This window comes from Paenibacillus dendritiformis (genome assembly GCF_945605565.1).
GTDB classification, from domain to species: domain Bacteria; phylum Bacillota; class Bacilli; order Paenibacillales; family Paenibacillaceae; genus Paenibacillus_B; species Paenibacillus_B dendritiformis_A.
The window spans coordinates 795001-852671 of sequence record NZ_OX216966.1; the positions used below are offsets into that span (position 1 = coordinate 795001).

Below are 57671 nucleotides of genomic sequence, written 5' to 3' on the forward strand. Positions count from 1 at the left end.
AACGACGAAATTGCCTCGGGGAGCTGTAAGCAAGCATCGATCCGGGGATGTCCGAATGGGGAAACCCGGCTGCTGTAATAGGCAGTCACTCATACCTGAATCCATAGGGTGTGAAGAGGCATACGAGGGGAACTGAAACATCTAAGTACCCTCAGGAAGAGAAAACAATAGTGATTCCGTCAGTAGCGGCGAGCGAACGCGGAAGAGCCTAAACCGGAGAGCTTGCTCTCCGGGGTTGTGGGACGTCTCACATGGAGTCAGAAAGGTGTTTATTAGACGAAGAGGTCTGGAAAGGCCCGCCGTAGAAGGTAAAAGCCCTGTACTCGAAAGTAAATGCCCTCCGAGACGGATCCCGAGTACCGCGGGACACGTGAAACCCCGTGGGAATCCGGCAGGACCATCTGCTAAGGCTAAATACTCCCTGGCGACCGATAGTGAAGCAGTACCGTGAGGGAAAGGTGAAAAGCACCCCGGAAGGGGAGTGAAATAGAACCTGAAACCGTGTGCTTACAAGAAGTCAGAGCCCGTTTAATGGGTGATGGCGTGCCTTTTGTAGAATGAACCGGCGAGTTACGTTTACGTGCAAGGTTAAGGTGAAAAGCCGTAGCCGCAGCGAAAGCGAGTCTGAATAGGGCGAATGAGTACGTAGGCGTAGACCCGAAACCGTGTGATCTACCCCTGTCCAGGGTGAAGGTGCGGTAACACGCACTGGAGGCCCGAACCCACGAATGTTGAAAAATTCGGGGATGAGGTGGGGGTAGCGGAGAAATTCCAATCGAACTCGGAGATAGCTGGTTCTCCCCGAAATAGCTTTAGGGCTAGCCTCGGAGGAAGAGTCGTGGAGGTAGAGCACTGATTGGGTGCGGGGCCCGCCAAGGGTTACCAAGCTCAGTCAAACTCCGAATGCCATGGACTTATTATCCGGGAGTCAGACAATGGGTGCTAAGGTCCGTTGTCAAGAGGGAAACAGCCCAGACCATCAGCTAAGGCCCCTAAGTGTACGTTAAGTGGGAAAGGATGTGGAGTTGCCCAGACAACCAGGATGTTGGCTTAGAAGCAGCCATCATTTAAAGAGTGCGTAATAGCTCACTGGTCGAGTGACTCTGCGCCGAAAATGTAACGGGGCTAAACGTACCGCCGAAGCTATGGATTGATGCTTGCATCAGTGGTAGGGGAGCGTTGTGTACCGGGTTGAAGGCAGACCGGAAGGACTGCTGGACTGTACACAAGTGAGAATGCCGGTATGAGTAACGAAAAGACATGTGAGAATCATGTCCGCCGAAAGCCTAAGGGTTCCTGGGGAAGGCTCGTCCGCCCAGGGTAAGTCGGGACCTAAGGCGAGGCCGAAAGGCGTAGTCGAAGGACAACAGGTTGAAATTCCTGTACCACCGTAGCCGTTATGAGCAATGGGGGGACGCAGAAGGATAGGGACGCGAGCTGATGGATGCTCGTCCAAGCAGTGAGGCTGGTCAGTAGGCAAATCCGCTGACCGTAAGGCTGGGCTGTGACGGGGAGGGAAAATTACAGTACCGAAGGTCTTGATTTCATGCTGCCAAGAAAAGCCTCTAGCCAGGTGAAGGTGCCCGTACCGCAAACCGACACAGGTAGGCGAGAAGAGAATTCTAAGGCGCGCGGAAGAACTCTCGTTAAGGAACTCGGCAAAATGACCCCGTAACTTTGGGAGAAGGGGTGCCCCGGTAGGGTTTATAGCCCGAGGGGGCCGCAGTGAATAGGCCCGAGCGACTGTTTAGCAAAAACACAGGTCTGTGCGAAGCCGTAAGGCGAAGTATACGGGCTGACGCCTGCCCGGTGCTGGAAGGTTAAGGGGAGTGGTTAGCCGCAAGGCGAAGCTATGAACCGAAGCCCCAGTAAACGGCGGCCGTAACTATAACGGTCCTAAGGTAGCGAAATTCCTTGTCAGGTAAATTCTGACCCGCACGAATGGCGTAACGACTTGGGCGCTGTCTCAACGAGAGATCCGGTGAAATTTTAATACCTGTGAAGATGCAGGTTACCCGCGACAAGACGGAAAGACCCCATGGAGCTTTACTGCAGCTTGATATTGGACTTTGGTACGGTCTGTACAGGATAGGTGGGAGCCTGGGAAGCCGGAGCGCCAGCTTCGGTGGAGGCGCCGTTGGGATACCACCCTGATCGTATCGGAGTTCTAACCTGGGACCGTGGAACCGGTTCGGGGACAGTGTCAGGCGGGCAGTTTGACTGGGGCGGTCGCCTCCTAAAGAGTAACGGAGGCGCCCCAAGGTTCCCTCAGAATGGTTGGAAATCATTCGAAGAGTGCAAAGGCAGAAGGGAGCTTGACTGCGAGACCTACAAGTCGAGCAGGGACGAAAGTCGGGCTTAGTGATCCGGTGGTACCGCATGGAAGGGCCATCGCTCAACGGATAAAAGCTACCCTGGGGATAACAGGCTTATCTCCCCCAAGAGTCCACATCGACGGGGAGGTTTGGCACCTCGATGTCGGCTCATCGCATCCTGGGGCTGAAGTAGGTCCCAAGGGTTGGGCTGTTCGCCCATTAAAGCGGTACGCGAGCTGGGTTCAGAACGTCGTGAGACAGTTCGGTCCCTATCTGTCGCGGGCGTAGGAAATTTGAGAGGAGCTGTCCTTAGTACGAGAGGACCGGGATGGACGTACCGCTGGTGTACCAGTTGTCTCGCCAGAGGCATAGCTGGGTAGCCAAGTACGGAAGGGATAAGCGCTGAAAGCATCTAAGCGTGAAGCCCCCCTCAAGATGAGATTTCCCACATTGGTAAGACCCCTTGAAGACGACGAGGTAGATAGGTTGGAGGTGGAAGTGCAGCAATGCATGGAGCTGACCAATACTAATCGGTCGAGGGCTTATCCTAACGAAGATGATTTGATGATTTGCTTTCGCATTCAGTTTTTAAGGTACAATGTCTTGATTTGAGCATGTGAATCGCGTATAATACGGTGGACAGGCATTTTACATGCGATGTGGAGAGGTACCCAAGAGGCCGAAGGGGGCGCTTTGCTAAAGCGTTAGGGTGTAACAGCCGCGAGGGTTCGAATCCCTCTCTCTCCGCCACAGTGATTTTACAACCTTTTATATATGGCGGCGTAGCTCAGCTGGCTAGAGCGTACGGTTCATACCCGTGAGGTCGGGGGTTCGATCCCCTCCGCCGCTACCAATTTCATAAGGACGCTTAGCTCAGCTGGGAGAGCATCTGCCTTACAAGCAGAGGGTCGGCGGTTCGATCCCGTCAGCGTCCACCATCTTTTGCCGGTGTAGCTCAGTTGGTAGAGCGGCTGACTTGTAATCAGTAGGTCGTGGGTTCGACTCCTATCGCCGGCACCATTTGACTAAGGAGCTGTGGTGTAGAGGCCTAACATGCCTGCCTGTCACGCAGGAGAACGCGGGTTCGAATCCCGTCAGCTCCGCCATTTTACCTTTCGTTAGAGTGGCGACGCTTTATGTGCACCACTTTATTTTTTTGAAAAGTTACATATGGCTCGGTAGCTCAGTCGGTAGAGCAGAGGACTGAAAATCCTCGTGTCGGCGGTTCGATTCCGTCCCGAGCCACCATGTATAACATGGAGGATTAGCGAAGTGGCCAAACGCAGCAGACTGTAAATCTGTTCCCGTACGGGTTCGGTGGTTCGAATCCATCATCCTCCACCATTTATAAGAGCCATTAGCTCAGTTGGTAGAGCACCTGACTTTTAATCAGGGTGTCGAAGGTTCGAGTCCTTCATGGCTCACCAGTTTTTACTTCAAGACTTCAGTGAATGAACTGGAGTTTTTTTGTTTTTCGGCCGGGTTTGATCTGATCAAGCCCGGTCTTTTTGCGATCTGTAAGCGGGTACTAATAAAGCAGCCAGCGGTTGCGGAAGATACCGTGCAGGAAGCCTTGCTACACTCCTGCAATCAGCTGCTCGTCTGGATATGAAGACGGACTGTCAGATATGATACAATGGGAACCATAAAGAAGAAGGATAAGACGGGTGGAGAGATTCGGTATGGATAAGCAAGCGCTGCAGCAGCAAATCGAACATATATTGGATGCCTCTCTGGAGAAGCTGTCCGTGCCTTCATCGACATGGAGGGAATGGACCGGAGGAGAAGAGCTGGCGGACGGACAGCCGGCGGTCCTGGCGAAGCAGGGGGACGCCTGGTATATGCTATGGAAGCCGGGAACAGCGGCGACGGAAGTGTTGAAGCTGGAAGGCCGGGACCTTGCCGGACAGGAACAGCAATGGCTTCAGCTGATTTTGCGGATGGAGCACCGTCCGAAGCCTTCGCTGGCCGCGGCGCATATTAACGATGAGCAGCAGGCCCACTTGTTCGGGCAATGGGTCGCCGACCGGGTGAAGGAAGGCGAACCGAATGCGGAAGTGCCGGACAGCTTTTCTTGGAAAAGTAAGCTGTTCATTCAGGTTGTGCCGTTCCTGCTCGTGGCGGAGCATGCCCACCGGGAGGCGCCTGCCTATCAAGAATTGTACAAATTGCTCCGCTCTTACTTCGGCGGCGAGGTTAATCTAATTCCGCTGTCGGATAAGGAATGGCTTATTCTGTGCCCCGAGCAACTGACCCAGGCCGGCTCCGGAGAAGACGAGAGCGAAGAGCGGGAGACGATGGAAGAGCTGCTCACGTCCTACTGCCTCGGACTCTATGAGCTGCTGTCGAACGAGTGGGTCGGAGAGAGTCACCTGACCATCGGATACCCGTTCACGCCGGTGAAGGGCATTCCGGGCGTCGTATCTGAGTTAAGGGAGACGCTCTATTTGGGACGGGCTTTTCACGTGACCGACAATATTCATCTGCCTTGGGAGCTGCATCTGGAGCGGCTGGTCAACAGCATTCCCGACGAGGTGCGGAAGCAGTTCCTGCAGCGGGTCGTCACGAAGGCGGACAGCTTCGCTGATCCGGAGACGATGGCGACGCTGCAGCATTTTTTCCAGTTCGACTGCAGCGTGAGTGAGACCGCCAAGCGGATGTATATCCATCGTAATACCCTTTTATACCGATTGGATAAAATCAAGCATGAAACCGGGCTCGATGTGCGGAAATTTTCCGACGCGGTTTTAGTAAAGCTGATATTGCTATTGTATAAAGTAACAAAATAAGACGCTCATTTTTTGTGCATATTGTGAATGGTTATTTGTACAGGGTTCCGATACAATAAGGGTAACCGATTTCAGGAATATACGTATAAGGGGGAAACGCACATGGCAGGCGTTCGCTTAGAGCATATTTACAAAAAGTACCCGGGATCCGATAATCCAACCGTAAAAGACATCAACCTCGATATTCAGGACAAAGAGTTCCTTGTATTGGTTGGTCCTTCCGGTTGCGGTAAATCGACAACGCTTCGCATGATTGCAGGTCTGGAAGAAATCTCCGACGGGAAATTGTACATTGGCGACCGCCTTGTTAATGACGTGGCTCCAAAAGACCGCGACATCGCGATGGTGTTCCAATCCTACGCGTTGTATCCGCATATGAACGTATACCAAAACATGGCGTTCGGTCTGAAATTGCGTAAATTCAAAAAAGAAGACATCGACAAGCGCGTGCGCGAAGCCGCTCGCATCCTCGACATCGAGCATTTGCTGGATCGCAAGCCGAAGGCATTGTCCGGCGGTCAGCGTCAGCGTGTCGCCCTCGGCCGTGCAATCGTTCGTGAGCCGCAAGTGTTCCTGATGGACGAACCACTCTCCAACTTGGACGCGAAGCTTCGTGGACAGATGCGTTCCGAGATTACGAAATTGTCGAAGCGTCTGCAAACGACTGTTATCTATGTAACGCACGACCAGATCGAGGCTATGACAATGGGCGATCGGATCGTCGTTATGAAGGACGGCATCATTCAACAAGCGGCAGCACCTGACGTGCTCTATAACAACCCGCTTAACATGTTCGTCGCAGGCTTCATCGGTTCCCCTACGATGAACTTCATCAAGGGTTCCCTGGTAGAAGAGAACGGCACTACCCGCTTCAGAACGACAGGTCTGGACGTTACCGTGCCAGCAGGCAAGGCCCAAGTACTGAAGGAAAAAGGCTACCTCGGAAAAGAAGTCATTCTGGGTGTTCGTCCAGAGGACATTCATGAAGAGCCAGTCTTCCTGGAAGCATCGCCGAACACCGTATTCACTGCATCGATCGAAGTTACGGAGAACATGGGTCATGAAATGTTCCTGTACCTGACCGGTATCGGCACTGAGACGGTTATCGCACGCGTAGACGGCCGCTCCAACTCGAGAGAAGGCCAGAACGTCAAGCTTGCTATCGATATGAACAAAGTGCATGTTTTCGATACCGAGTCCGAATTGAACGTATTCGAAAACTAATCCGATATAAGGAAAGCGGAGGTTTCCCGTCTGGGAGCCTCCGCTTTTTGCGTATGTGGTGAGCCCTCGAACGGGCAATAATGAGCCGGATGAGTCAGCGCTCACTCGCGGCGTTGATGAGCTGGATGAATGCGTGCTGTCGCATGCATCGCATGAGTTCGGAGCATTCGTATCAGTTCTGAGCATCGTATGAGTTCGGAGCATCGCATGATCTCGGCAAGCACTCGAACCCCGCAGTAACAAGCGATTCTAGTAAAAATAATGCAAAATTACATCAGTTTATGCCATTATAACGTGAATTGGGTTATATTCCTGCAAAAACGGCTAGGCCCCCTATATCCGGAGTCATGCCCACCAAAAAATATGCGTTCTTAGAATTGCTTCCTATTTCGCGTAATTACATGGCCCGATGATATTTTGATCGGTCTTCCAGCGTCATGACCCACTTCGAGAATTGCGATGGTGACATGCTCTTTAGGCTACCATGCATTCTGCGGTTGTTATAGAAATCCATATAACGATCAAGTGCTTCATAGGCCTCTTCAAATGTCATAAATTCCGTCAGGCTGAACAGATCACGTTCGAGTATGCTATGAAATGACTCAATGTACGCGTTCATATTCGGGCTACGCGGCGGGATCCGTTCATGGACGATCTCCAGACTCTCGCACGTATCACCAAACAGCTTACTGACAAACTGAGGCCCGTTGTCGGTGCGAATGGTAGGTAAGTCATCGCCGGAATTCAGGCGTTCTTGCAGCGCACGGCATAGGGTCTGCACGACGTGCTTGGCCTCACACACGGAACCCCGGTATTGTCCGACGACGACGCGGTCAAATACGTCGATGATACTGAGCACGAAAAAGAATCGCTGACGCCCAACCACGTACCCATATTTAATGTCAATTTGCCATAGCTGGTTCACCCCGGTTACCGTTCGGTTTCTCGGTACTCTGCGAGGATGTTTGCTTGTTTTCTTTCGTTGTTTCTGAAGAATTCCTAACTCCTTGCAAATGCGGTACGCCTTTTTCTTGTTTAGGATCACGCCGCGTTGTCTGCGGAGGCACAGCGCCAAATTCTTGTACCCATACACGTGCTCTTCTCCTTCCAGGAGTTCGAGCATCCATTCTTTAATCTGTTCATCTGCAACTTTCCGGCCCGTGTTCGTAGAGGAAAATCCAGGTACAGGACGCCCTTTTAGGCCGCATGAAGCACGTTCTTCGGTGTTGGATGCCTCTCGTTTCTTCCGGCCATAGTACGTCGATTCGTGAACTTTCAGGATACGCAGAACCTTAGCTGTTGCATGCCCCCGCTTAATAAACGATTCTGCTACTTCAAGTCTTTCAGATAAGCGGGGTTCTTCTTTTTTACGAGTTCTCGCAGGATCTCGATCTCCAGTTCTTTTTCACCCAGGAGCTTTTTTGCCTGTTCGAACTTGGCCTCCACCTCTTGAAGTCGACGGAGTTCTTGCAGATGCTCGTCTGCTGCGGGTATCTCCTCTTGGCTAATTTCGTCACGGTGGTCTCTAACCCAAACACGTACAGTCTCCGGATGTACACCGTACATCCGGGCGAGTGTTCCCACCTTAATGCCGGCCAGTGCTTCCTTTACGATTTCCAAGCGTATTTCTTTGCTAAAGTGCTTTCCCATACTTATTGCCCCCTCTGATAACAGCTTATAATATTGGGGTTGAGAGCTCCAGTTTAATTAGGGGGCCTAGGAGAAAATGCATCTTTTTGCCTATCTCATCGCACTCCGAGGCGAAATGGCCTGAAATTGGTGTAGATTTGCAGGATTGACTTTAGAGGCAAGAGGTTCCGGCTGGCAAAACTGTATTATTGCAGGAATTCTGGTGCAGCTGATGTGAGATGCGCGTCACCCGGTTCGTTGGGGCGGAGTAACGTGAGATTCGCTGCCGAGCGCCCGAAGGGCCCCCCGTGGGGCCGTAATTCCGAGTAAGACGGCCTCGTCTACTGCTGTCTGTACAGCTGGCACTCGCGCTGGCTGCGGAGCCGGAGCTGCTTCTGCCGCTATCCACCACTGTCCACCGCTGTCTACGGCTACCACCGCTACCCCGCCGCGCTAAGTATCTACGTATGAATCTCTTCCAATGGGGCAACCGTAAATTTGCCGTAGGTGACTCCCTTCAAGGTCGTCATCTGATCGCTCAGCGCCCGCAGTTCGCTGCTCTTCCCCTTGACGACGATCATCTCCAGGCAGTTGTCTTGATCGAGATGGAAATGCGTCGTGGCCAATATCGAATCATGCATCTCATGCTGAATCCGCGCAAGGTCCTCCAGCAGGTTCCGGTGATGATGGCGGTAGAACAGCAAGATGCAGCCGGCGACGATCTTGTCTTCCGCCTCCAGCGACTGCTTCACCAACGCGTCACGGACCAGATCGCGGAACGCTTCCGAGCGGTTCTCATAGCCTTGCTCCTTGATCGATTCGTCGAACTTGTCCAGCAGCTTCCCGTCCATAGATACGCCAAAGCGCTTTACATTCGATTCATTCATGGGACACCTCTTACTACACGCTTTTTCTTATTAATGTACCACAAAATACAGCAAGAGGGCATGCCCGGCAAACATAGGCATGCCCTCTCTCCAGTTTAGTTCATATCCCACTCTTCGATATTCCACAGTACGCCGGAACCGTGATGACCCAGCGCACGGTCGCCGACGCCGGTGATTTTCTTGCTCACGCCATAGAGCGCGTCAATATAGACGAGGTAGGCAAAGGCGGGATCCTGATTCAGCGTTTGCTGGAATTGGCCATAGAGCTCCCGTCTTTTGTCGCGATCCGGCTCGATGCGCGCTTCGGTCAGCAGCCGGTCGACCTCGGCATTGCGATAAGCGCCGTAGTTGTACAATCCGTCTGCGCTCTGGCTGCTATGGAAGACCGGATAGGTATGATCATCCGGATCGAACTCGCTACCCCACGCAATCATGAATGTATCTACCTGATCGAAGTGAATGGCGCTCCAATCGAGCGGCTTCGGAATGACGGAGATGCCGACCGCTTTGAGCTGCGTGCTGATCGCGTTGACCAGGGCGACCCGTACGGAGTCGGTGGCGGGCGCGACGAACTCGAATTCGAAGCGCTTCCCGTCCTTCGTCAGGATGCCATCCTCGCCCGGTATCCAGCCGGCTTCCTGAAGCAGCTTCTTCGCTTCCTCCGGCCGGTAGTTCGCCCCTTCCGGGTATGGGAAGTTGGCCCATGATTTTTGCAGCGGCCCGTAAGCCGGCTCGCCATGCCCGAACAGGACGCCATGGACGAGCGCTTCCCGGTCGATCGCGGCGCTGATGGCTTGGCGGACGCGCACGTCTTCAAATAAAGGATTGCGGAAATTGTACAGCATGCCGCGATAGTCGACGGTCTTCATCTGTATAACCCGAAATGGATCCTGCTCCTTCACGCTGTCCCGTTGGTTGAGCTCGACAAAGGCGAGATCCAGCTCTCCGGTCTTGAGCTGCAGCAGCCGGGTATTTGGATCCGGGACCGGACGGACGATGATCTCATCCAGCTTGGCCTTGGTGCCATAGTAGGTGTCGCTGCGCACCAGCTCGATCGTCTTGTCCGCTCTCCACTCCCGCAGCTTGAACGGCCCGTTCCCGATCGGCTTGCGGTTGAAATCGGAGGTATGAATATCCGCGCCCTCCAGCACATGCTTCGGAATGAGCCCCAGCTTCAGCTTGTGAAGGAGCGGCGGGAACGGATGGGCCAGCGTAATCCGAAGTTCATCGGCCGCCAATACGTTCACCTGCCGAATCTCGGTGAAGTCTCCGCGAATCGGAGAATTGGTCTGCGGGTTCAGTAGCGTATCGAGCGTAAATTTAACATCTTCGGCGGTCACCGGCTCGCCGTCATCCCAGCGCGCATCGGTCCGCAGCTTGAAGGTATAGGTCAACTGGTCGTCGGAGATGGTCCAGCTCAGGGCAATATCCGGGGCGACTTCATTGTTCGAGGTCGTCCGTGTCAATCCGCGGAAGAGCATCGAATCGACATCATGCTCGTCATTCAGGATCGGATTCAGCTTCTCGACTTCCTTCTCCGCGCCATAGACGAGCCGCTTGACGCTAGAAGTTTGCCCGGATTCGCCCGCCGATGCTTGGTCTGTGGGGGCATGAGCCGCCGGCGAAGGCCCGGAACAGGCCGCCAGGAGCATGCTGACCAGGCAGAGAACCGCGAGCAGGGATCGATATCGTAGCTTCATTATTATCTACTCCTTACCATGGAATATGTTCAATGTAATCGGTTCAGGCTCACATCGTTGCACAGCCCATCGGCGGCTGCCTGGAATCGATGCGAGCATCCGCTTCGTATAAGGATGGTCCGAACCGGACAAGCCTGAGGCCGGAAGCTGCTCCACCAGCTCGCCGCGATACATGACCATGACGCGATGGCAGAGGTGGGCAGCGGCTCGAAGGTCATGCGTGATGAACAGGACGGCCATGCCGGTTCGCTCATTCCAGGACCGGATAAGCCCCAGCATTTGCCGCTGCAGCGTCATGTCGAGGCTGGCGAAGGGCTCGTCCAAGATAAGCAGGCTCGGCTCCAACAGCAGAGCCCGAGCCAGCGCGACGCGCTGCCGCATGCCGCCCGACAGCTCGTGAGGGTACCGGTCCAATAGCTCCGGGGACAGTCCCGTCTCGCGGGCGATCGCGCGAATCCGTTCCGCGGCGGAGCTGGCAGCGCGATTCCGCCGCGGCCGGTAATCGAGTCCTTCGCCGATAATCCGGCTGACCCGCCAGCGCGGATCGAACGAAGCGAACGGATCCTGATGGACCCATTGGACGGAAGGCCGGGCGCTTCCATTTCCCTGGGCAGGGGGCCATTGTATCGTGCCGCGATCCGGCTGCTCCAGCTGCAGCAGCAAGCGGGACAGCGTGCTCTTGCCGCTGCCGCTCTCGCCGATGAGGCCGACCATCTCGCCGCGGCGAATCGTGAAGGATGCCTCACGGACGGCCGCGACCGGGGTGGCCCGCTGCAGCCAGCGGCGTCCGGCGCGGTAGGTCTTGGTCAGGCCCCGCGCCTCCACGACCGGCGGCTCGTCCGGCAGCGGCTTCGAACCCGGAGCGGAGAAGGAAGCAAAGTCCTCGACGAGCTGCCGGGTATACGGGTGAGCCGGACGGTGCAGCACCTGGTCCGCCGGTCCGGCTTCGACTAGCGTTCCGCGCCGCATGACGAGGACCTCGTCCGCAATCTCGGCGACGACGCCGAGATCGTGGGTAATGAACAGGACGGTGCCCTCGGTTCGCACGCTCCATTGGCGAATGAGGCGCAGGATGTCCGCTTGCACCGGCATGTCTAGCGCGGTCGTCGGCTCGTCGGCGATAAGCAGCTCCGGCTCCGCAGCCAGCGCGAGCGCCAGCTGTACGCGCTGCCGCATGCCGCCCGACAACTCGTGAGGGTAAGCGTCATATACGCGTTCCGGATCAGGCAGCTGCATATCCCGCAGCAGCTGCAGCGCCCGCTTCTTCGCCTCCCCGCGGGGAAGCGGGGTATGGATCGCGAGCAATTCCGCGAAATGGCGCCCGATGCGGAGCAGCGGATCGAAGGTTCCGCTCGTATCCTGGAACACGTAGCCGACCCGGCTTCCGCGATAGCGTTGGAGCTGACGGGGAGGGAGCTTCAGAATATCGTCTCCCTTGAACCGGATCGAGCCGGAGGCGATGGATCCGCCGCGCGGCAGCATGCCAAGCAATGCCTGGGCGGTGACGCTCTTCCCCGATCCGCTCCCGCCGATGAGCGCCGTAATGCCCCGACCGGGCAAGGTGAACGAGAGGCGTGTCAATATGTCGTTGTCTGTGTCGGCCTTGGATGGAAGGGTTAGCGTAAGATCGCTAACCTCCAGCAGCGGTTCGGTCATCGTCGATCCCTCCGGTAGAACTGCGGGCTCCCCCACCGCTGCTGCCCGTCATCGCCAAGGAAGGTTACGGCCAGCACGGTAAGCGCGATGCCTAGACCGGGACAGACCGCCGCCCACCAGGCACCCGACAGCAAATGATTCTGGGCTCCTGCCAGCATATTGCCCCAGGAAGGCTCATGCGGAGGAATGCCCAGGCCGAGAAAGCTGAGCGTCGACTCCGACAGAATGGCATGGCCGATTCCGGTCGTCGTCATGACGAGTATCGTCGGCAGGCAATGGGGGGCGAAATGCCGGGCGAACAATTGGATGGGGGTGGCCCCCATCACGGTGGAAGCTTGAATGAATGCTTCTTCTTTGAGTGCGAGAATCTCGGTGCGAATCAGCTTCGCCAGCGGCATCCAGCCGGTCAAGCCGATGACAAGCACGACGGTCAGCAGGCTAGGCTTCAGCAGCGCCTGCAAGCCAATCATGAATAGCAGGCTCGGGATGCTCAGCAGGGCATCGGCGGCCCGCATCATGACGCGGTCGATCCAGCCGCCGCAGTAGCCGCTGATCATGCCGTAGGCAACGCCGGCCAGCAGCGATACTAACGCCGAAGCGCACCCGACCGCGAGGGAGACCCGGCCCCCGTACAGAAATCGGGTCAGCACATCCCGTCCCATCTCATCCGTCCCCAGCAGGTGAGAGGGTTGGGGAGGCAGCAAAATCGCGTCCAACTGGACATCTACCGGATGATAGCCGGTCAAGAGGGGAGCAGCTGCCGCACATAGGGTCAGTACAGCCAGGTAGAGAACAGACAGGTTCGTCATCCAGCGGCGTCTCTTCATTGCGCACTCCCCCTTGATAACAGCTGGCGCCGGATCTGCGGATGGTACCAGGCGCAGAACAGGTCGATCATGAGGCTGCCGGCCACGACGACGAAGGTGCTCAGCAGAATGGCAGCGAGCAGCACGGGGTAGTCATGGCTTTGCGCCGATTTGAGCGCGAGCATGCCAAGTCCGGGCCAGGAGAACAGCGTCTCGATAACGACCGATCCGGCAAAAGTTAAAGATAGAGACATGCCGATATAAGATAAGAAAGGAAGCGCCGCATTCGGCAGCATGTGGCGGAAAATGATTCGATGCGGGGAGACGCCGCGCATGCGCAGGGCCCGCACAAATTCCTTGTCGTTGATGACGGTAACGTGATTCCGCAATAGTCGAATGTAATATCCAATATGTGATAGCGCGAGGGCGGCGGCAGGCAGTGCAAGATGCCGGAGCCGTCCGATCCAGCCTTCCGCACCGCTGCCCATTCCGGCGATGGGGAACCATTGCAGCGCAATGGAGAACACCAGAATCAAGCACAGCGCAAGGTAGAAGGCCGGAAACGACATGAGCACGAGACTGACCGCAGTCACCGTGCGATCCATCTTCGAGGAAGGCCTCAAGCCTGTCATCGTACCGAAGAGGAGAGAGAGGAGAAGAGTAAGAAATGTGCCGGCCAGCATGAGCTGTACCGTCGGGCCGATAGCTTGGCCGATCAGGACGTCGACGCGTTCTCCGTTCAGATAGGAGCGTCCCCAATCGCCCTGCATAATGCCTTGCAGCCACTTGACGTACTGGCAATAGAGCGGTTCGTCCAGACCAAGGTTGGCGCGGATGCGAAGCTGATCGGCGGGAGTCAGCTTCTGAATCTGATCCCCATACAGCGCCATGGCCGGATCGCCCGGCAGCAGACGAATAAAGATAAATACGAGCAGGCTGACGATCAGCAAGACGATAACGGCCTCGCCCGCTCTGGAAAAGAGATATCTTCGCAAATCGTTCCTCCTGTCTGCGAATATCCCGTAACACGAATCATGCAACAAGTAACACTATAGCATGGTGTCACGATTTGGTAAATACGTAACACCGAAAAATGGAGGGTTCTGCACAAAAGCTTTATATTTGGAAGATATAATGAAAAAACAATCCCGATCAAAGAGCAAGCACCCGTGCGCTAATTGATCTGACCGTCGATTTCCGCTACGATGGTTACAATGAGGAATAGGCACTTCGTTGCCTGCGTAGACGAGGAGCGGGAACGGTTGGAGTGCGGGAGACGAAGGAGTGAACAGAATGGCCAAGAGAGTAAAAGTGGCCGAGATGGTGGAGCAGTTCCATCTGGAGGTACTGGCCGGGGAGCAGGGGTTGAAGCGGCCGATTACAGTGGATGATTTGCATCGCCCTGGCCTGGAAATGGCGGGTTACTTCGAATACCACCCGAAGGAGCGCGTTCAACTCCTCGGCAAGACCGAGCTTGCGTTTTTCGAGACGCTGACTCCAGAGGAGAAGCGGGATCGGATGTATCATTTCTGTTCGGAAGAGATGCCCTGCATCATCGTGACGCGGGGATTGGATGTGCCGGAAGAGATTATCGCCGTATGCCAGGAAGAAGACGTGCCCTTGCTGCGGACGCAGCTGGCGACGACGATTCTCTCCAGCCGCATTACGAGCTTCCTGGAGAAGAAGCTGGCGCCGACGACGACAATTCACGGCGTACTGGTCGATGTCTATGGCGTCGGCATGCTGATTACCGGGGGGAGCGGCATCGGGAAAAGCGAGACGGCGTTGGAACTGGTCAAGCGCGGCCATCGCCTGGTCGCCGACGACGCGGTCGAGATTCGGCAGACATCGGACAACCAGCTGCATGCCTCAGCACCGGAGCTGATCCGGCATTTGCTGGAGATTCGCGGCATCGGCATCATTAATGTCATGACGCTGTTCGGAGCCGGCGCCATCCGCAACAACAAGCGGATCAGCGTCGTCATTCGCCTGGAGAACTGGCAGCAGGATAAGCAGTATGACCGTCTTGGCCTGGATGAGGAGACGACGCGCATCATCGAGACGGATGTACCGCTCGTCACCGTGCCGGTGCGTCCCGGACGGAACCTGGCCGTTATCATCGAGGTGGCGGCGATGAACTTCCGCCTCAAGCGGATGGGCTACAATGCGGCGCTTCAATTCACGAACAAGCTGACCGAGACGATCGCCGAGGATATGGAAGACTTTGATTAAGACTCGTAGTCTCAACCTATAAGGAGTGTGGATGGATGGCAACGATGTTGCTGGACCCGGTGGCATTTTCGATCGGCGCGATCAAGGTGCACTGGTATGGCATTATATTAGGCACAGCCGCGGTAGTCGGCTTGCTGCTGGCAATTCGGGAAGGCAAAAGATTTGGAATTTCTCAAGATTTTTTCATGGATTTGCTGCTGTTCGGCGTGCCTTCCGCCATTATCGGGGCGCGTATCTATTACGTTGCCTTCAAATGGGATGATTATAAAGATAACTTATTGGAAATCTTTAAAATCTGGCATGGCGGAATTGCAATCTATGGCGCATTAATCGGCGCCGTGATTTGCGCGCTTATCTATGTTAGAAAAAAAGGGTACTCCTTCTGGCGCATCGCGGATTTTTGCGCGCCGGGTCTGCTGATCGGACAAGCGATCGGACGCTGGGGCAACTTCGTCAATCAGGAAGCGTACGGAGGACCTACAACGGAAGCGTTCCTGCGCGACACGCTGCATCTGCCGAACTTCATCGTCAACCAGATGAATGTGAACGGAACGTTCCATCATCCGACTTTCTTGTATGAGTCGCTGTGGAGCTTCGTCGGCGTGCTGCTGCTGTTCGGCTTCCGCCGGCTGCGCGGCGTCCGCAGCGGGGAAGTATTCATCGGCTACCTGATCTGGTATTCGATCGGCCGATTCTTCATTGAAGGGCTGCGTACCGACAGTCTGGCCTACCAAGGATCCGGATGGGTGGAATCGATTATCGGCACACTATGGTCGCCGATGCAGATCGTATTCGAGCCGGGGTATCTCGATCCGAATTACGGCAATGTGCGGATCTCGCAGCTGCTGGCCATCTTCCTGATCGTCGGCGGCATCGCGCTTATCGTCATCCGCCGGGTAACCGGCGCTTCGAAGGTGCTGTATCGGGATCCGATTGGTTCGACGAAGGCGGCACCAGTTATCGAAGCGGCGGAGCGCGGCGCGAACGACGCCGGAAGCAAGACGGACGCGGAAGCTCCTGCGAAGCCGCGGTCCGATGAGGAAGCCTCCTCTTCCCGGGACGGGGCCGAGGATAAGCCTGAATCGGCAGAGCCGCCTGCGGCTGCGGCAGAGGAACGTGACATAAAGGAGAAATAGCATAATGATTCGTACCGTATTATTCGATCTGGACGGAACGATTATCGATACCAATGAACTGATTATCGAGACCTTCCTGCATGTGCTGCTGGAACGCACGCCGACTCCGCTGACACGGGAGCAGATTATTCCGAGCATGGGAATGCCGCTCGAATATCAGCTGCGGAAGTTCAGCGGATTGGACGATGTGGAGGAGCTCAAAGCCGCTTACCGCCGCTACAATATATCCCGGCATGATGAGTTGGTGCGCGAGTTCCCGCATGTGAAGGAAGTGATCGGCGCCTTGCACGAGGGCGGCATCCAGCTCGGCATCGTCACGACGAAGATGCGCGAGACGACGGAGCGGGCCTTGCGCATGTTCGGCTTGCTGGATCAGATGGGCGTCGTCGTCACGATCAACGATGTCCAGCATGCGAAGCCGCATCCGGAGCCGGTGCTGCTCGCCATCGAGAAGCTGAGGGCCGATCCGGCGACGACGCTCATGGTGGGCGACAGCCCGGCCGATATCCAGTCGGCCAACGCGGCCGGTGCCATCTCCTGCGGCGTTGCCTGGTCGTTGAAGGGCGAAGCGGTGCTTCGCCAATATGAACCGCGCCATATCATTCATGATATGCGCGATATATTGAGACTCGTCGGATGGGAGCGGGAATCCAAGTGAGAGATGTGGAGCGGCACCCTGTCGAAGGGCCGAACAGCCTGTGGCAAATATACCGGTCGGTAAGCCCATGGAAGGGCGTCTGGAACTTCATCTGGGTTCAATTCGCCCGTTACTGCCCTTCGGTGCGGCTCAAACGATGGATTTATGTGCATATCTTGAAGATGAAAGTCGGCCGCCATACGGCCTTCGGGCTGATGGCCATGGTCGATGTCTTCTTCCCGGAGTATATCGAGGTTGGGGACAACACGATTATCGGCTACAATACAACACTGCTCGCCCATGAATATTTGACGAAGGAATACCGTCTCGGCAAGGTCCGCATCGGCAGTCATGTAATGATTGGGGCGAACAGCACCATTCTGGCGGGCGTGACGATTGGCGATCATGCGGTGATCGCGGCCGGGACGGTTGTGCATAAGGATGTATTGCCCGGTCAAATGGTTGCCGGCAATCCGATGCGGGTGATCCGCGAAGCACATCCGGCTCCCGGCGGGGCAGACGGATCGGGCGTCGAATAATGAACCGGCAGTCGTGTGGCAGGCTGCCGGTTTTTCCTGTTGCCGGCGGTGGCGGCTGCTTCGCTATTTGCTTTTTATTTTTTCAGTAAAATAAGAAAAGCGAGAAATGATAAGAATTGGTAAATATGCTAATGTTGGATAGATTCAGCAAAGAGATGGTGTAGAGGATGAAGGGAATGGGGATGAGACGTGCCGCAGGCGCGGTGCTCCTGATTGCTCTGCTGTGTGTCGCGCTGTTCATAGATATTGACAGGAAGGATATCGATAGCCGCCCTCTCGTCTGGAAGGGACAATCAGGAGAAGGGGAATACGCGCTCCAGGCGGGCGGCGAATGGTATATCTCGGCAAATGCGCTGCAGCAAGCATACGGAGTGGACGTACATATCGTCGATGAAGGGAATGAGCTTCAGCTGTTCCCGACGACGAGACCGGAATCGCAGTGGGATTATCAACCGGTTTTTTATGAGGGTCAGGTTATTACGTTAATGTACCATAATGTGCAGAAGAACCCGGACAATGTCACGTTTATCTCGCCGGAGCAGTTCGAGGAGCAGCTGCAGGCGATTATGAGCAGCGGGTTTCATTTTATATCCATGGATGAATATATCGATTATATGGTGAACGGCGCGCCGGTTCCGGCGAATGCCGTGCTGCTTACCTTCGATGACGGGTACGAGTCGTTCTATACGGAAGTGTATCCGGTGCTGCGGAAGTACCATCTTACCGCCACGAATTTCGTTATCGTCGGGACCATTGACAATCCGAAGCAGACCAAGCACAAGAAGCTGTCCTGGGCGCAAATGCGGGAGATGAAGGAGCATGGAATGAGCTTTTACAGCCATACCTATAATTCGCATGCGTACCGCCCGGTGAATGAACGGGGCTATCTTCGCCCGATGCTGACCTGGAAGATGTATCTGAAGAAGGAAGACCGTAACGAAACCGAAGAGGAATATGAGGAGCGGATTCGCCGCGATCTGGCCAAGGCGGAGAAGGTGCTGAAGAAGGAGTTGGGCAATACGAACAGCTTGCTGGCATTCCCGTTCGGCGCCTATAACAGCAAGGTGCTGGCGATTTGCCGCGAACTGGATATTCCGATTACGTTCACGGTTCGTCCCGGGATTAACGGGCGGAACAACTCGAACGGATTCCGCATTAATGCGGGGAACCAGCAGATTGCGACGCCGAAGCTTATCGAGCAGATGCGCAACCGGGGCGCGCATACGAAGGTGGCCCGCGTCAAGCCGAGCCGAATCATTACCTGGAACGGCGCGGAGCTGGTGCTGTCTGTCCCTCCTCTCGTGAAGAACGGGAAATGGTATATTGCGCTCAAAGATTTGCAGCATCATTTCCGGTTGAGCTACGAGATGAGAGATGCGGATCGCAGCATTGAATTGTTCCCGGGGCAATATTCGGATAAGGGCATAGAATATACCGCCACGCGTAAACTTTACTAGTCGAATCTTCCACTATAAGCGATGTTTTCGGTTGAGGTTAGGCCGATTTTGACATATAATGTTATGTTGTAACTATTTTTCATTTCGCAACTTGCAATCATAAATAATGAAGGAGCAGGCGCTGCCGGTCTATACGAGATTGGCCGCGCCTGCCTGATCAGATGCTTGCCGGCCGGCAGGTGTCGGAAAGGAAGGACAATGAGCCGCAAAGAGCACATTACTGCCATTCCTATTGTGCGAGCGCTGGCCATGATTGGCGTCATCAGCGTGCATTCCACATCGCAGGCAACGGTAGATATGGTTGATTCGAACTGGTATTATCTATACAACTTTTTCAACATCTTTTTCAAATACGGCACGCCGACCTTCATTCTGCTGAGCAGCTTCGTGCTGTTCTACAACTACGGCGGACGGGACAAGCTGGAGCCCGCCGTGCTGGGCAAGTTCTACCGGAATCGCCTGTTGTATGTCATCATTCCGTATGTCGTCGCATCGATTGGGTACTTCCTGATGCAGCATATGATGTATTACCGTACCCGCGGCTTCGAGGATTCCATGTATTCGTTTTTCACGAAATTATTGACCGGCTCCGCTTATACGCACTTATACTTTGTCTTTATCAGCATTCAGTTCTATATCTTGTTCCCATTGATGCTCAAGCTGTTCCGCTCCAAGACGATATTGGCCTGGTCGATTCCGCTGGGGCTGCTGCTGCAGTGGGGCTTCGTGCTCTGGAACAAGTATGACCTCCAGATTGTAAATAAAGGCAGCATTTCGCTGTCTTATGTCAGCTATTATTTCCTCGGCGCCTATGTCGGCCTGAACTTCGAGAAAATTCGACCGTGGCTGACGTCGCTCGGGCAGAAGGGCAATCCGCTCCGCTTCCGGATCGGGTCCCTCGCGCTGTGGGGCGCTTGGCTGCTGTTCGCGATGCTTCATGTTCAGGTCTGGTTCTGGTCGCGTTCGACCAACGAATGGACCAACTCGCTGGTCTATGAGATGCTGTGGAATTTCCACACGCTCACATCCGCCATCGTCCTGATGCAGCTGGCCTTTTTCCTGGAACGGAAGCTGCCGGACTGGCTTCGCAAAGCTCTTATGCAGCTGGGGGATCTGTCCTTCGGCATCTACCTGCTGCATCCCGTCTTCCTTGCCTTGTACCGCAAATACGCCTGGCATGGAGGCGGCTCGCTTGCATACATGCTGTATATCGCGGGAGGCTATGCCGTCGCGCTTGGCTTGTCCTGGCTCGTCGTCTATGCGGCATTCCGCTTTATCCCGTTCGCCTGGGTCGGATTTGGCGCCGTGCCGCGCAGCTTCAAGGCGAAGCGGGCGCCGCAGCAGAAATCGGGTTCCATCACCCCGGGAACAAGCGCATAAGGGATGACTCATCGGACCGTCTGCCGTCGCAGACGGTCTTTTTGGCATTGTCCGGCAGCGATGGGGGAAGACCCGCCGAGGGATTGACGATGACGGCGATCCGTGATAATATTACCTTTAAATTTTTACTTCATTTTGCTAATAAATTAACTTGGTAGTACTGTACCATATTAAAGTAAAGAGTTTATAAATACGGGGTGAGTCCATGTCGAAGCCGAGAATGTTCGAGAAGCCGTCCGGCGTACGGGATTATTTGCCGGAAGCGGTTCGCAAGCTAAGAGAAATCGAGCGGAAGGTGCTCCATACGATGGAGTGCTGGGGATATGCGCAAATTATTACCCCGACGATGGAATTCTATGACACGGTAGGGACGGCCAGCGCCACCTCCGATCAGAAGCTGTTCAAGCTGCTGAACCAGCGCGGAACGCCGATGGTGCTGCGCTCGGATATGACGGGGCCGATCGCGCGCGTCGTCTCTTCCTTGCTCGGGAAGGAGCCGTTCCCGATCCGCCTGTCCTATCATGCCAATGTGTTCCGGGCGATGGAGGAAGAGGCGGGGCGGGAAGCCGAGTTCTTCCAGACGGGCGCGGAGCTGGCGGGCGACGGTTCGCCGGAGGCCGATGCGGAGGTGATCGCGCTGGCTATCGCCTGCCTGAAGGCCTCGGGAATCGAGCGGTTCAAGGTGGCGATCGGCCATCACGGGGTTGTGCAGAGTCTGTTCGAGGATGCGCTGCCTGGGGATGAGGAGAACCAGCTGCGCTTGAAGCAGCTGCTTATTCAGCGCGACGTGGTCGGCTACCGGGCGCAGGCAAGCCTGCTCGGGCTGGATGGCGAGCGGATCGAGCCGTTGGAGGCGCTGCTGCAGCTCCGGGGCGGTCGCGCGGTGCTGGACCAAGCTCGCGCGCTGTCCGGCAAGCCGGAGATGGCGGCTTCTCTTGCTCATTTGGAGCAGGTATGGGAGGTGCTGGAGGCGTATGGGATTGCGGAGCATCTGCTGCTTGATTTGACGATGTTGGGGGACTTTTCTTATTATACGGGCACCATTTTTGAAGGATATGCCGCAGACATGGGGTTCCCGGTCATGAGCGGCGGGCGTTATGACCATTTGCTGCAGCAATTCGGCCGTCCTGCTCCGGCGACGGGCTTCGCGCTCAAGACGACGCGCATTATCGATGCCTTGTCCCGGCCTGGCGAGAACGAAGAGGAGCAGGCGAAGCCGGTGCTGATTCAATATGAGGCCGCCAGACGAGCGGATGCCTTGGCGGAAGCGGCCCGGCTGCGGGCGGAAGGCGTCATTGCCGTCACCCGGTTGCTCGGAGACGATGCTACGGGAATGACATCCCGGGAAGGGTCGGATGCGGAAGGCCAGCCGCAGGACGGCCGTTACCGCGAAGTGCTCACCTTCGTGCAGCCGTGACGCAGAAGAGATGGCGGGAACGAGGCCGGAAGCGGGAATTGCGCTTCGCCTCGCATTCCGCGTGAAGACAGGAGGGATACGATGCAGGATTGGTTGAAGGTGGCTATGCCGAAGGGGCGTATCTACAAGCAGGCTTCCACGCTGTTCCGCGATGCGGGGCTGCCGGTGCCCGAGGATGAAGAGGATTCCCGCAAGCTGATCATCGATGTGCCGCAATCGCGCATGCAGTTCATCATGGCGAAGCCGGTCGACGTTCCGACTTATGTCGAATACGGGGTTGCGGATGTCGGCATCGCCGGCAAAGATGTGCTGATGGAAGAGAACAAGGATGTCTATGAGCTGCTTGACCTGGGCATTGCCCGCTGCCGGATGTCGGTGATCGGCCTTCCGTCCTGGAAGCCGTCCATTCATCTGCGGGTCGCGACGAAGTACCCGAATGTCGCCTCGAAGTATTTCCGGGAGCTGGGACAGCAGGTGGAAGTGATTAAGCTGAACGGATCGATCGAGTTGGCTCCGTTAATCGGGCTGGCGGATCGGATCGTGGATATGGTCGAGACCGGCAAGACGTTGAAGGAGAACGGGCTGGTGGAGCTGGAAGAGATGTTCGGGATTACGAGCCGGCTTATTGCGAACCGGGTCAGCTACCGGATGAAGAACGAAGCGATTCAGCAGCTATGCGACCGGATTCAGCGCGTCGTGCCTCTGCAGCTGTAGGCGGTGCGGGCCAGTCCGCTTCACGCTTCGTCGAATCGGGATCGAGGGTGCCTGCAGCGAGTGCTCCCGAATCGTAAGTTGGCCTTGGGAGCTGGTTATGGCGGATTGCGTGAGATATGGAAGGATAGATAGAACTGCAGGAACGCGGGCGATCGGCCCTGCCGCCGGATGGAGCCGGCGATGTGCCGGACGCGCGCGATATATTTCAGGAGAGGACGGGAGGAGCAGCATGCGGATTATCGAAGCAGCGGATTGGCGTGTTGAGCGCAAGGTAGATTACGGAACCCGGGAGCAGTTGGAGACGGTTCAGGCGATTATCCGGGATGTGCGGAAGGAGGGGGATGCGGCGGTCCTCCGCTATACCGGACAGTTCGACCGGATGGAGCTGGCTTCGGCGCAGCTGCGCATCGCTCCGGCGGAGATTGAGGCGGCCTACGGGCAAGTGAAGGACGCCTTCCTCGCCGCCTTGCGCGAGGCGGCCGCGAATATCCGCGCCTTCCACGAGAAACAGAAGCGCACGTCATGGATGGATGTTCAGCCGGACGGTACACTGCTGGGGCAAATTCTGCGGCCGCTGAAGCGGGTCGGCGTCTATGTGCCCGGCGGGAGCGCGGCTTATCCTTCCTCCGTCCTGATGAACGTCATTCCCGCCCAGGTCGCGGGCGTGCCCGAGATCGTCATGGTCACGCCGCCATCGACCGGCGGCCAGGGCGGCATCGATCCGCATATTCTGGTCGCGGCGGCGGAGGCCGGCGTGAAGGAGATTTACCAGGTTGGCGGGGCGCAAGCGATCGCCGCTCTGGCTTACGGCACGGAGACGATCGCCCCGGTCGACAAAATCTGCGGGCCCGGCAATATTTATGTCGCCCTCGCGAAGCGCGAGGTGTACGGCGCGGTCGATATCGACAGCATCGCCGGCCCTTCCGAGATTGTGGTCTTGGCGGATGCGACGGCGACGCCGGCCTATGTGGCGGCCGATCTGTTGTCCCAGGCCGAGCATGACGCGATGGCATCGGCCGTGCTCGTCACCGACTCGCGCCCGCTGGCGGAGGCGGTGGCGGCCGAGGTGGAGCGCCAGCTCGCCTCACTGCCGCGCCGGGAGATCGCGGCGAAGTCGCTGGAAGAGTACGGTGCGATCGTGGTCGTGCCCGGACTGAAGGAAGGCGTGGAGCTGGTCAACCGCCTCGCGCCGGAGCATCTGGAGATTATGACGTCCGACCCGATGGAGTGGGTAGGCGCCATCGAGAATGCCGGCGCGATCTTCCTCGGCGAGCACAGCTCCGAGCCGGTAGGCGACTATTACGCCGGGCCGAACCATATCATTCCGACGAATGGCACGGCGCGCTTCTCTTCACCGGTCGACGTCGATATGTTCATGAAGAAGTCGAGTCTGATCCGGTACAGCCGGGAGGCGCTGCAGCGGGACGGGGAGCGGATTATGGAGCTGGCCCGCCACGAAGGTCTGGAGGCGCATGCCCGCGCGATCGGAATCCGGCTCGGGCAGATGAAGGAATAGAACACCGGCCGCCAGGGCGGGGGAAGCTGTCCGGCGGGCGACACCGCAATACAGCATACATGAGAAGAAGGGCGGAACGATCAATGGAATATGGAACATTGCAATCGCGGGAAGCGGCCATTGCCCGCAAAACGAATGAGACGGATATACAGTTGTCGTTCAATGTAGACGGAAGCGGCACAAGCCGCCTGGAGACGGGCGTGCCGTTCCTGAACCATATGCTGGACCTGTTCGCGAAGCATGGCCAATTCGATCTCACGGTCCGGGCGGATGGAGATACGGACATCGATGACCACCACACGGTGGAGGACATCGGGATCTGCCTCGGCCAGGCGCTGCGCGAGGCGCTCGGGAACAAGGCGGGCATCCGGCGCTATGCCTCGGTCTTCGTTCCGATGGACGAGGCGCTTGCCCAAGTCGTCATCGATCTGAGCAACCGGCCTCATTTCGAGCACCGCGCGGTCTATCCGGCTGCCCGGGTCGGGGCGTTCGAGACCGAGCTGGTGCATGAATTTCTATGGAAGCTGGCGCTGGAGAGCCGGATGACGCTCCATGTGATCGTTCATTACGGGCAGAACACGCACCATATTATCGAAGCCGTATTCAAGGCGCTCGGACGGGCCTTGGATGAAGCGACCGCGATCGATCCGCGCGTGCAGGGCGTTCCGTCCACCAAGGGAGTGCTGTAAGCGATGATTGCGGTAGTGGATTACGGAATGGGGAATCTGCACAGTGTCAGCACGGCGGTGGAGCGCCTCGGCTATGAAGCCGTCATCTGCCGCGAGCCCGTGCAGCTGGCCGAGGCCGACGGCATCATTCTGCCCGGCGTCGGCGCGTTCGGCGATGCGATGGAATCGCTGAAGGCGACCGGTCTGGGCCGGGCGTTCACGGAGGCGGTGCAGGCCGACAAGCCGGCGCTCGGCATCTGCCTCGGCATGCAGCTGCTCTTCGAGGAAGGGGAAGAGCACGGCCGCCACGCCGGTCTCGGGCTGCTGCCCGGCCGGGTCGTCCGCTTCCAGGGCGGCCATTACAAGGTGCCGCATATGGGCTGGAACCGGCTGCAATGGGAGCAGCCGGATCATGCGCTGACTGCCGGGCTGGAGGAAGGGCATGTCTACTTCGTCCACTCGTATCATGTGCTGGCCGAGAAGCAGAGAGATGTCATTGCGACCTGCCAATACGGAGGCCAAGCGGTGACGGCGATGGTCGGCCGGGGCCGCCTGTACGGGATGCAGTTCCATCCCGAGAAGAGCGGGGAAGTGGGCCCGCGTCTGCTGGAGCGGTTCCTCCGTCTTGCCGAGGGTCCGGGAGCGGCCCGGGAGTGATTTGCGATCCGGGACCGAAAAGGGTTGGTTGCCGAGGCTCTATTGTCGAAGAGGTCTGTCGCGAAGGAGAAGGAGAAGGAGAAGGAGAGGCGAAGGCGGAGGCACGGGTAAGGAAATGCGCGAGGCATGAGCGGGAAAAGTGCGGTGGGGGCGATGGGCGAAAGCTGCAAACGTGCGCGGTATGGGCGATGATGGGGGAAAGCTGCAAGAGTCAGGCTGTTGGAAAACCCCTTTTTTTGCGAAGGGGTGGAGATGGTCCATTTTCCTCATCGAAACTTGGCTCTCAGAGCGTTTTTAAATCGACTTTTTCTACCGGGTGAAGAGAGCCATCACAGGTAAAAAGTCCCATAGACTACTCAATAGCCTGATTTTTACGGGATCCAAGCGACCGCGTCGGATGCTGGGGGCATCATCGCCTTCAGGAAGCATTATCGGCCTGTTGGAAGCATCGTTGCCTCCTGGGGCTTGGATGTGCGGAGGAAATAATTGCTGCTATTTTACAGGAATTTCGGCTTAATGAGTCCACATCCCGAGGAATTGCTGCAAATCTACATCATTTTAGGCCCTTTTGCTTCAAGCCGAAGCGAAACGGGGGAAATTCCTGTAATTTTGCAGGATTCCCTTTCTGGAAAAGTCGTCCATATCGAATTGCTGTATTTATGCAGGATTTCGCTTACCGAATAGGCGTGGCTGGAGAATTCGTGGAGTTTTGCGGATTTCGCCTGCCGGATGGGCGTGTCTAGGGAAATGGTGCAGTTTTCAGGCCGGTAGAAATATCCATTTCCTACTCAAAACTTCTTTCTCAATAGCCTGAAGAGTGCAGTTTTTTTGACTGTTTCTGCTGTGAAAAGAAGAATTTCCTGCAGCGTTGCATCAATTTCGTGAAATAAAGGGTGGATTGCGGAAAGCATGGGCAAAATGATGTATTTTTGCAGGATTGGCGTCGAATACGCTTGCCCCAAAAAACAAAACTGTAATTTTGCAGGATTGGTGGGGCAGCGGGAGCGCGTGTAGGTGTTGCATCCGAAGAGAGGAAGTATGTCAGAACGGAAACGCAAGGGGTTCAAGTAAAGGGGTTTGAGTGGCGTTTGAGTGACAAGGGAGGGTAACCGTATGACGGCATTTACAATCTATCCGGCGATCGATATTCGGGGAGGGCGCTGTGTCCGGCTTGTGCAGGGCGATTACGGCCAAGAGACGGTCTATGATGAATCTCCGCTCGATGTGGCCCGCCGCTGGGAGCGGGAGGGTGCGTCCTGGATTCATCTCGTCGATCTGGACGGCGCAAAGGCCGGGCATCCGGTCAATGACCGGCTCATCGGGGAGATCGCCCGCACCGTCGGCGTGCCGGTGCAGGTCGGTGGCGGCTTGCGGACGCGGGACGATGTGGAGCGTCTGCTGGAAAAGGGCGTGGCGCGGGTCATTCTCGGCACGGCCGCGATTGAGGATCGCGCGTTCGTTGAAGACGTGCTGTCCCGGCACGGCGGCCATGTCGCGATCGGCATCGATGCGCGCGACGGCTATGTCGCGACGCGGGGCTGGCTCGAGACGTCGGAGGTGCAGGCGGAAGCGCTGGCCTGCCAGCTGGCTGAAGCGGGTGCGAAGACGTTTATTTTCACCGATATTTCCCGCGACGGCATGATGCGGGGGCCGAATGTGGAGGCGATCACGGCGTTGGCCCGGGCTTGCGGCCAGCAGGTCATCGCCTCGGGCGGCGTCAGCAGCATGGCGGATGTGGAGACACTGGCCGCTCAGGCGAGGGAAGGCGTCAGCGGCGCCATTATCGGCAAGGCGCTGTATACCGGCAGCGTTCGCCTGGAGGACGCGGTCCGGCTGGCCGAAGCGGCCGGAAGCAGCGGGCGCTAGCCGCCGCTCTAAGCTGCCGATGGCCGATGCGGCCTGACCTGAGGGTCTGAGCGTCTGAGGAATGGACAGCCGCTGCGGATTCCATGATAACGAATGCCTGCGAGGAATGGAGGAATGCAAATGTTAGCCAAACGAATCATCCCTTGCCTCGACGTCAAGGACGGACGGGTCGTCAAGGGCGTTAACTTCGTGCAGCTGCGCGATGCCGGCGATCCGGTGGAGCTGGCCGCCCTGTATGATCGGGAAGGCGCCGATGAGCTGGTCTTTCTGGATATTTCCGCTTCGGTGGAGGGTCGGGCCACGATGGTCGAGGTTGTCCGGCAGACGGCGGCCGAGATCTCGATTCCCTTCACGGTGGGCGGCGGCATCGGACATGTCGATGATATGATGCGGATTCTGCGCGCGGGCGCGGACAAGATCGGAATCAATACGGCGGCGGTGCAGCAGCCGTCCCTTATTCGCGACGGGGCGCGCCGCTTCGGCTCGCAGTGCATCGTCGTCGCGGTGGACGCCCGCTACCATGAGGAATGGGGCGAATGGGAGGTCTATATTCATGGCGGACGCACGTCAACTGGTCTCCGGGTGTTGGAATGGGTCCGGGAGGCCGAGAAGCTGGGCGCCGGCGAGATTCTGCTGACGAGCATGGATTCGGACGGAACGAAGGACGGCTTCGATATTGGGCTGACCCGCGCTGTGTCCGATGCGGTCGGGATCCCGGTTATCGCTTCCGGCGGTGCCGGGCGCGCCGAGCATTTCCTGGAGGCGTTCCAGCAGGGCGGGGCCGATGCGGCATTGGCGGCTTCCATTTTCCACTATAAAGAGGTGTCGGTACAGGAAGTCAAAGAAACGCTGCGCCATCAAGGAGTGAATGTGCGATGACAGAATCGAGAGTGACAGCCGGGCTGACCGCCTATGGAGAGGCGTTGGCGGATCGCATCCGCTGGGACGGACAGGGGCTTGTTCCGGCGATCGTGCAGGATGCGGGGACCCGGGAGGTGCTGATGATGGCCTATATGAACCGGGAGTCGCTTCTGAAGTCGTGCGAGACGGGGGAGACGGTCTTCTGGAGCCGCTCCCGGAAGGAGCTGTGGCATAAAGGCGCTACCAGCGGCAACACGCAGCGCATTGTCGAGATGGCCGCCGATTGTGACGGGGATACGCTGCTTATTCAGGTGATCCCGAATGGTCCTGCATGCCATACGGGCAGGTATACCTGCTTCGACGGAGACCGCAGCGATACTGCTCCGCTGTCTGAAGCGCCGGAGGCAAGGGGGGCGATGAGGGCCGGGGTTGGTGCAGGGGATACAGCAATGGCTGCCGAGCCGTACCGGGTGCTGGCGGAGTTGGAGCAAATCATTGCCGAGCGTGAGGAGGAGCGGCCCAAAGGGGCGTATACGACGTATTTATTTGATTCCGGACTCGATAAAATATTGAAAAAGATCGGCGAAGAGAGCGCCGAGGTGCTGATTGCTGCCAAAAACGGCGACAATAAAGAGCTGACCGGCGAGGCCGGGGATTTGCTCTTCCATCTGCTTGTGCTGCTGCGCGAGCGGAAGCTGCCGTTCTCGCAGGTGTTGAATGAGCTGCAGCGCCGGCACCAAGGGCCGCGCCGCGATACCTATAATGCGGACGGCAAGATCAAGCCTTCAACTGAATCGTAAGCAGCTTCATGGGCGGACGCCTGTTCCTTTAATGCGGGGAATAGGGGCCGCTTTTTTGCGTAACAGGAGGAGGATGCGCCCTTGACCGAGACTGTCTGCGCGGGATGCGGCCGACGCGGGAGTGATGCCAGAGTTGCTTGCCCGGGACCGAAGGTTACGTTATAATATATTTAGAATTATTATTATTTAATAATAGAGATTATCTGATGACTGAATTGCCTCTCTCTTGCGGTAAGAGAATGCCATTCGCATCCGCCCCGGGACGGCTCGACGAAGGGGTGGGGGAAGGCGCGTCATTATGGTATACTGAAGGTTATGTATACAACGATGATGCGGCAGGAGGTGCCTTGGCGATGGCAGGAGAGAAGCCACATCGAACCGGCAGGGACAACGTGGATACGCACGGCAATGTCGTGATGTTCCCGGTAGATGCGGCCGCGTATTCCGATCGCGCGGTAAAATTATTAGATCGGCTGCAATATGACAAGGCATTGCGGTATTTCCGCAGAGCGGTCGAATGCGAGCCCGGCGATGCGATTCACCAGTGCAATCTGGCTGGGGCATTGGCAGAGACGGGGCGCTTCGAGGAGTCGAATCTCATCCTCCGCCATATTGTGAACGAGCTCGATCCATCTATGAGTGAATGTTATTACTATATGGCGAATAATTTCGCTTATCTTGAATGCTACCAGGAGGCGGAGGCGGCGCTCGATATTTACTTGGCGCTGGATCCGCAGGGAGCATACGGCAGCGAGGCCCACGAAATGAAGGAAATGCTTCATGACGAGATGAATCGGCCCGGAGCGTACCCGGGAGCCCGGCCGCCCGCCAATGCGGCGGCCTTCGAAGAAGCGGCGCGAGGCTTGAAGGAAGCCGCGGCCGCTTTGAACCAGGCAGCGGAGTCCGAAGGAAGCGGCGAGCCGGCGAATCCGTCCGGACAAGCCCGGGAAGCGCAGAGCGGACAGGAAGCCGAGCATCAGGAAGCCCGGCGGATGATGGAAGAAGGCCGGTTCGTGGAGGCAGGGCGCATTCTTGAGCGGCTGCTTCAGGCGGATCCGGACGATCTGCCTGCCCGGAACAATCTGGCGCTTGCCTATTATTATATGGGCTTCTTCAAGGAATCCTGCGAGATGCTTCACCAGGTGCTCGCGCTGGATCCCGGTCATATGCACGCCCTGTGCAATCTTGCCATATTCGAGCGTCAGGCCGGGCGAACGGAACAGGAGCGGGAGTTGATAGAGCGGCTGGCGAAGCTGCAGCCGTTCCATCGGGAGCCGGCCTTCAAGCTGGCGAACACGCTGGGCATTCTCGGCCGGCATGAGGAGGCTTACCGTCATCTGCGGCGCCTGCTCGCGACCGGATCGCCTGCTGAGCCAGGCGTCTATCATTGCGCGGCGGTCGCGGCCTGCCATCTCGGCCGGTACGATGAGGCGGCAGGATGGTGGGCGGCCTGCCGGCGCCTGGATCCGGAGAGCGGCATCGGGTCGTACTACCTGGAGCTGCTTCAGCGGCGCGCGGGAGGCCTTCCGGATCCGGTGCCTAGTTATCATTACCGTATTCCTTATGAAGCGAAGGCGCGTTCCGGACGACGGGCGGAGCGGTCCGCGGCAGCGGAACGGAATGTCCGGCATGAAGCCGGGGAACCGGGGGCGGCCGCGGAATGGGAACGGCAGTTGAAGTCGGATCCGCTCGTCCGCTCGTCCTTGTTCTGGGCGCTGCGCTCGGGCGACTCCGCGACGAAGCTGCAGGCGCTTCAGGCGCTGAGTCTGATCAATGACGAAGAGGCGAAGCAGGCGCTCCGGGGGCTGCTGCTCGATCCGGAGCAGGATGGTTACGTGAAGGAATTGACCCTATATGTCCTGCGCTTGCTCGGCGTAGAGGATGCGCTTGAAGTGGAATGGGACGGCAAGAAGCAGCTCGTGGACGGGTATCATCTGATAAGCGGGCTCCCGATCTGGGAACCGGACTGGCAGCAGGTGATCGATGCGATCCGGACCGGGATGAACGGCCGGTATGACATGATTCAGATGCATGATGCGGAGAAGCTCTGGATTGAATTTCTCCGTCGGTCATATCCTAATGAAGTGCCGCGCATTGCGAAGGCGGACAGCTGGGCGGCGGCGATTGAATATATTATCGCGAAGAAGCACGGCCACCCGATAACCTGCAGCGAGGCAGGGGGACGGTACGCGGTATCGGCCGCGACGGTCGCCAAGCATGCCAAGCGCATGGAAGAGGCATTCCGCGCAGAGGCAACCGAGAAGAACATCTACCAATAGACGCGTTTTCCCAAGTTGATAACCGGGCGTGTTCACAAAGTCGCTTTTGAGCACCTAAAATGTTTCCGCAGGAAACATGCATCGGAAGCATATGCTCTTCGAAGGTGGTTGCAGGATTCGATACTGAGTTGCGCTCCGAATCCCTTTGTGATCAAAAGCGGACTTTTGGAATAACCTCTAATAGTGAAGGAGGCCTTTTAATATGGAGAAGAAAGTATATAAATCGGTCGTTATCGGAACAGGACCTGCAGGGTACACGGCGGCGATCTATCTGGCGCGCGCCAATCTGAATCCGCTCGTAATCGAAGGGCCGCAGCCGGGAGGCCAGCTTACGACGACAACCGATGTAGAGAACTTCCCTGGGTTCCCGGACGGGATTATGGGCCCTGAACTGATGGAAAACATGCGCAAGCAGGCAGAGCGCTTCGGCACGACGTTCGTTACCGGGTGGGTGACGGAGATCGATACGTCGCAGCGACCGTTCAAGCTGACGGGCGAAGGTCTGGAGGACATCTGGGCCGAGACGCTCATTATTTCGACCGGAGCCAGCGCGAAATATTTGAACATTCCTGGAGAGCAGGATAATATCGGCAAAGGCGTCAGCGCATGCGCTACCTGCGACGGCTTCTTCTTCCGGGGCAAAAAAATCGTCGTCATCGGCGGCGGAGACTCGGCGATGGAGGAAGCTAACTTCCTGACTCGCTTCGCATCGGAGCTGACGGTGGTACACCGCCGCGATGAGCTGCGCGCCTCGAAGATTATGCAGGACCGGGCGCGCGAGAACGAAAAGATATCCTGGGCTCTGAACCGGACGCCGCTGGAGGTGCTGGCGACGGGCATGGGCGTTACCGGCCTCAAAGTGCGCAACAACGAGACGGGTGCAGAGGAAGTCATCGAGACGGACGGCCTGTTCGTCGCGATCGGGCATAAGCCGAATACCGATTTCCTGCGCGGCAAGGTAGATCTCAACGAGCACGGCTACGTTATCGTGAAGCCGGGCACGACGGAGACGAGCGTCCCTGGCATCTTCGCGGCCGGCGACGTGCAGGACATGAAGTACCGCCAAGCGATTACCGCGGCCGGTTCCGGCTGTCAAGCGGCGCTGGATTGCGAGAAATTCCTGGAAGGCAGCATGGTGCATGATTGGAGCACGACGTTGGGGTAACCGTTCCGCCGGGCATATCGGGGAATCAGAAGCCAGCCTTCCCGGTACCGATAAAGTAGATCTTTTGCAACATTTTCATTGTCGAGACGGAGCCTGCGGGCTCCGTATTTGATCCCGCGGGCGTGACGGCGGCACTCGTGCGGAATCGGCCCGGGAAGAGCCTTGATCGCCTCTGCGGGCAGGCCGCGCACGCCTTGACCTGTTTACAGCGTTCGCGTATAGTGGGTACTGAAGTAACATACGATTAAGGATACGATTACAAGTATAAAGGTGGATGACGCATGTCTGAGCAAATCTACGTGGGTGTCGATTTGGGCGGAACGGCTATCAAGGTTGGCATTTGTGATGCGGAAGGCCGGCTGCTGCAAACGTTTGAAGGTCCGACTGAAGTTGCCAAGGGCCCCGATACCGTCATAGACAACATTGAGAACTATATTCGCCGAATCGTGGAGGAGTCGCCTTACGATTGGAGCCAGGTGGCTGGAATTGGTGCGGGGGTCGCTGGGTTTACGAATGTGAAGGAAGGCGTTATCTTGTTGGCGCCCAACGTAGGCTTCAAGGATGTGCCGATTCGTGCCATATTGGAAGAGCGGTTGGGCAAGCCGGTCAAGATTGACAATGATGCCAATGTGGCTGCCTTGGGAGAAGCCTGGAGCGGCGCGGGTAAAGGCATCGACAATTGCGTCTGCTATACGCTGGGAACCGGTGTCGGCGGCGGCATTATCATCAACGGGAAGATTGTACAAGGATTTTCGGGTATGGCCGGAGAGCTGGGCCATATCGCCGTCATTCCGGATCTGGAAGCGATTCAGTGCGGCTGCGGCAAGATGGGCTGCCTGGAGACGGTATCCTCCGCAACCGGCATCATCCGCATGGCGAAGGACGCGGTAGAGCGCGGCGATCGCACGTCCCTGTCGCTGCTGGAGGACATCGCGGCGAAGGATGTGTTCGATGCGGCAAAGGCTGGAGACGAGGTTGCCGTCCGCATTATCTCGCGCGCAGCCTTCTACTTGGGCAAATCGATGGCTGCGGTGGCGGTCACCTTGAATCCGGAGCGCTTCATTATCGGCGGCGGCTTGTCGAAGGCGGGCGAGTTCTTGTTCGAGCAAATCCGCGAGACGTTCAAGAAGCTAACACCTGAACCGGTTACGCGCGGCGTATCGATCGTACCGGCTGAGCTAGGCAATGATGCGGGTATGATTGGTGCGGCTGGATTGTTCTTGCGTTCGTAATCGGCATTCGTAAGGGAGAGGACGAACGATGATCGATTCAACAGAAACGGCAGCGCTTGCTAAATTAGTCATTATTACGGGAATGTCCGGTGCCGGCAAGACCATTGCGGTACAAAGCCTGGAGGATCTCGGATTTTTTTGCGTAGATAACTTGCCGCCCGTTCTGATTCCGAAATTCGCGGAGCTGATCGAGCAATCCAAAGGGAAAATCGGAAAGGTCGCGCTCGTCATCGATTTGCGCGGGCGAGAGTTTTTCACGGCGTTATCGGAGTCTTTGAATTATATTAGAGAACATTATACAATTAATTGTGAAATTTTGTTCTTGGATGCGACGGATGGAGTCCTCGTCCAACGCTACAAGGAGAGCCGGCGCCGCCATCCATTGAAGCCGAACGGCATGCCGCTGGAAGGCATCAAGATGGAGCGCAAGCTGTTGGAGGATTTGAAGGGCTGGGCCAATCAGGTGATTGACACGAGCAGTCTCAAGCCGGCGCAGCTCAAAGAACGCATCGTCTCGAGGTTCACGCAGGCCGATCAGAACCGCATGTCGGTCAACGTTACCTCATTCGGCTTCAAATATGGGGTTCCTATCGATGCGGATCTCATTTTTGACGTGCGGTTTCTGCCAAATCCTCATTATGTGGAGCAGCTGCGTCCGCATACCGGCCAAGATATCGAAGTCTATGACTATGTCATGAAATGGCCGGAGACGCAGACCTTTCTGAGCAAGCTGCTCGACTTGCTTCAATTTTTGCTTCCCCAATACCGCAAAGAAGGGAAGAGCCAAGTCGTGATCGGCATCGGCTGTACTGGCGGGAAGCATCGTTCCGTGGCCGTCGCGGAATATTTGGGCCGCACGATCGGTTCCAGCGAGACGGAGGTCGTTCGCGTAAGCCATCGGGATTCCGAACGCGATCGGCATTGATGGGGGGATACTGAAGTGCGGGTAGGAGAAGAGCGCGAGCTGCCGCGCATCGTCGTTATGGGCGGCGGAACCGGTCTGTCTGTCATGCTGCGCGGCCTGAAGGAGAAGCCGTTGGACATTACGGCTATCGTCACGGTCGCCGATGACGGCGGAAGTTCGGGTATTCTGCGCCAGGAACTGCAAATGCCTCCCCCGGGGGATATTCGCAACGTCCTGACGTCGTTGGCGGATGTGGAGCCCTCGTTGTCGGAGATGCTGAAATACCGCTTCCCGAATGGAACCGGGCTAGCTGGGCACAGCCTCGGGAATCTGATCCTGGCGGCCATGACGGATATTACAGGCGACTTCGTCGCGGGCATCCGTGAATTAAGCCGGGTGCTGGCCGTTCGCGGGCGCGTGCTGCCGGCCGCCAATCAGGCGATTGTGCTGAATGCGGAGATGACCGACGGTACCATCGTGGAGGGCGAGTCTGCGATACCGCAGGCAGGCCAGCGCATCAAGCGGGTCTTCCTCGAGCCGGCGCAGGTGGAGGCGCTTCCTGAGGCCGTGCAGGCGCTGCAGGAGGCGGATGCGATCCTGGTCGGTCCGGGAAGTCTATATACGAGTATTATCCCGACGCTGCTTGTACCGAAGCTGGTACAGGCGGTCAAGGAGTCGGACGCCGTCAAAATCTTCGTCTGCAACGTCATGACGCAGCCGGGAGAGACGGATAATTACAAGGTCAGTGACCATCTCGAAGCCATCCAGCAGCATGTGGGCGAGCATCTATTCGATTATGTCATCGTCAATGACGGAGAGATACCGCCGCAAGTGCAGGACCGCTACGCCGAGCAGGGGGCGCGTGCAGTGCATTTGGATTTGGATGAAGTGACGAAGAGAGGTTACAAGGTGATCGCCGATTCCCTCGTATTGTTCCGCACGTATTTGCGGCATGATGCGGAAAAGCTGAGCCATCACATTTATCAGCTGGTGGAGAATTGGATGTTACGAAAGAGGTGAGCGGAGAATGTCCTTTGCAGCGCAGACGAAAAAGGAATTGACGTTAATGGAGTCCGATGCATGCTGTGAACGGGCAGAATTGGCGGCGTTAATGCGCATGAACGGCTCCGTCCAGCTCTCTTCGAACCGCAAGGTCATTCTGGATATTTCGACGGAGAACGCCGCAATTGCCCGCCGGATATACACGTTCATCAAAAAGTTCTATCAGGTGCATACCGAACTGCTGGTGCGCAAAAAAATGCGCTTGAAGAAAAATAATGTGTATATCGTCCGTATTCCTTCCCAGGTGCAGGAGATTTTGCATGATCTGCATATCGTATCCGAAGGGTTCCAGTTCACCGATGGAATAGATAAGCGGATTATCGCGAACAATTGCTGTAAACGGGCTTATTTGCGGGGGGCGTTTCTTGCCGGCGGATCGGTTAACAATCCGGAGGGATCCTCTTACCATCTCGAGATTTCATCGATGTACGAAGAGCATTGCAAGGCTATTGTCGAATTGGCCAATGAATTCCGGCTCAATGCCCGGTTCATCGAACGCAAAAAAGGGTTCGTGCTGTACATTAAAGAAGGCGAGAAGATCATTGAGTTCCTCAATATTATTGGGGCGCATCAGGCGCTGTTCAAGTTCGAAGACGTCCGCATCATGCGGGATATGCGGAACTCCGTGAACCGGATTGTCAACTGCGAGACGGCGAATCTGAACAAGACGATTGGCGCGGCCGTGCGCCAGATCGAGAATATCCGCCTGATTGAGAAGGAGATTGGACTGGAACAGCTTCCTGACAAGCTCCGTGAAGTGGCGGAGGTGCGCTTGGCTCATCCCGATCTGAATCTGAAGGAAGTCGGCGAGATGCTCAAGGGGAAGGTCAGCAAATCCGGCGTCAATCATCGGCTGCGGAAAATTGATGAAATGGCCGAAAGAATAAGAAACGGATGAATTTTATTCCTAGTGCACCATCGTTTAAAATGCTATAATGTGATAAACTGAAGAAAATGGCGTAAACGTGAATTGATTAGTAAACTATACAGGAAATGTAGGGGGTATGATCCGCATGGCTCAACAACCAGTTGTGGTACGTTTGAAGACAGGATTGCATGCACGACCGGCGGCCTTGTTCGTTCAAGAAGCGAATAAATATTCTTCGGATATCTTCGTGGAAAAGGAAGATAAAAAAGTAAATGCGAAGAGCATTATGGGGATCATGAGTCTTGCAATCGGCTCAGGCACGTCCATTACCATTACGGCGGACGGCGCGGACGCAGAACAGGCTGTAAGCGCTTTAGTATCCTTGGTCAGCAAGGAAGAGTTGGAAAACTAATTGGACCTGCGTGCCGGCTGCAGGCATAAGGCAGATGATACAGGAGCGGCGGCGGAAGAAGCTGCCGCCCATCTCCATACCGAGTGTCCGGAGGGACAACAATCAAGACAGGACCTGAGCATAACGCTCAGGTCCTGTGTCATATACGGCCAAGGCTTACCATTGGCTGAATACATCGGCGGTGCCCTTCACATTGCCCCGGATGCGGATGCGGTATCTCTCGCCATCCTTGATTCCCTTGAAGGCGACTTCGTCCGCGGTCCAGCCGACATACCCCGTCTTGGTATCTTCCCTGATCCAGCCGGACCATGGATAGTACCGTTCCAGCTCGACATCGAATTCGGTATTGTTCCCGGTATTTTTCTCAGTCGTCAGATAGACCAAAATATTTTTCCGGTGGCTGTCCTTCGGAATGTCGATATCGTTCGGAATCTGATAGTGGGTCGTCGTCTCGAAGGTGGCCGTCCAGTGGTAGATGGCCGTGCCGTTAAATGGAACCACGTTCTTTATGTAGATCTGGGAGCTCCCGCGTTCAGGTGCATTCTGCTGATTCAAGTCGTGTGGGCCGGAACCTTGCGCGAACAAGGTGGCGGGGGAAAGGAGACTCACTGCCATAGCGATTGCGGCGACACGTTTCGTCCATTTACGCGTAAACAACAGAAATTCCCTCCTCTTTCAACAAATAGAATAATTACAACTAGAATGTAACACAAGTTACATCAAATGACAATGAAAATCATTGAACCGGTCTGCTCGAATTCGGCGGCGGGCATGAAGGACGAGCGACAGACATAAAATAATTCATGTGTTGGTGCAACATATTTACTCATCCCCTCGTTTAAAACGTAAGCAAGTTGATAATCTTACCAATATGAGCGATGGAGGGGTATGGGATGATGAATGTGAACTCATATGGACGGAAATGGCGGCGGACGGCGGTGGCAGCCCTCGTCGTCGGCACATTGCTGTTCGGCGCATGGGGAGCCGCCGCTCCGCAGTCGGCACAGGCGGCAGGGGAGGCAGCGATCATGGACAAAAACACGATTACGGTCGTGGGACAAGGCGAATTGGAGGTTACGCCGGATATTGCTTATGTCGATATCGTCACGGAATCGAAGGCGGATACGGCGGCGCAAGCCCAAAAGCTGAATGCCGCAGCATTCGACAAGGCGAAGCAGGTGTTGAGCAAATACGGAATTGCGGATGCCCAAGTGAAAACGACCGATTTTTCCGTGAATCCGGTATATAAATATGCGGAGAACAGCGAACCGAAGGTCGTCGGTTATGAAGCCCGCCACGCCGTTCGCGTGACGTACCGCGACCTCGCGAAGCTGGGCAATCTGGTGGACGCGGTGGCCGGAGCCGATGCGACGCGCGTGCAGCAGATTCAATTCGATATCGAGAAGCGCGACGCCTTCGAGTCCCAAGTGCTTGAAAAGGCTGTGAAGCATGCGGCGAGCAAGGCCGGCGCGCTGGCGAAGGCAGCCAATCGCCAAGTCGGACCGGCGCTTGCGATTGTGGAATCCGGCGCGGATTGGCAGCCGGTGCGGGTCATGAACGAGAAGCTGTCGATGATGAACGCTTCCGCCGCTGACGCAGCCGGTTCGGCTCCTCAAGGCGGCCAGTTGAAGCTGCGCGCGCAAGTGCAGGTTCTGTTCGAAATGAAATAAGAGCCTAAGAGACGGAAGGCCCCTTCCCGGCTCCGCGATGATTCGCGGACGGGCGAGGGGCCTTTGCACGAGGTTACAAAAATGTGGGTGGGAGCCCTTTAGCTGGATGAAATGAGTCAATCCATTGAAGATGAATGTATGCATTTGTCGAAATTACGTAAAAATAGTTGTATCACTAAGCAAAACGATGTATATTGAATATGCAAAAACGCCAACGTGAACGAACGGGAAGCCATACCAACGGATATGGCTTTTTTTGCTTAATGGATAAGGGGACAAGGTATGCGCATATGCATTCTTATCGCATGCTTATCCGGCATTCGCGGCGGCGTCGTCCCGACCGGAGCGGCTTGCCGTATCCCGTGGATAGGCTGACGATATAAGGGGTTGATGCTCTTGATACAACTGGTAAATGTGGAGAAGCACTTTGCCGGGCAACCCGTAGTACATCCTTTGTCGCTCACGATTGATGAGGGAGAATTTCTAACGCTGCTCGGCCCAAGTGGTTGTGGCAAGACCACGATTTTGCGTATGATTGCCGGCTTCGAGCTGCCTACGGCAGGCGAGATTCGGTTGGACGGCGTCAATGTGACGCAATTGCCTCCGAACAAACGGGATCTGAATCTCGTATTCCAGCATTACGCTCTGTTCCCCCATATGACGGTGGAGCAAAATATTCAATTCGGTCTGAAAATGAAAAAAATTCCGCAAGCGGAACAGCGTGAGCGCATTGCCGAAGCCATACGGCTCACACAGCTGACTCCGCTCGCTGCGCGATATCCGCATCAGTTGTCCGGCGGACAGCAGCAGCGTGTCGCCATTGCGCGGGCGATCGCCAACAAGCCGAAGGTGCTGCTCCTGGATGAACCGCTCGGTGCGCTTGACTTGCAGCTTCGCAAAAACCTGCAGGGCGAACTGAAGCAGCTGCAGCGGAACTTGGGGATTACGTTTGTGTATGTCACCCACGATCAGGAAGAAGCAATGATGATGTCCGACCGGATCGTCATCATGAACAACGGGCGCGTCGAACAGGTGGGTTCGCCTAAGGAAATTTACGAACGCCCGGCGACGTTGTTTGCAGCGACGTTCGTCGGCGAGAACAATGTGTTCCATGAAGAGAACATGTTCACCGTCCGGCCGGAGAAGATTCGCATCTCGGACGAGCCGGAAGGGGCGCGCAAGGCAGGAATTATTCAGGATATTGTCTATTTGGGGAATATTCATAAATTGATTGTTCATATGGAAAATGAACAGACGACGGTGACGGCTGTGCTTGACTTTACGGACACCCGTTCATGGCAAATCGGACAGCGTGTCGGCGTTCAGTGGAACGCGGGAGACGAGGTGATTATCGGCCCATGAGACGCTCCTTCGGCATCATTGCGCCGGTCGTGTTGTGGCTGACGATATTTCTCGTCGTGCCGATGATCGCGGTATTCGCCGTATCCTTCATGCAACGCGACGAGTTGGGCAATGTCGTATTTACGTTTACGCTGGAACATTACGCCCGCTTTTTTGACCCGCTCTATTTGGGCATTTACTGGGACACGCTATGGCTCTCGATTGTGACGACAGCGATCTGCCTGCTGCTCGCTTATCCGCTGGCCTATTACATTTCCCAGGCGAGCCCGGGGCGGCAGAAGATGTGGCTCATTCTCATTACGGTTCCGTTCTGGATCAACTTCTTGATCCGAGCCTATGCCTGGGTGCTGCTGCTGCGGACGCAGGGCATCGTGAACCAGGTGCTGCTGGATTTCGGATGGATTCAAGAACCGCTCCAGATGCTGTATACCAAAGGAGCCGTGCTGCTCGGGATGGTGTATACGTTCATCCCGTTCATGGTGCTGCCCATTTATGTCGCTCTGGAGCAAATGGATAAGCGGCTGCTGGAAGCGGCCAGCGATCTCGGTGCAGGCCGCTGGAGCGCGTTCTGGCATATTACGCTGCCGCAGACGAAGTCGGGGATTATGACCGGAAGCGTGCTGGTCTTCGTCACGACGACAGGCATGTTCGTGGTTACCGATATTTTGGGCGGCGCCAAGGCGCAGATGCTAAGCAATATTATTCAGAACCAGTTCCTCGGGGCGCGCAACTGGCCGTTCGGCTCTGCCTTGTCGGTGGTGTTCGTCATCAGCGCCCTGATTATTATCGGATTGTTCCAACGGGCGCTCCGATCCAAATATGAGGCATCGAAGGAGGCGAGGGCATGAAGACAGCATCCGCATCGAAGCAGCATCCGCTGTTGGCTTGCCACTCGTTCCTGCTGCTTCTGTTCATTTACATTCCGATCATATTGATTATGGTCTTTTCATTTAATGATTCGCGGCTGAATGCAAGCTGGAGCGGATTTACCTTCAAATGGTACGGGTCGTTGTTCCAGAACCGGCAGGTGATGGAGGCGCTGAGCAACAGCGTCCTTATCGCGCTCGTATCGACGGTGTTATCCACGGTATTCGGGACGATGGCAGCGCTTGCGATGCGGCGCATGCTGAGCCGGGTGAAAAAAGGAATCGCCGGCCTGCTCTACTTGCCGATCATCGTGCCGGACATCATTATGGGACTGTCGCTGCTCGTGCTGTTCAGCCAGCTGAATATGCCGCTCGGCAAGACGACGGTCATCATCGCGCATATTACGTTCAGCATCTCGTATGTATATGTCATCGTCTCCTCGCGGCTCGCGAATATGGGAGGACAGCTGGAAGAGGCGGCCTCGGATCTGGGAGCGACGCCGTGGCAGACGTTCCGCTACATCACCCTGCCGTCCATATGGCCGGGGATTATCGCGGGAGCGCTGATTGCCTTTACGCTGTCGATCGATGACTTCCTGATCAGCTTTTTCGTGGCGGGGCCGAACTCGACAACGCTGCCGATCTATATTTACGGCTCGGTGAAGCGCGGCATATCGCCGGAAATTAATGCGCTGTGCACGCTGCTTATTTTGCTCAGCGTCGGTCTGATTGTGTTGGCACAGTGGATGCTGAACCGCGGCAACGGCGAGAAGAAAGGCTCGATGCTTCCGTTTTGAGCGAAATCATATTGAAAACAAACATTGGGATCCTGCGGATCAGAGAGGGGTAGAAAGAATTGAAAAAAATGAAATGGTTCGCTGCCGTATTGGCGGGAGTGCTGACAATCTCCGCGTTGGCCGGATGCTCTTCGAGCAAAGACACGTTGAATTTGTATACGTGGGCGGATAATTTCAATCCAGAGATGATTGAGAAGTTCGAATCGGAGAACAACGTCAAGGTAAATATGGCGGTGTTCGCGAATAATGAGGAGCTTCTGGCCAAGATCAAGGCCGGCGGAGCAAACTATGATCTCATACAGCCATCGGATTATATGGTGGCCAGCATGATTAAGCAGGATTTGCTTGAGACGATCAACAAGGACAACATTCCGAACTTCCAATACGTAGTAGACCGTTTCAAAAATCCGGCATATGACCCCAATAGCGAGCATTCCATTATTTATATGTGGGGCGTAACGGGCATTGCCTATAATAAGAAGCATATTGCCGAGGCGCCGACAAGCTGGGCCGATCTATGGAAGGACGAGTACAAGGGTAAGGTGCTGCTGCTGGACGACAATCGCGAGATTATCGGGATGGCGCTCAAAAAAGCGGGCAAATCGAACAGCGCGGATAACGAGGCCGACATCAATGCGGCTGCGGATGACCTGCGGAAGCTGGTGCCGAACGTGGTCGCGTTCGATACGGACAATATCAAGCAGAAGATGATCCAGGAAGAGGGCTGGATCGGGACGGTATGGTCCGGCGACGCGGCCTTCATCGCGGAGGAGAATCCGGATGTTGCCTATGTCGTTCCGCAGGAAGGCAGCACGATCTTCGCGGACACCTACGCGATCCCGAAGGGAGCCAAGAACAAGGAACTGGCCGAGAAATTCATCAACTTCATGCTTGATCCGGAGAACAGCGCGAAGAACTATGAGTTCGTCGGCTACAGCAACCCGGTTACGAAGGCGAAGGAATTCCATAGCGAGGAATATTTGAACAATCCGATGATCAATCTGACGGATGATGAGCTGGCGCGCACGGAGTGGCTGCTCGATGTCGGCAAGTCGATTCAACTGTACGACCGCCTATGGACGGAGCTGAAGAGCGGCCGATAAGGCCATAAGCTGGTATATCTAATCGAAAATCGATGCAAGATTTGAACTCTATTTCTATAGCACTGTCCGGGATTTCAGTCCGGATGGTGTTTTTTTTATGCCTGCAGATAGGGGGTGTGGTCGTAAATTGTCGAAAAAGATATAAAAATGATATACCATATGATATAATATAAAAACGCTTACAGACGAAAAAGTCTCATTCTGCAAATTGTCAATTCGATAGTAGGGGGCCATTGGGAAATGCGATGGAATCATTTTAAATCCAAGCTGTTGTTTAAATATATACTGTCGTATTTATCGATTTTTTTGGTGCCCTTGATTGTGATGACATTTATTATTTATCAAAACGCCGTCAATAACCTGCGGTCCGAGATCGAGCAATCCAGCATCAGCCAATTGGAGCAGGCGAAGCGGAATATTGATGGCCGGATGAAGGAGCTGGAGGAGATCGCGGCCCGGATCAGCTTCGACAGCAAGCTGACTCCTTATATGGTCCGCCACGCCTATTATGGCGGGGAAGCGATCGATACGCTGGATAAGTATAAGGCGAACAGCTCGATCGTGAATGAGATGTTTTTATATTTTCATGGTGACGATGTGATCTACTCCTCCCGGGGAATGATGTCGGTCGACACGATGTTCGACTATGTGTACGACTTCTCCAGCTGGAACAAGAATACGTTCGTGCGGGACCTGAATGCCGTGAAGGTGCCGACGATGCGGCCTACCGAGCAGGTGACCGTGAACCGCCATGGCCAGAACCGGATGCTGGCTTATCTGGTGCCGATACCGACGAATCAGGGCTATAAGCATGGCACCGTCACGTACTTGATTGAAGAGTCAATGCTGACGGGGATGATGGAGTCGGTTCTGAGCAATTTCCAGGGCAATGCCTATATCTTCGATCGGGACGGCCGGGTGCTGGCCGCAGCCAGTCATGGCGGCGAGATGGAGGAGGAGGCTGTGCGGCGGCTTGCCTCCGTAGAGGCGGGCATTCATACGGAGCAGCTCGGCGAAGTGCAGCAATCCGTCGTCGCCGTCAAGTCCGATTCCAACGGCTGGACGTATGTCACCGCGATGCCGTCGAAGCAGTTCTTCGGCCGCGTCGTTCATATCCAGACCTTTATTTTGATGATTTTTGCGGTCACGATTCTGTTCGGATCGATGCTGGCCATCCTGCTCGCCAAGCGGCAGTACCACCCGATTCGCGATCTTCTCGAGTTCGCCAATCTGAAGCGCGGGTCCGATGAAGCGGCAGAGGACGGAGGCCAAGGAAAGACGGAGCTGGAATGGATTCGGGAGACGCTGCTGTCTTATCGGAATCAAGTGGATCTGCAGGAGCCGTATGCCCGGAATCAGTACCTGCTGACGCTGTTGAAGCGCGGCGCACCGAGCCGGGAGGATGCGGAGGAAATGCTGCAGCAATTAGGGATTGTCCTCTCGGGCAGGCACATGTTTGTTATGATTATAGCATGGGAATATATGGTAGATCGGGTGTCTTCCGCGCAGGAACGGGAAGCGTTCGTGCAGCAATTTACGGAGTTCGGCCTGACGAGAGGGAAGGCCATGGCCTATGGCGTCGAGCTGTCCCACACCGAGCAGCTGGCGCTCATTGTCAGCATGGAGGCGGAGTCGGAGGCAGGTGATGAATCGCGCATGGAGGCCATCGTGGAGGATGTGCATCAGCTTGTCGAGGAGCATATGACAGCTATTCCGACGATGGGCATCGGCAGCTTGTACACAAGCCCCGAACAGCTCAATCAATCTTATATTGAAGCCGCTTCGGCGCTGGAATACCGGATTGTGAACGGCAAGGGCAGCGTCACGTTCTTCTCCAATCTGACCTATGAGCAGGATCAGAACTTCTGGATTGCCAAAGATTCCCTCATCAAGCTGACGCAGAGCTTGAAGCAGGGCAATGCGACCGTGGCGGTCGACACGATCGGGGCGGTATTCCGGAAGCTGCAGCAGCAGGAGCCGGCGATCCCGCTGCTGCGGTGCATGTGCTTCGATGTGCTGAATACGGTGCTGAAGACCGCCTCTGAGCTCGGATTGACGGAGACGGCGCAGCAGGTGCCCGATCTGGCCAAGTTCGAGACGCTGGAGCAGCTGGAGGCGAAGCTGTGCGAGCTGGTTGTCTATATTTGCAGCCAAGTGGAGCATCAGGAAGAGTCGGAGCAGCGTTCGTTGACCGACGAGGTCGTCACCTATATCTCGGAGCATTATTGCGAATACGATCTGAGTCTGGAGAAGCTGGCCGAGATGTACCGGGTATCCGTCTCATACTTGAGCCGGTCTATCAAGGAGAAGACCGGGCATACGTTCTCGCAGCATGTGTGGCAGCTCAGGATGGATGAAGTGATCCGCCATCTGAAGAGCGGCAACGAACCGCTCAAAGATATTATTATCCGGGTCGGTTATATGGATGTGCCGAATTTTATCCGCAAGTTCAAGAAAGAAACCGGACATACGCCGGGACAATATCGGAAGCTGTACGGAACCGGAGGCCATTCCTCCGTGATTGAGGAGTAGCGATGAGGAGCGGCAGGCATTTTCTCTGTACGGAGAGAGGCGCCTGCCGTTTTTGCATGTCAAGCAAGGGGATGTGTCGATTTTGCGATGCAAGCGCTCACATCAAAAATGACCTATTGTCTCTCGCCGGCCAATGGGGGAATGACAGCGCTTTATCAGGAAAAGGCTTCGCATAGGCAAGGTGAAGATGTAGAAATTGACAGTGCGGAATCGACATATTTACGGACGGTTGGCCTGATGGCTACAATTTTACATGTAAGCGTTAGCAAGGCGCGTGGCAGCCAAGCTGACCGCGCACACCATATAGACATCAAGAATATTGCCTATCAATTGAGAGGAGGGAGTGGAGACGATGCAAGGAAACGCAGACAGCGCTCTTGCGATGAACATGCCGGCCAACAAAAAGAAATCGGTATGGAAGCGAATGGCGCAAACATGGGAATTGTACCTTTTTATCGCCCCTGCATTTCTTTATTTTCTTATCTTCCACTACGGTCCCATGTACGGGATTCAAATCGCATTTAAAAACTTTATTCCGGCCAAGGGGATTACAGGAAGCCCTTGGGTAGGGTTTGATCATTTTGAGCGGTTTTTTAACTCCTACTATTTCTGGGATCTGCTGTGGAACACCCTCAGCATCAGCTTATACGAGCTGGCGATCGGGTTTCCGCTTCCTATCATTCTTGCATTGGCATTCAATGAAGTCAAAGACGGCTTCTTCAAGCGAACTGTGCAAACGGTTACTTACGCGCCGCATTTTATCTCCGTTGTCGTTATGGCCGGTATTATCATTACCTTCTTGTCGCCATCGACGGGGATTCTTGTACACATCATCGAATTTCTGGGCTTCGAGCCTGCCGCCTTCCTGACGGACCCGAGATGGTTCAAGACGGTCTACGTCCTGTCGGGCGTATGGCAAAGCACCGGGTGGGGCACCATCATCTACCTGGCGGCGCTCTCCGGCGTCGATCCGCAGCTCCACGAGGCCGCGATTATGGATGGCGCAAGCCGCTGGCAGCGCATCTGGAATATCAATATTCCGACCATCGTGCCGACGATTACTATCTTGTTGATTCTGAACATGGGCAGCATTCTCGGCGTAGGCTTCGAGAAAATCTTGCTCCTCCAGAACCCGCTCAACATGGAAGCATCGGACGTTATCTCTACCTTCGTCTATCGTTCGGGTCTGGTCGATGCCCAGTACAGCTTCTCCACCGCTGTCGGCTTGTTCAACTCGGTGGTTAACGCTATCTTGCTCATTACAGTCAACCAAATCGCGCGCCGCACAAGCGAAACGAGCTTGTGGTAGGAAGGAGGGAGCAGCAGATGGCTTCTGCCGTGAAAGAAACGAGAGCGGATAAAGTGTTCGTCTTCTGTAACTATATCTATCTGATACTGGCATTCATTGTCGTCGCCTATCCGATTATTTATATCATCAGCGCATCCATCAGTGATCCGAAGCTGGTCAACTCGGGAGAAATGTGGTTGTTCCCGAAAGGGATTACGTTCGAAGGGTATGCGCGGGTATTCGATAACGCCAAAATCTGGTCCGGGTATAAAAACACGATTATTTATACGGTTGTCGGCACCTTGGTCAACCTTATCGTAACTTTGCCTGCGGCGTACGCCTTGAGCCGCAAAGACTTCGTCGGACGCAACTTCTTCATGGCCATGTTCATGGTGACGATGTTCTTCGGCGGCGGGCTGGTTCCCGGTTACTTGCTCGTCAAAAACCTGGGCCTGATCAACAGCATGTGGGCGCTGATTCTGCCGGGCGCGGCATCGGTCTGGAATATTATCGTGGCCCGGACGTTCTTCCAGTCCACGATACCGAATGAGCTTCAGGAGGCCGCCCAGATTGACGGCTGCACCAATATGAGGCTGTTCATCAAAATTGTGCTTCCGCTGTCGGCGCCGATTATTGCGGTCATGGCCCTGTTCTACGGGGTAGGCCACTGGAACAGTTACTTTGGAGCCTTGATTTATTTGAATGAGGAAGCGAAGTATCCGCTGCAGATGATTCTGCGCCAGATTCTCGTTCTGCAGGAGATGTCGGCCGAGACCACCGGCGCGGCGGTCAACAGCTCGGTCGCCGCTGCGCTGAACAACAAGGCGGAGGTCGCTTCTCTCATCAAATATGCTGTCATTATCGTCTCGACCTTGCCGGTCATCGTCGTCTATCCGTTCCTGCAGCGCTACTTCGTGCAGGGCGTCATGATTGGTTCGGTCAAAGGCTGATGTTCAACGCATCAGCCCGCCCGCTTCATCTTCATCGGATAATAACGAAGACTTCCAGTCTTTGATTATTATATGTGCTTCACCCGGTAACGTATAATGAACACAAAAGGGAGGATCTACGCATGCAAAAGCTCAAAAAGACATGGGCAATTCTGCTGTCCATGACGATGCTCTTCACCCTGCTGGCGGCTTGCGGCTCTTCGGACAAGCCTGCGGCAGAAGGCAACAGCGGCAATACAAGCAGCGAATCCGCAAGCGATGTCAGCAAGGACGGCTTCCCTATCGTCAAGGAACCGATTACGTTGACGATGATGGGGCAAGACGTAGGGATTCAGAACTGGCAGGACATGGCCTTCTTCAAAGAAATGGAGAAAAAGACGAACATCAAGTTCGAATTCCGCAATGCGCCGGCTGATAGCTTCGATACAAAGAGAAACCTCGTGTTCGCGAGCGGAGACTATCCCGATGTATTCTTCTCCGGACAGCTGCAAGCTTCCGATGAAGTCAACTATGGCGGACAAGGCGTTCTCATTCCGCTGGAAGGCTTGATTGAGGAGTACGCACCGAACCTGAAGAAAATTCTTGACGAAAATCCGGATATCCGCAAATCGATTACAACGCCGGATGGACATATTTATTCGCTGCCGAACATCGACTTGGATGCCGGCTGGTATAGAGGACCGTTGTGGTACAACGGCAAGTTTTTGAAAGCGCTTGGCATGGAGGTCCCTAAAACGATCGATGAGCTGTATACCTATCTGAAGCGCGTCAAAGAGGAAGATCCGAACGGCAACGGCAAGCAAGACGAGATTCCGCTCGCTTCCGTCAAGCTGGACGATCTCCGCATGTGGCTGCTCGGCTCATGGGGAATTTACAACGAAGTTATCTATTCCGATACCCAGGACAAAGTTCACTATACGCCAATGGAGCCAGGCTACAAGGAATACCTGACGTTCCTGAACAAGCTGTGGACCGAAGGCTTGCTTGATAAAGAAACGTTCTCCCAAACGGATGAGCAGAAAAAAGCAAAAGGGAAGAACAACCAGCTCGGACTCTTCTCTGACTATCATGCTTACTTCACGCTCGGCGGCGAGCCAAGCATGGATGATCCGATGTACCGTCCGGTCGACAGCGACGTGAAGGCGGTAGCTGCGAAGCATCCGGGTCTGGCGAAAGGCGCCTTTGCGATTACGAACAAAAACCAGCATCCGGAAGCAACGATGCGTTGGGTAGATTATCTGTACTCCACGGAAGGCGCCGAGCTGCTCAGCAACGGTCCGGAAGGCATCCTGTGGGAGTATGTGAATAAAGACGACCATACGAAGAAATGGCTTGATGTGCCAGGCGGCGGCGACCGTGAAGAGTATCGCGCGACGCTGACTCCAGACTATGGCGTAGTCGTTCCGAAGATTACGAACGAAGATACGAAGCGCGGCTTCTCCGGCGAATTCGACGCATGGCTGAAGAAAGAAACGGATGAGAAAATTCTGCCTATCGCGAAGGTTCCATTCCCAAGCGTATACTTGTCGCAAGACGAGCAATCAGAAGTATCCAGCATCCGTTCCGACCTGGATACGTACGTGAAGCAAATGGAAGCGAAATTCGTAACCGGTCAAGAGCCGTTGACGAACTGGGATAAATATCTCGAGACTTGCAAAAAGATGGGCGGCGACCGCATCGTAGAAATCTATCAAGCGGCGTACGACCGTTGGAACACAGGGAAATAAACCGTTACGCAAAGAGCCCCGGGGGTGAATTCCTCCGGGGTTCCGTTTATTTTTGGCATCATGCTCATTTTTATCTAATTTTAAGGTTCGGTTCAGTTTTCTTTAATGTAGCCATTGTATTCTGATTATGGACCGAATGACAGATGAGTTCTTGCAAAGGAGGGTTGCCCTGCATCGATTGAACCTTGGACAGCCGGATTTCATCCGTTGAACAAGGACATCCGTTTCATCTTTCTCATGGTTTACAGTTTACCCCTAGAACATAATATAGGCCGCGTCGCTTGCGATGCGGCTCTTTTTTTTGCAATTGGAACGATCCCGATAAATGGCCGGTGTGCTACAATGAGGTCAATACCCCTACTGGCAAAGGAAGGAAGAATATGATCGCGATTGAGAGAGTCGAATATGAGCGCAAGTCGGCCCTGCGGAATCTTCTCGAGCTGTACAAATACGATTTCTCGGAGTATGATCCCGAGGATGTGAATGAGAACGGCTTGTACGAATATATGTATCTGGATCATTACTGGACGGAGGAAGGCAGGCATCCGTTCTTTATTCGGGTGGACGGGAAATTGGCCGGCTTCGCCTTAATTAGAGAGCTGGGCGCGGATGAGTCCGGCCGGATCGTGCATGAGATGGCCGAATTTTTCGTCATGAAGAAGTATAGACAGCAAAAAGTCGGGCAGTCTGCGGCTGCTGAACTGTTCGATCGGTTCCAAGGCAGCTGGAAGGTTGGCCAATTGGAGACGAACCAGCCCGCGCAAGCATTTTGGACGAAAACAATAGGACACTATACAAACGATACATACGAAGTCATCAGAGAGGACGGCTGGGAAGGGCCGATCATTGCCTTTTCAACCGAGGATCGATCATGAGGTATGGCGCTCTTATAGGATGCCCGCGCAGCCGGCTTGTTGCCCGCTGCAGCGGGCTTTTTTGCTGCCAATGCAGATTGTTGTATTTTACATTTATCTCAATGTGACCGAACGCCTAGGCCTGCTATCTAACTAGATAGCGAGTAAATGGGGAAGGGAGAACCCGCATGTGGACATCGAACGAGAGGTAAGGCGGGCCCGGAAGGGCAATCACGAAGCCTTTGTCCGTCTTATCCGGCCGCTGGAGCTTCAGTTATACGGGGCTTCCGGAGATTCCGGCGGCTTGTTCCGACGCTTCCGAATATGATCTTATCGATCTGAGAGACGCCGTGGATCAGTTGGACGAATCATTGCGGGATGCCGTCATGTTGTATTATTTCCGCGATATGCCGTTGAAAAAAGATTGCCGAGCTGCTGGACACATCGGAAGGGGCGTCAAAAATCGTCTCTACCGGGCCCGGCATATTTTGGCGCAACGGACTACCAATTTCCGGACAAGTTCGAATTCACGCTGCAGGTCAAATTGGATGGAATGGAGAAAAAGCCGTATGAATTCCGAATTCCCGTAAGTAAAAATGTATCGGATCGCATTCTAACGCCAAAGATGGCGAAGACACATAAAGGACTCGAATTATCTCTGAAAAAGGCGGTTGTATCGGCTGACGCGATCAACTTGGATATCGGCGAACGGGCGAAGGGGAAGCTGGAAGCATGGGAGGATATTCTCAAAAACCAGGCGGGGGAAAATGTGGGTGACGGACTTCCGAACTTCCGGTATGCGGTAGTGGATGACAGAGGGGTTATGCTTCAACCCGCAGGCCAGGCCGGTACCCTCCAGCAGGATAATCATTGGCTCGATCAGGCCGAGTTTATCCCGTATGGGCATGGGGTCAATTCGATTACCGTCAAGCCTTATATTGAGATGAAGGCGGACAACGATTCGTCGCAAGAAATTAAGGTCGCCGTCAAGCAGACCCCGACCCCGAACAAGCCGCTCGTACTTGAGCAGAAGGGGAGTGGCCGTATCACGATTACGAATCTGGAAGTGAAGCAGGACAAGATCGTCGTTCATTTCCAGGCCAAGGACAGGGAACCAAGAGATTTTTATATTACCGATGATCGAGGCGTCAATTATTTTACGAATACGATTCAGAGCGATAACTTGAAGGAAAACAGCTTCATTAGCGAGTTGACCAATATGGAGGGGAAATCCCCTGCCGGGCGTACGCTAACCGTGAACATGGATAAGCATCACAGACAATATATCAAGGAGCTGGAGATGAAGATTAAGGTGAAATAAGTAAAATAGTCATTCCCTCGTCAGTAGCGACGGTGGGGATGTCTTTTTTATTTTGTTATTTTCAATGGTTTATCAGGTTAATTAACCGATGGTTATTTACCAATAAGGAGAGTAATGGTATTATTTATATAATTATACAGGGTCTGATTGGAATGAAAAATGCCCAAGGATTGGGAGAAGGTGATAAGATGGATTTTGAGCGAAGAAGCATTGGTGAAATCATACGCCTAAACCGGAAAAGACAAGAGCTCACTCTCGCTGAATTATCCGCTTTATCAGGGATCCCCAAGGGGACCATCTCTAAAATAGAGAGGGGAGAAACTCGCCATCCCGAACTGGACACGGTGTTGGCCATAACATCTTGTCTATCTATCTCTTATACCGAAGTGATTGCCCATTACGTTAATATGGAGAGGCGAGTGGATGTTTTACATCGGATATTGTTAGATATCATTGGCTTCCCCGACACTGCTGGTGCCATCGAAAAAGTGGCTCTGCGATTTCTCGAGTGCCAGGGCATAGATAGTTATGAACTTACCGGGAAACTATATGATATTACACTAACCATAGAAAATGTGGAAACTAGACTAGCTCTTTTCGAATTAATTTCTTCATTCGCACGAAATCACGGGATACAACCATTTGTCGCCAAATCGTTATTTCAGAAGTATCTTATTGAGCGCGAAGATTTTCGAAAACTTGACCTAACATTTCAGTCTGGAATATATATATTAAATTACATTAATTTCTTATCGATGGAGGAACGGGTGCTGCTCCACTTCAAATTAGGTTTCCATGCTTATGCTCTCCAATATTATGAGAAGTGCATAAACTTATGTTCATACGTAACTAAGGAAAGAGAGAGCGATAAATTAACAAAAGCACGTGCCTTGCTTCTCATATGTAATTCCTATTATTACTTAGGCGATTACTTTATGGCTGAGCAATACCTGGGGGAGTGCAAAAAGTTTCCTTTTGATGAAATTCAACAAAATATTAAGCTCAACGAGGCTGCAATACAGGGAAAGAAAGGAAACACGGACATTGCAATCATGAAACTTGAAGCTTGCTTGGAACAATCCTCTCCAAATTCTGCGATTCATATTATAAATGAACTTCTCGAACTATGCCTCCAGAGAAAAGACATCCACTCACTAGAAAAACTGATCGGTAAGGAAAGTCAGATTATAAATGTACCTTATAGCACACCCTTTAAGAAATCAGAATTGGCATTATATTTTAAATTAAAAGCTGGGTATTTGATATTGATTCAACAGTACGATAAGGCTATTGACTGTTACATAAGAAGTGCATTGATTTATTCTGAAATTAGAGCCTATAAAAGAGCTAATGATTGTTTTTATTCAATATTTTTGCAATTATCTAACAGGCCGGCAGAGAATTTACCTGTAATACGTCAATTAAAAGAGACATTTAATGCGCTTCGTATGATGTAAACTTTTTAAGGCGGTGATGAGTGTGCACCGAAGAATATTGAAAATTGGAGTGTTTTTGTGTGCAATACTGCTTATTAATTATTTTACACCCGTAGATGAGAAGATAAATATTTCGGAAATCAGAGTAGCGAGAAATGAACAAATAAAAATAACACAATTCAATAGTACTATCGGTGAACCTGGTGGTTGGTGAGACTAATAATTGTACTTCCAGAAAGTGTGGTTGAATTCGTAAGAATTCTTCCACACTTTTTGTCATAAATAGTTCAAAAATGTCGAAATGTTTTAAAGTCATTTAATTATAAAAAATTATAGAAACCTATATTAAATTGAGAACAGATTTAGAGTAATCAAAATTGAATTGGCTAAATTCCTTTATTTCGAATGAAAGGTGGGCCGGATTATTAAAAAACACTGTAATAAAGAATTATCTTTAGCTGAAAAGGAATTTTTAACTGAAAAAATTGAAGAACTCCGTCAGCGCTTAGTAAGAGAAGCTGCCAGTATGAATAGCTTGGATGATGAGTATATTGTCCGACTTAGCCAGGAATTGGATACATACATTTTGGAACATCAAAAGATGACTCATGCAAACCGTGAAATTAATGGAAAAAACAGAGATGTAAGTAAATAGCCATTCCCTCGTCAGTATAGACGGTGGGGATGGCGTTTCTATTTTGCCGCCGGAGCTGGACTGGCAGTTCTGCATGATGCTCTAGAGCGCTCCAATGATGGGATACGGGGGGGATTGCTGCAAATTTACAGAATTTTAACGCTGTCGGGGGCGAAATTGGGAAAATTCCTGCGCAGATGCAGGAATTGGCCCCTTTTATCGAAGTCTGAGCGGGAAGAAGGCGAAATTGATGCCGTTTTGCAGGATTCTTATTTTGGAGGAGCGGCGGGAGCGGAAATACTGCATTTTTACAGCTTTGCGGCGGTAGAGGTGAAGGTTGGAGGTGGGTAGTGGGCGGCCGTGGGAGGCGGGCGGAGGAAAGCAAGCGAACATAAGCGGCATAGCAATATTCCCGAAATGATAAAATCACCTTGCTGTCATTTTGCACAGGAGGTGATTTTGTTTCATTGTTTTATGAAACGAAATTCGCGTTTGTTTCCTGAAAACATATCAAAATCAGCGTAATTTTCATAAAATAAAAGAATTCAAGCCAATTTCGACATTTTCTCTTTTCAATTCGACAGAAATGTGGTTTAATATGAAACAAGCAATGTTTCATTTGTTTCAGTTATTGTTTCATAGGGTATCAGGGGGGATTTCGTGGCCAACATCAAGGATGTCGCAAAATTGGCTGGCGTATCTCCAGCAACGGTATCAAGAGTGTTATCGAACAAAGGCAATACCTCGGAAGCCGTGCGGGCCAGAGTCCAGATGGCGATTCGGAAGACGAACTATGTACGCCCCGGAGGCGCCAAGCCTCTCGTCCCGGGCAGCAGGACCATTTGCTTGACCATTGCCCGGAACTCGACCGATATTTTCGGGAACCCGTTCTTCGACAGCGTGCTGTACGGGGTATCGAGCACCGTCGAGCAGCATGGCATGGATTTGCAGCTGGCCGTGTTCCACAGTGTCGAGCGGCAGATCGAGAAATGCGTACAGCTGTACAAGCAGAACAAGGTCGACGGGCTTATTCTGACCGGGATCTTGTCCGCTGACAAGGATCGGCTGCTGCGGACCTTCCATGAGGAGCATATTCCGTTCGTCATGATCGGCCGCACGTTCCGCCATGACGTATTCTCCGTCCATAATGACAATCTGCGTGACGGATATATGGCTGCCCGGCATCTGATCGACGCCGGATACCGGAATCTTATCGTATTGACGCAGGATACGAAGCTCGATGTATTCGCGGCGAGAATATCCGGGTACAGACAGGCGGCGCAGCAGGGCGGACTGGACGCGGGCCCCGAACGCATCGTGCAGGTCGGCCCGGAAGAAGAGGATATTATGGATGCGCTGCAGCGTCTGCTTGACGAAGGCATCGCCGTCGACAGCGTCATTACGATGGACAGCGTCATGTCGCTCAGCGTATTGAAGTTCTGCCAATTGACCGGGCTGCGCGTTCCACAGGAAGTCGGGATTATCGGGTTCAATGACGCCCCTTATCTGGTCAAGGTATCGCCGACATTAAGCTGCGTGGAGATGAATGGGGCCAACCTGGGCGCGGAGGCCTTTCATTTGCTGAATGAGATTATGAATGAACCGCAGGCAATGAGTCTCAAAAAAAATGTGACGCTTCCATCCAAGCTGATGATTCGTCAATCGACTTCCAGATCGTCCTTCGAGGACAGATAGTGGGGGCGACTGCCGGCAACGCGCCGGGAAGAGGCGGGCACAGATGAGCCCAAGGACAGCGCGCAAGAACAGAGCCCAAGGACAGCGCTCAAGGGCAGCGCTTAAGGACAACTCTGCGGCAAGGAAGACAATACACTCGCAGAGCGGATTGCATGCGGTTCCATTATTACAGAGCAAGCAGGGAGAGACTATGGAGTTATTTCTTGTGCGGCATGGACAATCGGTCGGCAATACGCTGCCGGACCGCGATATGCCGGATTCGCCGCTAACCGAGCAGGGCCATGCGCAAGCCGCGCGTGTGGCGATATACTTGCGGGACCGAGGCATCAGCGCCATCTATTCCAGCCCGTTGATTCGGGCGATGCAGTCGGCGCAGCCGCTGGCAAGACTGCTCGGTCTGCCGATTCAGGTAATGACAGCGTTGTATGAAGTCAGGGAAGGCAGCCGGTTCGCCGGTCCTTCTCAGCAATTGTTATTGGAGATGGTCCCGGAAGCCGTATTCGAGGACACAATGGAGACGGATGGATGGGAATGCCCGGGCGGCGATTGCCCCGAGACCGTTATGCGGCGCGCGCAGGATGCGCTGCGGCAGCTTCGGGCGTGCGGCGAGGAGCGGATCGCGGTATTCTGTCACGGGAACTTCAATGAATATCTTCTTCGCGAAGCGCTCGGGATGGCTTCAGCGGCCCATATCCGGTTCCCCCAGGAAAATACGGGGGTGAACCATATCGTCTTCGGCGAGCATGCGACCAAGCTAATGAAGCTGAACGATACGGGGCATCTGCCGAAAGGGGCATTCGAACGGGCTGACCGGGCTGCCGCCAGCCCTCCGGGCGGATAAATGATTATTACAACACAGAGGAGAACATCAGCTATGCACTTATATGTCATTCGCCATGCACAATCGACCATGAATATTGGACAAGGAGGCGGACCGAACTGCAGTTTGTCGGAAGTGGGACGATGGCAAGCCGAGCAAATCCCTTCGTTTTTCGAGGAAATCCAACTGAACGCCATCTTCTGCAGTCCGCTGCGCAGAGTCATTCAGACCGCGACGCCCCTTGCCAAAGCGCAGGGTCTAGGTATTGTGCTCATACCGGAAATGTCCGAAATATTTAATGAGGAATGGAAGGACTACCGGGATTATGATTGGGAAGCCTGCCAACAGATTGTAGAGGAATTCCCGCATGCCCAATTCGTGGAGTACCAGGATATGGAGCGCAAGTGGTGGCCAACCTGGCCGGAGAATCACGCCATCGTCCGCAAGCGCGTGCAGAAGTTCGTCGACGCGAAGCTGACCGCTTATTACGGAACCGACGCGCATATTGCGGTATTCGGGCATGGCCAGACGACCGCGGATATGAAGCAGATCGTCAATCCCGGGGACATTCATCCCGTATATAACGCGGCGATCGTGCACTATGTTCTCGATTCGCAAGGCCAATGTGAGCGTGTATCGTTGCATAAAGACCATCTCGGTCAGCACGTATACGAATAAATGTCAACCATGATCTCAAGGGGGAACTAACGTATGGCTAAGAAAATGGTATTGCTGCTGCTCTCATTAACCGTCGTTCTGTCGCTTGCGGCCTGCGGGCCGAAGCGGGAGGCGGAACAGGCCAAGCCGAATACGGATACGGCCCAGCAACAAGAAGGGGAGATGCCGCCGAAGCCGGAGCATCTGAAAATCTGGGGTCCGGAAAATGAGCCGGAATTGAAATCGATGCGGGCGATTACGCAAAAATTTACGGAGAAGACGGGCATTGATGTGGAAGTGATTCCATTCAACCCGCGCGAACAGGCGAAAGCGTTCTCACTCGACGGACCGTCCGACCGCGGTCCTGACCTGTGGAGCGCTACCCATAACTCCATGGGCCGCAACGTGCTGCAAGGGCTGGCCGAGCCGTTCCAGATCAGCGAGGAGCAGATTAGCCAGTATTCGCCTGAGGCGATCCAGGCCGTCACGATTGACGGCAAAATCTACAATCTGCCCATGGTCGTCGAGACGACCGCCTTGTTCTACAACAAGGAGCTGATGCCGAAGGCGCCGGAAACATGGGAAGAACTAGAGAAATTTTCGCTGGAATTCACGGACGCGTCGAAGGATAAATACGGATTCTTGCTCGATGCGACGAATTTCTATTACGCCAACATGTTCCTGCAGGGCAATGGCGGTTATGTGTTCGGATATGACCCGGCTACGGGATACAACGTGGACGATATTGGCCTGAATAATGAAGGCGCTGTCCAAGGGGCAAATCTGATAAAGTCATGGTTCGAAAAAAAGCTGATTCCGGCATCGATTAACGGCGACGTCATCGACGGCTTGTTCAAAGAAGGAAAGGTTGCCGCTGTCGTCTCAGTACCGTCGTCGATTAAAAACTATGAATCGGCGCTGGGAGACAAGCTGGGCGCCGTGCCGCTGCCGAAGCTGGCCAACGGTCAACGCCCGCCTTCCTTCCTGGGCGTCAAAGGCCTGGTGCTGTCCCCATTCTCCAAAAATAAGGAGTGGGCAACCGAGCTGGCTTTGTTCATTACCAATGACGAGAACGGAGCGAGCCATTTCCAGACGGCCGGGGAAATTCCAGCGCGTCCGGGCATTTTAGAAAGCGATCTCATTACGAAGCA

General features: G+C 54.7%; 51 protein-coding genes, 8 tRNA genes and 1 rRNA gene (2 of these 60 only partly in view). 52 read left to right on the forward strand and 8 right to left on the reverse strand.

Going from position 1 to position 57671, the window contains the following annotated elements; genetic code table 11:
• The 11 genes from NNL35_RS03485 to NNL35_RS03535 form a co-directional block, all read left to right on the forward strand.
• Nucleotides 1-2865, forward strand: a 23S ribosomal RNA gene (locus NNL35_RS03485) (it extends 63 nt beyond the left edge of the window).
• A 111-nt stretch (nucleotides 2866-2976) separates the two neighbouring features.
• A tRNA-Ser gene (locus tag NNL35_RS03490) sits at nucleotides 2977-3065 on the forward strand.
• 26 nt (nucleotides 3066-3091) lie between these two features.
• Nucleotides 3092-3168 (forward strand) — tRNA-Met (locus tag NNL35_RS03495).
• A gap of 9 nt (nucleotides 3169-3177) precedes the next feature.
• A tRNA-Val gene (locus NNL35_RS03500) sits at nucleotides 3178-3253 on the forward strand.
• Nucleotides 3254-3259: 6 nt separating this feature from the next.
• Nucleotides 3260-3335 (forward strand) — tRNA-Thr (locus NNL35_RS03505).
• A gap of 9 nt (nucleotides 3336-3344) precedes the next feature.
• Nucleotides 3345-3421 (forward strand) — tRNA-Asp (locus NNL35_RS03510).
• 66 nt (nucleotides 3422-3487) lie between these two features.
• Nucleotides 3488-3563: transfer RNA gene (locus NNL35_RS03515), tRNA-Phe, on the forward strand.
• A gap of 10 nt (nucleotides 3564-3573) precedes the next feature.
• A tRNA-Tyr gene (locus NNL35_RS03520) sits at nucleotides 3574-3659 on the forward strand.
• 7 nt (nucleotides 3660-3666) lie between these two features.
• Nucleotides 3667-3742 (forward strand) — tRNA-Lys (locus NNL35_RS03525).
• A gap of 255 nt (nucleotides 3743-3997) precedes the next feature.
• Nucleotides 3998-5104, forward strand: coding sequence for a PucR family transcriptional regulator (locus NNL35_RS03530; RefSeq protein ID WP_006679642.1), 1107 nt, complete (start codon nucleotides 3998-4000; stop codon nucleotides 5102-5104).
• 102 nt (nucleotides 5105-5206) lie between these two features.
• Complete coding sequence (locus NNL35_RS03535) at nucleotides 5207-6328, forward strand: ABC transporter ATP-binding protein (protein WP_006679641.1); 1122 nt, start codon at nucleotides 5207-5209, stop codon at nucleotides 6326-6328.
• A gap of 397 nt (nucleotides 6329-6725) precedes the next feature.
• Here NNL35_RS03535 and NNL35_RS03540 read toward each other — a convergent pair whose 3' ends face one another.
• The 7 genes from NNL35_RS03540 to NNL35_RS03570 form a co-directional block, all read right to left on the reverse strand.
• The gene (locus NNL35_RS03540; protein ID WP_276540149.1) at nucleotides 6726-7646 is read right to left on the reverse strand and encodes an IS3 family transposase; all 921 of its coding nucleotides are present in this window, start codon (nucleotides 7644-7646) and stop codon (nucleotides 6726-6728) included.
• A gap of 11 nt (nucleotides 7647-7657) precedes the next feature.
• Nucleotides 7658-7978: a transposase gene (locus NNL35_RS03545; RefSeq protein ID WP_040734339.1), complete on the reverse strand. Its 321-nt coding sequence runs from the start codon at nucleotides 7976-7978 to the stop codon at nucleotides 7658-7660.
• Nucleotides 7979-8418: 440 nt separating this feature from the next.
• Nucleotides 8419-8844: a nickel-responsive transcriptional regulator NikR gene (nikR, locus tag NNL35_RS03550; protein ID WP_006678926.1), complete on the reverse strand. Its 426-nt coding sequence runs from the start codon at nucleotides 8842-8844 to the stop codon at nucleotides 8419-8421.
• A 95-nt stretch (nucleotides 8845-8939) separates the two neighbouring features.
• Nucleotides 8940-10544, reverse strand: a complete 1605-nt coding sequence (locus NNL35_RS03555) for an ABC transporter substrate-binding protein (RefSeq protein ID WP_006678925.1) — start codon at nucleotides 10542-10544, stop codon at nucleotides 8940-8942.
• A 6-nt stretch (nucleotides 10545-10550) separates the two neighbouring features.
• Entirely contained in the window at nucleotides 10551-12200 is a 1650-nt protein-coding gene (locus NNL35_RS03560; RefSeq protein ID WP_006678924.1) for an ATP-binding cassette domain-containing protein, read from the reverse strand.
• Nucleotides 12197-13027: an ABC transporter permease gene (locus NNL35_RS03565; protein ID WP_006678923.1), complete on the reverse strand. Its 831-nt coding sequence runs from the start codon at nucleotides 13025-13027 to the stop codon at nucleotides 12197-12199. Before NNL35_RS03565 ends, NNL35_RS03560 begins: the two co-directional genes overlap by 4 nt.
• Nucleotides 13024-14001 carry an ABC transporter permease gene (locus tag NNL35_RS03570; RefSeq protein ID WP_006678922.1) on the reverse strand — a complete coding sequence of 326 codons (978 nt, stop codon included), beginning with the start codon at nucleotides 13999-14001 and terminating at the stop codon, nucleotides 13024-13026. Before NNL35_RS03570 ends, NNL35_RS03565 begins: the two co-directional genes overlap by 4 nt.
• A 298-nt stretch (nucleotides 14002-14299) precedes the next feature.
• On the opposite strand from NNL35_RS03570, the gene hprK reads away from it, so the two are divergent.
• The 22 genes from hprK to NNL35_RS03680 all read left to right on the forward strand — a co-directional run bounded on the left by hprK (nucleotide 14300) and on the right by NNL35_RS03680 (nucleotide 36808).
• Nucleotides 14300-15238 carry an HPr(Ser) kinase/phosphatase gene (gene hprK / locus NNL35_RS03575; RefSeq protein ID WP_006678921.1) on the forward strand — a complete coding sequence of 313 codons (939 nt, stop codon included), beginning with the start codon at nucleotides 14300-14302 and terminating at the stop codon, nucleotides 15236-15238.
• 35 nt (nucleotides 15239-15273) lie between these two features.
• Nucleotides 15274-16374: a prolipoprotein diacylglyceryl transferase gene (gene lgt, locus NNL35_RS03580; protein ID WP_006678920.1), complete on the forward strand. Its 1101-nt coding sequence runs from the start codon at nucleotides 15274-15276 to the stop codon at nucleotides 16372-16374.
• 4 nt (nucleotides 16375-16378) lie between these two features.
• On the forward strand, nucleotides 16379-17032 hold the full coding sequence (gene ppaX / locus NNL35_RS03585; protein WP_006678919.1) for a pyrophosphatase PpaX: 654 nt from the start codon (nucleotides 16379-16381) through the stop codon (nucleotides 17030-17032).
• Nucleotides 17029-17550 carry an acyltransferase gene (locus NNL35_RS03590; RefSeq protein ID WP_006678918.1) on the forward strand — a complete coding sequence of 174 codons (522 nt, stop codon included), beginning with the start codon at nucleotides 17029-17031 and terminating at the stop codon, nucleotides 17548-17550. Before ppaX ends, NNL35_RS03590 begins: the two co-directional genes overlap by 4 nt.
• Nucleotides 17551-17726: 176 nt before the next feature.
• Entirely contained in the window at nucleotides 17727-19007 is a 1281-nt protein-coding gene (locus tag NNL35_RS03595) for a polysaccharide deacetylase family protein (protein WP_006678917.1), read from the forward strand.
• A gap of 198 nt (nucleotides 19008-19205) precedes the next feature.
• Entirely contained in the window at nucleotides 19206-20387 is a 1182-nt protein-coding gene (locus NNL35_RS03600) for an acyltransferase (protein WP_006678916.1), read from the forward strand.
• 205 nt (nucleotides 20388-20592) lie between these two features.
• Nucleotides 20593-21804 (forward strand): ATP phosphoribosyltransferase regulatory subunit, encoded by a 1212-nt coding sequence (locus NNL35_RS03605; RefSeq protein WP_006678915.1) that lies wholly within the window; start codon nucleotides 20593-20595, stop codon nucleotides 21802-21804.
• Between the two features lie 81 nt (nucleotides 21805-21885).
• Nucleotides 21886-22518: an ATP phosphoribosyltransferase gene (gene hisG / locus NNL35_RS03610; RefSeq protein ID WP_006678914.1), complete on the forward strand. Its 633-nt coding sequence runs from the start codon at nucleotides 21886-21888 to the stop codon at nucleotides 22516-22518.
• A gap of 229 nt (nucleotides 22519-22747) precedes the next feature.
• Nucleotides 22748-24034 (forward strand): histidinol dehydrogenase, encoded by a 1287-nt coding sequence (gene hisD, locus NNL35_RS03615; RefSeq protein ID WP_006678913.1) that lies wholly within the window; start codon nucleotides 22748-22750, stop codon nucleotides 24032-24034.
• A gap of 83 nt (nucleotides 24035-24117) precedes the next feature.
• Nucleotides 24118-24723, forward strand: coding sequence for an imidazoleglycerol-phosphate dehydratase HisB (gene hisB / locus NNL35_RS03620; RefSeq protein WP_006678912.1), 606 nt, complete (start codon nucleotides 24118-24120; stop codon nucleotides 24721-24723).
• Between the two features lie 3 nt (nucleotides 24724-24726).
• The gene (gene hisH, locus NNL35_RS03625; protein ID WP_006678911.1) at nucleotides 24727-25359 is read left to right on the forward strand and encodes an imidazole glycerol phosphate synthase subunit HisH; all 633 of its coding nucleotides are present in this window, start codon (nucleotides 24727-24729) and stop codon (nucleotides 25357-25359) included.
• Between the two features lie 516 nt (nucleotides 25360-25875).
• Nucleotides 25876-26043, forward strand: a complete 168-nt coding sequence (locus tag NNL35_RS03630; protein ID WP_254552884.1) for a hypothetical protein — start codon at nucleotides 25876-25878, stop codon at nucleotides 26041-26043.
• A 429-nt stretch (nucleotides 26044-26472) separates the two neighbouring features.
• Complete coding sequence (hisA, locus tag NNL35_RS03635; protein ID WP_006678153.1) at nucleotides 26473-27225, forward strand: 1-(5-phosphoribosyl)-5-[(5-phosphoribosylamino)methylideneamino]imidazole-4-carboxamide isomerase; 753 nt, start codon at nucleotides 26473-26475, stop codon at nucleotides 27223-27225.
• A 120-nt stretch (nucleotides 27226-27345) separates the two neighbouring features.
• Entirely contained in the window at nucleotides 27346-28104 is a 759-nt protein-coding gene (gene hisF, locus NNL35_RS03640) for an imidazole glycerol phosphate synthase subunit HisF (RefSeq protein WP_006678152.1), read from the forward strand.
• The gene (hisIE, locus tag NNL35_RS03645; protein ID WP_006678151.1) at nucleotides 28101-28886 is read left to right on the forward strand and encodes a bifunctional phosphoribosyl-AMP cyclohydrolase/phosphoribosyl-ATP diphosphatase HisIE; all 786 of its coding nucleotides are present in this window, start codon (nucleotides 28101-28103) and stop codon (nucleotides 28884-28886) included. Before hisF ends, hisIE begins: the two co-directional genes overlap by 4 nt.
• Nucleotides 28887-29239: 353 nt before the next feature.
• Nucleotides 29240-31165 carry a tetratricopeptide repeat protein gene (locus tag NNL35_RS03650; protein WP_006678150.1) on the forward strand — a complete coding sequence of 642 codons (1926 nt, stop codon included), beginning with the start codon at nucleotides 29240-29242 and terminating at the stop codon, nucleotides 31163-31165.
• A gap of 202 nt (nucleotides 31166-31367) precedes the next feature.
• Nucleotides 31368-32330: a thioredoxin-disulfide reductase gene (trxB, locus tag NNL35_RS03655; protein ID WP_006678149.1), complete on the forward strand. Its 963-nt coding sequence runs from the start codon at nucleotides 31368-31370 to the stop codon at nucleotides 32328-32330.
• Between the two features lie 281 nt (nucleotides 32331-32611).
• Nucleotides 32612-33562: an ROK family glucokinase gene (locus NNL35_RS03660; protein WP_254552930.1), complete on the forward strand. Its 951-nt coding sequence runs from the start codon at nucleotides 32612-32614 to the stop codon at nucleotides 33560-33562.
• A gap of 28 nt (nucleotides 33563-33590) precedes the next feature.
• Nucleotides 33591-34487 (forward strand): RNase adapter RapZ, encoded by an 897-nt coding sequence (gene rapZ, locus NNL35_RS03665; protein ID WP_006678147.1) that lies wholly within the window; start codon nucleotides 33591-33593, stop codon nucleotides 34485-34487.
• Between the two features lie 57 nt (nucleotides 34488-34544).
• Entirely contained in the window at nucleotides 34545-35486 is a 942-nt protein-coding gene (locus NNL35_RS03670) for a gluconeogenesis factor YvcK family protein (protein ID WP_050979461.1), read from the forward strand.
• Nucleotides 35487-35493: 7 nt separating this feature from the next.
• Nucleotides 35494-36426, forward strand: coding sequence for a DNA-binding protein WhiA (whiA, locus tag NNL35_RS03675; RefSeq protein ID WP_006678145.1), 933 nt, complete (start codon nucleotides 35494-35496; stop codon nucleotides 36424-36426).
• A gap of 115 nt (nucleotides 36427-36541) precedes the next feature.
• On the forward strand, nucleotides 36542-36808 hold the full coding sequence (locus tag NNL35_RS03680; protein ID WP_006678144.1) for an HPr family phosphocarrier protein: 267 nt from the start codon (nucleotides 36542-36544) through the stop codon (nucleotides 36806-36808).
• 156 nt (nucleotides 36809-36964) lie between these two features.
• Here the strand turns inward: NNL35_RS03680 and NNL35_RS03685 are convergent, their stop codons facing one another.
• A complete protein-coding gene (locus tag NNL35_RS03685) occupies nucleotides 36965-37465 on the reverse strand; it encodes a hypothetical protein (RefSeq protein WP_006678143.1) in 501 nt (166 codons plus the stop codon).
• 236 nt (nucleotides 37466-37701) lie between these two features.
• On the opposite strand from NNL35_RS03685, the gene NNL35_RS03690 reads away from it, so the two are divergent.
• The 19 genes from NNL35_RS03690 to NNL35_RS03780 all read left to right on the forward strand — a co-directional run.
• Nucleotides 37702-38478: an SIMPL domain-containing protein gene (locus NNL35_RS03690; RefSeq protein ID WP_006678142.1), complete on the forward strand. Its 777-nt coding sequence runs from the start codon at nucleotides 37702-37704 to the stop codon at nucleotides 38476-38478.
• A 390-nt stretch (nucleotides 38479-38868) separates the two neighbouring features.
• Nucleotides 38869-39840, forward strand: a complete 972-nt coding sequence (locus NNL35_RS03695; RefSeq protein WP_040732267.1) for an ABC transporter ATP-binding protein — start codon at nucleotides 38869-38871, stop codon at nucleotides 39838-39840.
• Complete coding sequence (locus NNL35_RS03700) at nucleotides 39837-40688, forward strand: ABC transporter permease (protein ID WP_006678140.1); 852 nt, start codon at nucleotides 39837-39839, stop codon at nucleotides 40686-40688. Before NNL35_RS03695 ends, NNL35_RS03700 begins: the two co-directional genes overlap by 4 nt.
• Complete coding sequence (locus NNL35_RS03705; RefSeq protein ID WP_006678139.1) at nucleotides 40685-41503, forward strand: ABC transporter permease; 819 nt, start codon at nucleotides 40685-40687, stop codon at nucleotides 41501-41503. Before NNL35_RS03700 ends, NNL35_RS03705 begins: the two co-directional genes overlap by 4 nt.
• Before the next feature lie 59 nt (nucleotides 41504-41562).
• On the forward strand, nucleotides 41563-42606 hold the full coding sequence (locus NNL35_RS03710) for an ABC transporter substrate-binding protein (RefSeq protein WP_040732265.1): 1044 nt from the start codon (nucleotides 41563-41565) through the stop codon (nucleotides 42604-42606).
• Between the two features lie 240 nt (nucleotides 42607-42846).
• Nucleotides 42847-45138, forward strand: a complete 2292-nt coding sequence (locus NNL35_RS03715; RefSeq protein ID WP_254552932.1) for a helix-turn-helix domain-containing protein — start codon at nucleotides 42847-42849, stop codon at nucleotides 45136-45138.
• A gap of 352 nt (nucleotides 45139-45490) precedes the next feature.
• Entirely contained in the window at nucleotides 45491-46447 is a 957-nt protein-coding gene (locus tag NNL35_RS03720) for an ABC transporter permease (protein ID WP_006678137.1), read from the forward strand.
• A gap of 17 nt (nucleotides 46448-46464) precedes the next feature.
• Nucleotides 46465-47376, forward strand: a complete 912-nt coding sequence (locus NNL35_RS03725; RefSeq protein WP_006678136.1) for a carbohydrate ABC transporter permease — start codon at nucleotides 46465-46467, stop codon at nucleotides 47374-47376.
• Between the two features lie 122 nt (nucleotides 47377-47498).
• Nucleotides 47499-49103, forward strand: coding sequence for an extracellular solute-binding protein (locus tag NNL35_RS03730; RefSeq protein ID WP_006678135.1), 1605 nt, complete (start codon nucleotides 47499-47501; stop codon nucleotides 49101-49103).
• Between the two features lie 380 nt (nucleotides 49104-49483).
• On the forward strand, nucleotides 49484-49978 hold the full coding sequence (locus tag NNL35_RS03735; protein WP_006678134.1) for a GNAT family N-acetyltransferase: 495 nt from the start codon (nucleotides 49484-49486) through the stop codon (nucleotides 49976-49978).
• Nucleotides 49979-50147: 169 nt separating this feature from the next.
• Complete coding sequence (locus NNL35_RS03740; protein WP_158000462.1) at nucleotides 50148-50285, forward strand: hypothetical protein; 138 nt, start codon at nucleotides 50148-50150, stop codon at nucleotides 50283-50285.
• 297 nt (nucleotides 50286-50582) lie between these two features.
• The gene (locus tag NNL35_RS03745) at nucleotides 50583-51278 is read left to right on the forward strand and encodes a hypothetical protein (RefSeq protein WP_006678132.1); all 696 of its coding nucleotides are present in this window, start codon (nucleotides 50583-50585) and stop codon (nucleotides 51276-51278) included.
• A gap of 152 nt (nucleotides 51279-51430) precedes the next feature.
• Complete coding sequence (locus tag NNL35_RS03750) at nucleotides 51431-52735, forward strand: helix-turn-helix domain-containing protein (protein ID WP_238535392.1); 1305 nt, start codon at nucleotides 51431-51433, stop codon at nucleotides 52733-52735.
• Nucleotides 52736-53126: 391 nt separating this feature from the next.
• Nucleotides 53127-53369 carry an aspartyl-phosphate phosphatase Spo0E family protein gene (locus tag NNL35_RS03755; protein ID WP_083835591.1) on the forward strand — a complete coding sequence of 81 codons (243 nt, stop codon included), beginning with the start codon at nucleotides 53127-53129 and terminating at the stop codon, nucleotides 53367-53369.
• A gap of 114 nt (nucleotides 53370-53483) precedes the next feature.
• On the forward strand, nucleotides 53484-53699 hold the full coding sequence (locus tag NNL35_RS03760; RefSeq protein WP_006678130.1) for a hypothetical protein: 216 nt from the start codon (nucleotides 53484-53486) through the stop codon (nucleotides 53697-53699).
• A gap of 309 nt (nucleotides 53700-54008) precedes the next feature.
• Nucleotides 54009-55043: a LacI family DNA-binding transcriptional regulator gene (locus tag NNL35_RS03765; protein ID WP_006678129.1), complete on the forward strand. Its 1035-nt coding sequence runs from the start codon at nucleotides 54009-54011 to the stop codon at nucleotides 55041-55043.
• Nucleotides 55044-55233: 190 nt separating this feature from the next.
• Complete coding sequence (locus tag NNL35_RS03770; protein ID WP_006678128.1) at nucleotides 55234-55884, forward strand: histidine phosphatase family protein; 651 nt, start codon at nucleotides 55234-55236, stop codon at nucleotides 55882-55884.
• A 33-nt stretch (nucleotides 55885-55917) separates the two neighbouring features.
• Nucleotides 55918-56541 (forward strand): histidine phosphatase family protein, encoded by a 624-nt coding sequence (locus NNL35_RS03775; protein WP_006678127.1) that lies wholly within the window; start codon nucleotides 55918-55920, stop codon nucleotides 56539-56541.
• 33 nt (nucleotides 56542-56574) lie between these two features.
• Nucleotides 56575-57671: the 5' portion of an extracellular solute-binding protein gene (locus NNL35_RS03780; RefSeq protein WP_006678126.1), read on the forward strand. 196 nt of this gene lie beyond the right edge of the window; only the first 1097 of its 1293 coding nucleotides appear in the window; its start codon is at nucleotides 56575-56577; its stop codon lies off the right edge, out of view.

Excerpts from the sequence above, each read along its gene's own strand:
- NNL35_RS03530 (WP_006679642.1), top strand. The coding sequence starts at position 3,998 with ATGGATAAGCAAGCGCTGCAGCAGCAAATCGAACATATATTGGATGCC.
- NNL35_RS03535 (WP_006679641.1), top strand. The coding sequence starts at position 5,207 with ATGGCAGGCGTTCGCTTAGAGCATATTTACAAAAAGTACCCGGGATCC.
- NNL35_RS03545 (WP_040734339.1), bottom strand. The coding sequence starts at position 7,978 with ATGGGAAAGCACTTTAGCAAAGAAATACGCTTGGAAATCGTAAAGGAA.
- nikR (WP_006678926.1), bottom strand. The coding sequence starts at position 8,844 with ATGAATGAATCGAATGTAAAGCGCTTTGGCGTATCTATGGACGGGAAG.
- NNL35_RS03555 (WP_006678925.1), bottom strand. The coding sequence starts at position 10,544 with ATGAAGCTACGATATCGATCCCTGCTCGCGGTTCTCTGCCTGGTCAGC.
- NNL35_RS03560 (WP_006678924.1), bottom strand. The coding sequence starts at position 12,200 with ATGACCGAACCGCTGCTGGAGGTTAGCGATCTTACGCTAACCCTTCCA.
- NNL35_RS03565 (WP_006678923.1), bottom strand. The coding sequence starts at position 13,027 with ATGAAGAGACGCCGCTGGATGACGAACCTGTCTGTTCTCTACCTGGCT.
- hprK (WP_006678921.1), top strand. The coding sequence starts at position 14,300 with ATGGCCAAGAGAGTAAAAGTGGCCGAGATGGTGGAGCAGTTCCATCTG.
- lgt (WP_006678920.1), top strand. The coding sequence starts at position 15,274 with ATGGCAACGATGTTGCTGGACCCGGTGGCATTTTCGATCGGCGCGATC.
- ppaX (WP_006678919.1), top strand. The coding sequence starts at position 16,379 with ATGATTCGTACCGTATTATTCGATCTGGACGGAACGATTATCGATACC.
- NNL35_RS03595 (WP_006678917.1), top strand. The coding sequence starts at position 17,727 with ATGGGGATGAGACGTGCCGCAGGCGCGGTGCTCCTGATTGCTCTGCTG.
- NNL35_RS03600 (WP_006678916.1), top strand. The coding sequence starts at position 19,206 with ATGAGCCGCAAAGAGCACATTACTGCCATTCCTATTGTGCGAGCGCTG.
- NNL35_RS03605 (WP_006678915.1), top strand. The coding sequence starts at position 20,593 with ATGTCGAAGCCGAGAATGTTCGAGAAGCCGTCCGGCGTACGGGATTAT.
- hisG (WP_006678914.1), top strand. The coding sequence starts at position 21,886 with ATGCAGGATTGGTTGAAGGTGGCTATGCCGAAGGGGCGTATCTACAAG.
- hisD (WP_006678913.1), top strand. The coding sequence starts at position 22,748 with ATGCGGATTATCGAAGCAGCGGATTGGCGTGTTGAGCGCAAGGTAGAT.
- hisB (WP_006678912.1), top strand. The coding sequence starts at position 24,118 with ATGGAATATGGAACATTGCAATCGCGGGAAGCGGCCATTGCCCGCAAA.
- hisH (WP_006678911.1), top strand. The coding sequence starts at position 24,727 with ATGATTGCGGTAGTGGATTACGGAATGGGGAATCTGCACAGTGTCAGC.
- NNL35_RS03630 (WP_254552884.1), top strand. The coding sequence starts at position 25,876 with ATGAGTCCACATCCCGAGGAATTGCTGCAAATCTACATCATTTTAGGC.
- hisA (WP_006678153.1), top strand. The coding sequence starts at position 26,473 with ATGACGGCATTTACAATCTATCCGGCGATCGATATTCGGGGAGGGCGC.
- hisF (WP_006678152.1), top strand. The coding sequence starts at position 27,346 with ATGTTAGCCAAACGAATCATCCCTTGCCTCGACGTCAAGGACGGACGG.
- hisIE (WP_006678151.1), top strand. The coding sequence starts at position 28,101 with ATGACAGAATCGAGAGTGACAGCCGGGCTGACCGCCTATGGAGAGGCG.
- NNL35_RS03650 (WP_006678150.1), top strand. The coding sequence starts at position 29,240 with ATGGCAGGAGAGAAGCCACATCGAACCGGCAGGGACAACGTGGATACG.
- trxB (WP_006678149.1), top strand. The coding sequence starts at position 31,368 with ATGGAGAAGAAAGTATATAAATCGGTCGTTATCGGAACAGGACCTGCA.
- NNL35_RS03660 (WP_254552930.1), top strand. The coding sequence starts at position 32,612 with ATGTCTGAGCAAATCTACGTGGGTGTCGATTTGGGCGGAACGGCTATC.
- rapZ (WP_006678147.1), top strand. The coding sequence starts at position 33,591 with ATGATCGATTCAACAGAAACGGCAGCGCTTGCTAAATTAGTCATTATT.
- NNL35_RS03670 (WP_050979461.1), top strand. The coding sequence starts at position 34,545 with ATGGGCGGCGGAACCGGTCTGTCTGTCATGCTGCGCGGCCTGAAGGAG.
- whiA (WP_006678145.1), top strand. The coding sequence starts at position 35,494 with ATGTCCTTTGCAGCGCAGACGAAAAAGGAATTGACGTTAATGGAGTCC.
- NNL35_RS03680 (WP_006678144.1), top strand. The coding sequence starts at position 36,542 with ATGGCTCAACAACCAGTTGTGGTACGTTTGAAGACAGGATTGCATGCA.
- NNL35_RS03690 (WP_006678142.1), top strand. The coding sequence starts at position 37,702 with ATGATGAATGTGAACTCATATGGACGGAAATGGCGGCGGACGGCGGTG.
- NNL35_RS03695 (WP_040732267.1), top strand. The coding sequence starts at position 38,869 with ATGCTCTTGATACAACTGGTAAATGTGGAGAAGCACTTTGCCGGGCAA.
- NNL35_RS03700 (WP_006678140.1), top strand. The coding sequence starts at position 39,837 with ATGAGACGCTCCTTCGGCATCATTGCGCCGGTCGTGTTGTGGCTGACG.
- NNL35_RS03705 (WP_006678139.1), top strand. The coding sequence starts at position 40,685 with ATGAAGACAGCATCCGCATCGAAGCAGCATCCGCTGTTGGCTTGCCAC.
- NNL35_RS03715 (WP_254552932.1), top strand. The coding sequence starts at position 42,847 with ATGCGATGGAATCATTTTAAATCCAAGCTGTTGTTTAAATATATACTG.
- NNL35_RS03720 (WP_006678137.1), top strand. The coding sequence starts at position 45,491 with ATGCAAGGAAACGCAGACAGCGCTCTTGCGATGAACATGCCGGCCAAC.
- NNL35_RS03725 (WP_006678136.1), top strand. The coding sequence starts at position 46,465 with ATGGCTTCTGCCGTGAAAGAAACGAGAGCGGATAAAGTGTTCGTCTTC.
- NNL35_RS03730 (WP_006678135.1), top strand. The coding sequence starts at position 47,499 with ATGCAAAAGCTCAAAAAGACATGGGCAATTCTGCTGTCCATGACGATG.
- NNL35_RS03735 (WP_006678134.1), top strand. The coding sequence starts at position 49,484 with ATGATCGCGATTGAGAGAGTCGAATATGAGCGCAAGTCGGCCCTGCGG.
- NNL35_RS03745 (WP_006678132.1), top strand. The coding sequence starts at position 50,583 with ATGGCGAAGACACATAAAGGACTCGAATTATCTCTGAAAAAGGCGGTT.
- NNL35_RS03750 (WP_238535392.1), top strand. The coding sequence starts at position 51,431 with ATGAAAAATGCCCAAGGATTGGGAGAAGGTGATAAGATGGATTTTGAG.
- NNL35_RS03770 (WP_006678128.1), top strand. The coding sequence starts at position 55,234 with ATGGAGTTATTTCTTGTGCGGCATGGACAATCGGTCGGCAATACGCTG.
- NNL35_RS03775 (WP_006678127.1), top strand. The coding sequence starts at position 55,918 with ATGCACTTATATGTCATTCGCCATGCACAATCGACCATGAATATTGGA.